This window comes from Pseudomonas sp. (assembly GCF_030684895.1).
Classification (GTDB): domain Bacteria; phylum Pseudomonadota; class Gammaproteobacteria; order Pseudomonadales; family Pseudomonadaceae; genus Aquipseudomonas.
Genome location: NZ_JAUXXP010000046.1, coordinates 57,672 through 115,342, shown reverse-complemented (window position 1 = coordinate 115,342; position 57,671 = coordinate 57,672). Strand labels below are relative to the sequence as shown.

Below are 57,671 nucleotides of genomic sequence, written 5' to 3'. Positions count from 1 at the left end.
CGGATCGTTACGCACGTCCTGGTTCATCAGCTCGCCCGCCTTGAGGTTGGGGTTGGCGTAGCCGACGTAGTCGCTGACCTTGGCGATCACCGCTGGGTCGAGCAGGTAGTTGATAAAGGCGTGCGCTTGCTTGACGTTCTTCGCATCGGCCGGAATGGCCATCAGGTCGAACCACAGGTTGGCGCCTTCCTCGGGAATACTGTAGGCAATCTCGATGCCCTTGCCCGCTTCCTCGGCACGCGCAGCCGCCTGGAAGACGTCGCCGGAATAGCCGAACGCCACACAGATGTCGCCGTTGGCCAGGTCGCCGATGTACTTCGAGGAATGGAAGTAGGTGACGTAAGGACGCACGGCCATCAGCTTGGCCTCGGCCTTCTTGTAGTCCTCTGGATTGGTGCTGCGCGGATCGAGGCCCAGGTAGTTGAGTACGGCAGGAAACATCTCATCGGGAGAATCCATAAAGGCGACGCCGCAGGCGTTGAGCTTCTTCAGGTTCTCTGGCTCGAAGAGCGTGGCCCAGGAGTCGATCTCGTCGACCCCGAGTACTTCCTTGATCTTGGCCACGTTGTAGCCAATGCCATTGGTGCCCCACAGGTACGGCACCGAATACAGGTTACCGGGGTCATTGACGTCCAGCTGCTTAAGCAACGCCGGGTCAAGGTTTTCCCAGTTCGGCAGCAGGCTGCGGTCGAGCTTCTGGAACGCGCCCGCCTTGATCTGCTTGCCGAGGAAATGGTTGGACGGCACCACGATGTCGTAGCCGGAACGGCCCGCCAGCAGTTTGCCTTCCAGGGTTTCGTTGGAATCGAACACGTCGTACATGGCTTTGATGCCAGTAGCCTTCTGGAAATCGGCCAGGGTGGTTTCGCCGATATAGTCAGACCAGTTATAGACATTGACCACAGGCTCAGCGGCTTGAACGGCGCTGATACTGACGGCGGCGGCCAACAGGCCGGCCAGAAGTGGGGTACGACGCATAGGAGCTTCCTTATTGTTGTGGGTGCATGCGGCGGAGCAACCCGCCGCACACCGTTAGGGCTATGGCCTTTTGCCGTTATGGCATCAGCGACCCGATTTGATCTTGGTCCAGCTGCGGTTCATTGCGCGCTGCGCGTTCGCTGGCAGATCCGGGAAGGTGTAGATCTTGGCCATGGTGGCCGCGTCCGGGTAGATGCCCGGATCGGTGCGCAGCGCCTCGTCAACCAGCGGGGTGGCCGCGGCGTTACCGTTGGGGAACTGCACGAAGTTGGTGATGCTGGCCATGACCTCTGGCTTGAGCAGGTAGTTGAGGAACACGTGAGCGGCTTCGACGTTTTTCGCGTCAGCCGGAATGGCCATCATGTCGAAGAAACTGCCAGCACCTTCTTTGGGGATGCTGTAGGAGATGTTCACGCCGTTCTTGGCTTCTTCAGCACGGGACTTGGACTGGTACAGGTCACCCGAGTAGCCGATGGCCACACAGATATTGCCGTTGGCCAGGTCGCCGATGTACTTGGAGCTGTGGAAGTAGGACGTCGAGGAGCGGATCGAGAGGAACAGCTCTTCGGCTTTCTTCAGCTCGCCAGCATCGGTGCTGTCCGGTTTGAAGCCCAGGTAGTTGAGCGCCGCCGGGATGATTTCGGTCGGCGAATCAAGGAAGGACACGCCGCAGTCTTTCAGCTTGGCAATGTTTTCCGGTTTGAACACCAGGTCCCAGGAATTGACCGGAGCGTCTTCGCCCAGTGCCGCCTTGACCTTGTCGACGTTGTAACCGATGCCGATGGTGCCCCACATGTAAGGGATCGAATACAGATTGCCTGGGTCGCTCGGGTCGAGTGCCTTGAGCAGGCCCTTGTCGAGGTTTTCCCAGTTCGACAGCTTGGACTTATCCAGCTTCTGGAACACACCGGCCTTGATCTGCTTGGCCAGGAACGGGTTGGACGGCACCACGATGTCATAACCGGAGCTGCCGGCCAGCAGTTTGGCTTCCAGGGTTTCGTTGCTGTCAAAGACGTCGTAGACGACCTTGATGCCGGTTTCCTTCTGGAAGTTGTCGAGGGTGTCTTCTGCGATGTAGTCGGACCAGTTGTAAACGTGCAGGACCTTGTTATCCGCGTGCGCGGCACTTACCACAGCCCCAGCAAGGGACAACGCGAGAAGGGTTTTGCCGAATGTGTTCATGCGTACAGCTCCTGTTGTTGTAGTCGTTTCCGGAAGATGCGCAGCCATCTGCAGCACCTTCCGGCGAGCCTGACCTACGCACTGGCGCAGTCTGGCAAGGTCACCCCCGGTTGACAACTTTCAGACGTAAGCATCTGAAACCAAAGATTATTAAACCTTAAACCAGCACCTCCGCAGCGGTCAGGTCGAGGCATTTACGGGCCTTTTCCAGCAGTTCGTCGATCTCAGCAAAGCTGATTACCAGCGGCGGCGAAATGATCATGGTGTCGCCCACCGCGCGCATGATCAGACCGTTAGTAAAGCAGTGCTTGCGGCATACCATGCCAACGCTGACATCGGCGGCGAAACGCGTACGGCTGGCTTTGTCCTGCACCAGCTCAATGGCGCCCAGCATGCCAACGCCGCGCACTTCACCGACCAGCGGGTGGTCGGCCAGCTCACGTAGACGCTTTTGCAAATACGGTGCCGTTTCTGCCTTGACTCGCTCAACAATCTTCTCTTCACGCAGGATGCGCAGGTTTTCCAGGGCCACCGCAGCGGCCACCGGGTGCCCGGAATAGGTAAAGCCGTGGTTGAAGTCGCCACCCTGGTTGAGCACCTCGACAATATCGTCGCGCACGATCAGCCCGCCCATGGGGATGTAGCCGCTGGTCAGGCCCTTGGCGATGGTCATCATGTGCGGCGTATTACCGAAATAGTCGCTGCCGAACCATTCGCCGGTACGGCCGAAACCGCAGATCACTTCATCGGCAACAAACAGAATGTCGTACTTGGCGAGGATTTCGCGGATGCGCGGCCAGTAGCTGTCCGGTGGGATGATCACCCCGCCCGCCCCCTGGATCGGCTCGGCAATAAAGGCGGCGACATTCTCTTCGCCGACTTCGAGGATCTTCTGCTCCAGCTGGTCGGCGGCCCAGATACCGAACGCTTCGGGGCTCATGTCGCCGCCCTCACCGAACCAGTAAGGCTGCGGGATATGCACAATGCCCGGAATCGGCAGGTCGCCCTGCTCGTGCATGTACTTCATGCCGCCCAGGCTGGCACCGGCCACGGTGGAGCCGTGGTAGCCGTTAACCCGGCTGATGATCACCTTCTTGTTCGGCTGGCCCTTGATCGCCCAGTAATGGCGCACCATGCGCAGCATGGTGTCGTTACCTTCCGAACCCGAACCGGTGAAGAACACATGGTTCATGCCCGCCGGGGCCAGCTCGGAAATCGCCTTGGCCAGTTCCAGCGCGGGCGGCGTGGCGGTCTGGAAGAACATGTTGTAGTAGGGCAGCTCCTGCATCTGTTTCGCGGCGGCGTCTGCCAGTTCCTTGCGACCATAACCAATCGCCACACACCAGAGCCCGGCCATGGCATCGAGGATCTTGTTGCCCTCGCTGTCCCACAGGTACACGCCGTCGGCCTTGGTGATGATGCGCGGCCCATTTTCCGCCAGCTGTTTGAAATCGCTGAACGGCGCGAGATGGTGATCGCGGCTCATGGCCTGCCACTCGCGGGTTTTCGGGTTGGTCACTTGACTGTTCATAACAACACCTTGTTTACACAGGCTGCGGGTTACAGCAGCCCGATAAAAATTCTTAGCGGCTGGCGCAGGAATACCCGCACCAGCCACCGGACTGTTACACCGACAAAAGCAGGAACTCACGCTCCCAGGAACTGATGACCCGCTTGTAGTTCTCGTGCTCGGCGCGTTTTACCGCGACATAGCCACGCATAAACTTGTCACCCAGGTACTTCTCCGCATCCTTACAGGCTTCCATGCGCTCCAGCGCGTGCTCGATGGTGATCGGCAGGCGCAGGTTGCGCCGCTCATAACCACGGCCCTTGACCGGGACGCTCGGCTGCAAGCCGTCGACCATGCCCATATAGCCGCACAACAGGGAGGCGGCGAGCACCAGATACGGGTTGGCGTCGGCACCGGCCAGGCGGTTTTCCACGCGGCGGTTCTGCGGCGTGGCTTCCGGTACACGCAGGCCCACGGTGCGGTTTTCTTCGCCCCACTCGACGTTTACCGGCGCCGAGGTGTCCGGCAGGAAGCGGCGGAACGAGTTGACGTTCGGTGCGAACAGCGGCAGCAGCTCAGGGATGTACTTCTGCAGGCCACCGATATGGTGCATGAAGAGTTCGCTCATGCTGCCGTCGGCATTGGAGAACAGGTTCTGTCCGGTCTTGATGTCCACCACGCTCTGGTGAATGTGCATCGCGCTGCCCGGCTGATCGGTGATCGGCTTGGCCATAAAGGTGGCGGCCACGTCGTGCTTGAGCGCCGCTTCACGCATGGTGCGCTTGAACACGGTGATCTGGTCGGCCAGGTGCAGGGCCTCGCCATGCCGGAAATTGATTTCCATCTGCGCCGGGCCGTCTTCGTGGATCAGCGTATCGAGGTCCAGGCCCTGGATTTCGCACCAGTCGTAGACGTCTTCAAACAGCGGATCGAATTCGTTGGCAGCATCGATGGAGAACGACTGACGGCCCACTTCCGGACGCCCGGAACGGCCCATCGGCGCGACCAGGGGGAAGTCCGGGTCGCTGTTGCGTTTGGTCAGGTAGAACTCCATTTCCGGCGCGACGATTGGTTTCCAGCCCTTGTCAGCGTAGAGCTTGAGCACATTCTTGAGGATGTTGCGCGGCGACAGCTCGATCGGGTTGCCCTGCTTGTCGAAGGTGTCGTGAATCACCATCGCAGTCGGCTCGATGGCCCAAGGCACGAGGAACACGGCGTTCTCGTCCGGGCGGCAGAACATGTCGATGTCCGCCTCGTCGAGCAGGTCGTAATAGATGTCGTCCTCGACGTAGTCGCCGGTCACGGTTTGCAGCAGCACACTCTCGGGGAGGCGCATGCCCTTCTCGTCGAGGAACTTGTTGGTCGGCGAAATCTTGCCACGGGCAATGCCGGTAAGATCGCTGATCAGGCATTCAACTTCGGTGATTTTGCGTTCTTTCAGCCAGCTCGAAAGCTGGTCTAATTTGGTGCTCATAGAGACCTCAGGGTTGGTTAGAGCCGACCTATATATAGTCAGCTCAGCGTTGCCCCGCCGTCTTCCTGCAAGCCTCACCAAAGGCCTGGAAGATGGCGAGATAATTCGGGTTGGATCGTACCTGCCATTCAGGGTGCCATTGCACCCCCAAGGCGAAGCTTTTGGCACCTTCGACGGAGAAGGCTTCGATCAACCCGTCAGGCGCCAGTGCTTCTACGTGAAGGCCCGGCGCCAGACGCTGAACGCCCTGGCCATGAATGGAATTGACTTGAATCTCGCCCGGCAAGCCGATGCCGGCGAGCAGCCCGCCCGGCTGCACATGCAGCGCGTGACGCAGGCCATATTGCTGTTCTGCAGGCAGATCACCGGGTTCGCGGTGATCCATCAGCCCATCAACCTCGTGCACACGCTGGTGCAACGCACCACCGAAGGCCACGTTCATCTCCTGAAAGCCGCGACAAATGCCGAGCACCGGGATACCGGCGGCAATTGCTGCTTTAATCAAGGGAAGGGTTGTACTGTCACGCGCCGGGTCATGGGCGGTGCCGGGTTCGCTGGCGTCACCCGCATAGTGGTGCGGTTCAACGTTGGATGGCGAGCCGGTAAACACCAGGCCATCGAGGTGCTGCAACAGGTAAGCCTGATCAAGCTGCTCACCCAGCGCGGGAATGATCACGGGCATACCGCCAACCACCTGAACGATGGCCTGCAAGTATTTATCGCCTGCGGTGTGGTAGATGTTGTGCCCGATCTGCTTGGTGCAGGCACTAACGCCGATAATCGGCTGGCGCGACATGAGACACCCGTTTTATTGCTGTTATGGGTTTCGACCGAGCTTAGCCTTGTTCATTTTTTTTCACAATAGTCATGTAAAAAATTGAACACACCCGACTGAGCACCCCGGCAGACAAGGCTTCCAGCAGGGCTGCAGTGCCCTGTAATGCCCTAAAACTGGCCATCAAGCCCCCTTTTGGGGCAAAATGCGCCTCTCTTGACAGCATCTGGTGTTTAAGATTGACTCACACCCGTGCAGTTGCATGATTGATATTTTTAACAAAAAAGGTGTTGCATCATGTCGGTACCCCCGCGTGCCGTTCAGCTTAATGAAGCGAACGCGTTCCTTAAGAAACATCCTGAGGTCCTGTTCGTCGACCTTCTGATCGCAGATATGAATGGTGTGGTGCGCGGCAAGCGTATCGAGCGTGCGAGCCTGCATAAGGTTTACGAACGCGGCATTAATCTCCCGGCTTCTCTATTCGCCCTGGACATCAACGGCTCGACGGTGGAAAGCACCGGCCTGGGTCTGGATATCGGCGACGCCGACCGTGTCTGCTTTCCCATCCCCAACACCCTGTGCAATGAGCCATGGCAGAAGCGCCCAACCGCGCAACTGCTGATGACCATGCATGAAATGGAAGGCGAGCCGTTCTTTGCCGACCCACGGGAAGTGTTGCGCCAGGTGGTTGCGAAGTTCGACGAACTGGGCCTTACCATTTGCGCAGCCTTTGAAATCGAGTTCTACCTGATCGACCAGGCCAACGTGAACGGTCGCCCACAGCCGCCGCTGTCGCCACTGTCGGGCAAGCGCCCGCAGTCGACCCAGGTGTACCTGATCGATGACCTCGACGAATATGCCGAATGCCTGCAGGACATCCTCGAAGGCGCCAAGGAGCAGGGCATCCCTGCTGACGCCATCGTCAAGGAAAGCGCCCCGGCGCAGTTCGAGGTCAACCTGCACCACGTCGCCGACCCGATCAAGGCCTGCGACCACGCGCTGCTGCTCAAGCGCCTGATCAAGAACATCGCCTACGACCATGAGATGGACACCACCTTCATGGCCAAGCCCTACCCCAATCAGGCGGGTAACGGGCTGCACGTGCATATCTCGATTCTCGACAAGCAGGGCAACAACATCTTTGCCTGCGACGACCCGGTACAGAACGACGCCCTGCGCCACGCCATTGGCGGCGTGCTGGAAACCATGCCAGCCTCGATGGCCTTCCTCTGCCCGAACGTCAACTCCTACCGTCGTTTCGGCGCACAGTACTATGTGCCGAACTCGCCGTGCTGGGGCATCGATAACCGCACCGTAGCGCTGCGCGTACCCAATGACACGGCCGACGCCGTGCGCATCGAGCACCGCGTGGCCGGCGCCGACGCCAACCCTTACCTGCTGATGTCAGCCGTGCTGGCAGGCATACACCATGGCCTGACCAACAAGATCGAGCCAAACGCACCGGTAGAAGGCAACTCCTACGAGCAGAACGAACAAAGCCTGCCGAACAACCTGCGCGATGCCCTGCGCGAGCTGGACGACAGTGAAGTGCTGGCGCGTTATATCGACCCGAAATACATCGATATCTTTGTCGCCTGCAAGGAAAGCGAGCTGGCCGAGTTTGAAAACTCGATCTCCGACCTCGAATACAACTGGTACTTGCACACGGTTTGATGCAACACCCAAACGCCGGCCTTTGAGCCGGCGTTTTCTATTCCACACGCTGCACAGCACCTGCCCTTTATTCACGCCTCGGCGCGATGACGGGCAACCTGCGCCGCGCATTCCTGCTGACGCGCCATCACCCTATTCAGGAGATCTCCATGCCTCGCCTGTTTGCCTCACTGCTGCTTGCCCTGACGCCGCTGCTGGCCAGCGCCGAAGAGGTGATTCGCGTCTACAACTGGAACGACTATATCGCCCCACAGGTGCTCAAGGATTTCGAGGTTGAAACCGGCATCCGCGTCGACTACCACACCTACAGCACCGCCGATGAACTGGCAGCGCTACTGGCCAGCGGCGAAGCCATCGACGTGGCCGTGCCGTCACATGACGCCCTACCGGCGATGATCAAAAGCGGTACCCTGCAGCCGCTGGATTTCAACCTGCTGCCCAACCGCAAGCACCTCGACAAGCAGCTGCTCAGCACCCTGGTCGCCCTCGACCCGGCCAACCGCCATGCACTGCCCTACCTGTGGGGCGCAGTCGGCCTGGCGATCAACACACCACAGGCCGAAGCAGCCTTTGGCGGGCCGCTGCCCAATAGCTGGAGCCTACTGTTCGATGCCGAGCAGAGTTCGCGCCTGGCCACTTGCGGCATCAGCGTGCTGGACGCTCCTGACGAGACCCTGACCCTGCTGCTCAACTACCAGGGCCGGAGCCTGGCGCGCAGCGCACCGAGCCGCATCGAGCGCTCCAGCCAGGTGCTGGATGACTTGCGGCCGAACCTGCGCTACGTCGACAGCGAGCGTTATATCGACGACCTCAACCAGGGCAAGCTGTGCGTGGCCATGGCCTGGGTCGGTGATGCACTGGCCGCAGCGGATGCCGGTCAGCCCGTGCGCTTTCTAGTGCCGGATGAGGGTTCGATCCTGTTTATCGACAACCTGGTGATTCCCAGCAGCGCCAAGCGCGTCGACCTGGCGCACCGCTTTATCGATTACCTGATGCAACCCAAGGTTGCCGCACTGATCACCGCCGAAACCCTGTACCCCAGCGGCAACGCCGATTCCCGCGAGTTTCTCGACGAGACCCTGCGCAATCAGCCGGATCTCTACCCGGACCGCGACACCAAACGCCGCCTGCACCCGCTGGAAACCCTGCCGGAAAAACACAGCGCGACCCGCGATGCCGTATGGACACGCTTTCGTGATGGCAGTTGAATGAAAAACAGATATGTGGGAGGGGCTTTCGGCTCGGGCATCCTGCTTCGCACTACCTCCTGCATCCATGCAGTCGTAGCCGCGACAGAACAAAACAGCTCGCCGCTAAAGCGCCTCCCACAGAAGGCAGGGCAGTTACTTGACCAGCTGACGCCAGGCCTTTAACGAACCGATGGTCAGCAGCTGCGCCTTGCGCGCAGCCAGTACTTCAGGGTCGATGGGCTGATTGGCCAGTTCCGCCAGCTTGTTCAGCTCACCGTACAGACGGTCGACTTCCGCCACGTCCAACACCTCGCGGGCCAGATGCAGCCAGACCAGCAGGCGCTCGATGCGCGGCAGCTGTTCGGCCAGATCTTCCGGCTGCTGCTGATAACGGCGCAGCTGCAGGGTGGTACCTTCCTCGGCAATCAGGGTCGGCAGCCAGTTGCCCAGCGGCGCAGCGCCCTGGCGATTGCCACGGTTGTTGCGCGCCACCGTCCAGCTGCGCGCCAGCAACCAGCGTGACAAGTTCAGCGAGAACAGCCCCCAGCGATTGCCTTGCAGCTCAGCGGCGAACAGCGCCGGAGCGTTCTTGCGCAGACTGTCATCGTCCTGACCGGCCAGCAGGCGCGGACGCCATTCCAGCAGCAAGGCATCCAACAATTCGCGCAGGGCATGGCTGCTGGCACGCGGCGCGGCCTGACCCAGGCTACTGAGCAGCGCGCGCAGACCGATCAGCTGCTCCAACCACTCGACCAGCAAGCGCCAATGCCCATTGAAGCGGTACTGCTCGGCCAGACGCTGGCTGCTGCCCAGCAGGTGCCAGCCCAGTGCGGCAACGCTGTCATCCAGACTGGTCTCCGCGCTCAGGCTCGGCGCCGGCAGGCTCAGGCTGTAGCTGCTGGCATCGAACAGGCGATAACCGCGTTCGGCCTTGCTGATATCGCAAGGCATCAGCGCCAGGTCAGCCGCCAGCTCGGCAGCCAACTCCAGCAGCGCCTCAGGCTCGCCCTGACGCAGCTCCAGTTCCAGCTCACAGATTTCCTCTTCGCCTTCGCCGGCAATCACCTTGCCCAGGTCCAGCGCAGCTTCGATCACCACGCGGGCCTTGCCACGACCCCAGGCGATTTCCGCCTTCTCACGGATAAAGTCGGTGGTGAAGATCGGCACCAGCTGCTTCTTGTCCAGTTCGGCCAGGGCCGCCGGCCAGCAGCTGTCATCGAGTTTTTTCAGGTCCAGCTTGACCTTGGCCAGGTTCCAGTCCCACTCATTGCGCTCGGACAAACCGGCCACGCTCTGCCCGCGGGTTTTCAGGGTCTGGATAAACTGCTCGCCATCACGGCGAACGCGCAGGGCCACCTTGGCGGCAGCCAGATCACGCTCGGGGGTGTCGAAGTACTGATTGAACAGTTCGCGCTGCTCCCAACCACTCTTGTTGCGCTTCTTCAGCAACGGGTGATCACGCAGGGCGGCCAGAGTTGCACGGCTTACCCGCAGTTTGATTTCGGTTTCTTTGTTCATGGGACTCTAGGTCTGGATACGTGAATTCAGCTGGCCGAACTGTCGCGCGCCTTACGCGAGTGCGGCGTACTAATCGGCGAGTAGTCGGTTTTGTTCTCGAGCAGTCTCGACGTGTAGAGGCTGATATGGGTGTGCCGGTCGGGGATGTCTTTATTGACGAACGAGGCCGCGGCGATGGTGACGTCGTCGCCGATGCGTAGATTATCGCCAATGATACAGGCGTTGGCCCCTACGCTGACGTTATCGCCGATCACGATCGAGCCGGCCTCGTCATGCTTCTGGCCGATGGTGCAGTTCTGGAAGATGCTGAAATTCCTGCCGATCACCGCCTTGCGGGTAATCACAATGCCGACCGGATGGGGAATGAACAGGCCTTCGCCTATTTGCGTATCCAGCGGGATCTCGATGCCGAAGCGCTCGCTGAGACGGTCGCTCAGACGGCGGGCGCGATTGCGCCAGAACTTCGAGTCGCACTGGTGAAGAAATTGCGCGAAGCGGTACCAGAATAGATAGCGATAACGCGAACGCTGACGGTACTTGACCAGCAAGCGCCGCCAGGAAAAGCGTTTGTGCGCGCCGCCGAGCAGCTCGATATGCCAGTAGCGTTTCAATTGGGCGAATGTCATGCCGCGACCTCTGATGCCTTTACTATGCAACAGCCCCGGCCGGGGCCAATACCATCAAATTATTACCACCCGATGACACGAACTGGCGGGCGTCCCGAGTGATCCGTATACTTGCCGCCTTCTTAACGCCGGGGTTCACCCTATGCCAGTCAATCCATTTGCCAGCCTGTTTGGCCGTTCACCGATTGGGCCGATGCAAAAACACTTTGCCAAAGCCCACGAGTGCGCAGCCAATCTGGTGCCCTTCTTCGAAGCCGTGATGGTGGAAGATTGGGCCAAGGTGGAACAGGTACAACAGGAAATGGCTAGCCTCGAACATGAGGCCGACAAGCTCAAGAAAAGCGTGCGTCTGCACCTGCCCAAGAGCCTGTTCCTGCCCGTACCGCGCTCGGATCTGCTTGAGCTGCTGAGTGTACAGGACAAAGTCGCCAACCGCGCCAAGGACATCGCCGGCCTCATGCTGGGCCGCGAAATGGCCATTCCGCAGGCGCTGCAGCCGCTGATGCGCGCCTTTGTACAACGTACCGTGGATGCCAGCGCCCAGGCGCTGAAAGCCATGAACGAGCTCGACGAACTACTGGAAACCGGCTTTGGTGGCCGTGAAGCGGCGCTGGTCGAATCCATGGTCATGGAGCTGGAACAAATCGAACGCGACACCGACAAGATGCAAATCGAAGTCCGCCGTGCGCTGTTCAAACTGGAAAAGGACCTTCCCCCTGTCGATGTGATGTTCCTCTACAAGATCATCGAATGGATCGGCGACGTAGCCGACCGTGCCGAACGTGTCGGCAACCGACTGGAACAACTGCTGGCGCGCTAAGCGCCAGTGTCCTTTCTGGAATCTACGGATTAATTATTTATGTCTCTGATTGCGGACTACGGCCTCGTATTGCTGCTGCTTGCCTGTCTCTTCGGCTTTTTCATGGCCTGGGGCGTGGGCGCCAATGACGTGGCTAACGCCATGGGTACTTCGGTGGGCTCCAAGGCCCTGACCATCAAACAGGCGATCCTGATCGCCATGGTCTTCGAGTTCGCCGGTGCCTATCTGGCCGGTGGCCAGGTCACCGAAACCATCAAGAGCGGTATCGTCGATGCCTCGATGATCACCCCGGATCTGATGGTCCTGGGCATGATGTCGGCGCTGCTGGCAGCCGGCACCTGGCTGCTGATCGCCTCAACCCGCGGCTGGCCGGTGTCCACCACGCACTCCATCGTCGGTGCGGTGATAGGTTTTGCCGCTGTCGGTGTATCCATGGACGCGGTCAACTGGGGCGGCGTCGGCCCCATCGTGGCCAGTTGGGTGGTATCGCCGGTACTCTCCGGGATTGTCGCCTTCGGCCTGTTTGTCAGCGTGCAAAAGCTGATCATCGACACCGACAATCCGTTCCTCAACGCCAAACGCTTCGTGCCGCTGTATATGTTCGCCACCGGTTTTATGGTCAGCATCATGACCCTGACCAAGGGCCTCAAACATATCGGCCTGAACCTCTCCAGCAACGAAGGCTTTCTCCTCTCGCTGGGCGTTGGCGGCCTGGTCATGCTGCTCGGCGTCGCCCTGCTTAGCCGGATCAAGATCGACGTCGAGGCCGACAAGGACTTCCACTACGCCAGCGTGGAGAAGGTCTTCGCCGTACTGATGATCTTCACCGCCTGCTCCATGGCCTTCGCCCACGGCTCCAACGACGTAGCCAACGCGGTCGGCCCACTGGCGGCGATTGTTGGGGTGATCCAGTCTGGCGGCGAAGCAGTCGGGGCTAAAGCCGCGCTGCCGGCCTGGGTGCTGCTGCTCGGCGCCATCGGCATCGTTATTGGTCTGGCCACCTACGGCTATAAAGTGATCGCCACCATCGGCAAGGAAATCACCGAGCTGACCCCAAGCCGTGGTTTCGCTGCCGAACTGGCCACCGCCACCACCGTGGTCGGCGCCTCGGCCATCGGCCTGCCGGTATCCACCACCCACACCCTGGTCGGCGCGGTACTCGGCGTAGGCCTGGCGCGTGGTATCGGCGCGCTGAACCTGGGCGTGATCGGCAAGATCTTTATGTCCTGGCTGATCACCCTGCCGGTGGGCGCAGCGCTGTCGATTATCTTCTTCTATATCCTGCGCGGCATTTTCCTCTAAGAACCTCTCTACGATCTGCTACGCGTCGGCCCTGCGGCGTTAAAAACAGGCTCGGAATGCTCATGTACAACTCGTACACTCCGCTTCCTCGCCTGTTTTTGCCTTGCAGGGCTCTAGCTCGCTAGATCGTAAACAGATTCTAAGAATGTCCTCCGCGGTTTTATCTCTGCCAGCGATGGCCCTATGATGGGCCTCGCTTGCGGAGATAACCGATGCCCCTGCCTTCCTTCAAAGAGCAATTCGCTGCCCTGATCGCCGCGCCGTCGGTGAGCTGCACCCAGGCGCATTGGGACCAGTCCAACCGTGCGGTGATCGAGCTGCTGTCCAGTTGGCTCGGCGACCTCGGCTTTGTCTGCGATGTGCAGCAAGTCGCCCCCGGCAAATTCAACCTGCTCGCCAGCTATGGCAGCGGCCCCGGCGGCCTGGTACTGGCCGGGCACAGCGATACCGTACCGTTCGACGCCGCACTGTGGCAGACCGACCCGCTCAAGCTGACAGAAGCCGATGGCCGCTGGGTGGGGCTGGGCAGTTGCGACATGAAGGGCTTTTTCGCCCTGATCATCGAAGCCGTGCAACCCTTGCTGGAGCAACGCTTCCAGCAGCCGCTGCTGATCCTCGCCACCTGTGATGAAGAAAGTTCGATGTCTGGCGCCCGTGCCCTGGCGCAAGCAGGACGGCCGCTGGGCCGCGCCGCTGTGATAGGCGAGCCGACCGGCTTACGGCCGATCCGCCTGCACAAGGGCATCATGATGGAGCGCATCGATATTCTCGGGCAGAGCGGCCACTCCTCCGACCCCAACCTCGGCCACAGCGCCCTGGAAGCCATGCAGGACGTGATGCTGGAGCTGCGCGGCCTGCGCGCGCGATGGCAGCGCGAATACAACAACCCGCAATTCAGCGTGCCCAAGCCGACTCTGAACTTCGGCTGCATCCACGGTGGTGACAACCCCAACCGCATCTGCGGCCAATGCTCGCTGGAGTTCGACCTGCGCCCGCTGCCCGGCATGCAGCCAGAAGCCCTGCGCGCAGCGATCCGCCAGAAGCTGCAACCGCTGGCCGAGCAACATCAGGTGAAGATCGACTTCGCCCCGCTATTCCCCAGCGTGCCGCCCTTTGAGCAAAGCGCCGACAGTGAGCTGGTGCGCATTGCCGAACGCCTGACCGGGCATACCGCCGCCGCGGTGGCATTTGCCACCGAAGCGCCTTATCTTCAGCAACTTGGCTGCGAAACCCTGGTGCTCGGCCCCGGCGATATCGACTGCGCCCACCAACCAGGCGAGTACCTGGAAATGTCACGTTTGCAGCCTACTGTGCGTCTGCTGCAACAACTGATTGAGCATTACTGCCTGCAACCGACCCACCCGAGCCAAAGCACTGTGTCATCTGGAGGAGAGAACGCGTGAAGCTGCCCCAACTGCGACGATAAAACCGCTCCTGGCTGCCTCGTCTGGCGCGCCCGCGCCAATCCATGCGTTCCGTCTTCACACAGGTTCTTCAAGCAATGCACGACCACGTCAACTGGCTCCGCCACGCTTCGCCCTATATCAATGCCCACCGCGACTGCACCTTTGTAGTGATGCTGCCGGGTGAAGGCGTTGCCCATCCGAATTTCGGCAATATCGTTCACGACCTGGTGCTGCTGCACAGCCTGGGCGTGCGCCTGGTGCTGGTGCACGGCTCACGCCCGCAGATCGAGGCGCGCCTGGCCAACAATGGCCTGACCCCGCGCTTTCACCGCGACCTGCGGATTACCGACAGCCCAACCCTGGAATGCGTGATCGACGCCGTCGGCCAGTTGCGCATCGCCATCGAGGCGCGCCTATCGATGGACATGGCGCGCTCGCCGATGCAGGGCTCGCGCCTACGCATCACCAGCGGCAACTTTGTCACCGCGCGGCCGATTGGCGTGGTTGATGGCGTCGACTATCACCACACCGGCGAAGTGCGGCGCATCGACCGCAAGGGCATCAACCGCCAGCTGGATGAGCGCAGCATCGTGCTGCTCTCGCCGCTCGGTTACTCGCCCACCGGGGAGATCTTCAACCTGGCCTGCGAAGACGTCGCCACCCGCGCCGCCATCGACCTGGATGCCGACAAGCTGCTGCTGTTCGGCGCCGAATGCGGCCTGCTCGACGAGGCTGGCAAGCTGGTGCGCGAACTGCGCCCACAGCAAGTACCCGCGCATCTGCAGCGCCTGGGCAGCAGCTACCAGGGCGAACTGCTCGACGCCGCCGCCGAAGCCTGCAAGGCCGGGGTACGCCGCAGCCATATCGTCAGCTATGCCGAAGACGGCGCGCTGCTTAGCGAGTTATTTACCCGCACAGGCAACGGCACCCTGGTGGCCCAGGAGCAGTTCGAATCACTGCGCGAGGCGACCATCGAGGATGTTGGCGGGCTGATGGAGCTGATCACCCCATTGGAAGACCAGGGCATTCTGGTACGTCGCTCACGCGAAGTGCTGGAACGCGAGATCGAGCAGTTCAGCATCGTCGAGCGCGAAGGGCTGATCATCGCCTGCGCCGCGCTGTACCAGATTGCCGACTCGGATTTCGGCGAGCTGGCCTGCCTGGCCGTCAACCCGGCCTACCGCCATGGCGGACGTGGCGACGAGCTGCTCGAACGCATCGAGGAACGCGCCCGCGCCCAGGGCCTGAAAACCCTCTTCGTGCTCACCACCCGCACCGCCCACTGGTTCCGCGAACGCGGCTTTATGCCCAGCAGCGTCGACCGCCTGCCGGCCGCCCGCGCCTCGCTGTACAACTACCAGCGCAACTCGCAGGTATTTGAAAAGGCGCTGTGAATGCAGCGGTGCATAAACATTGTGCCAACCCACCCGTAGCCCGGATAAGCCCTAGCGCAATCCGGGAAACATAACGCCGCCAAAACCATGCCCCGGACTGCGCTGCGCTTGTCCGGGCTACTCCTCATAACGGGTGCGTTACTGGCTGCGTTTCGGTAGATGGGGCGGCAGATACAACCCCAGATAAGCATCAAACACGCGCATGCCTTCCTCGGCCATGCGCGGGGTGATTTCGCCGTGCAGTTGCACCGAGCGGGCATACACCCGGTCGCCCAGCTCCATGGCCAGGGCGAACACATCGACATCTTCGGGCAGTTGCGGCAGTGGGAAGTGGCGGTCGAACAACTGCTGCATCAACTGGCCCAGTTCGATGTCGTGCTGACGATCCGCCTGGGTTACTTCCGCCAAGCCGTGTTGCGCCAGAATCAGCTGCCGCGCCGCCGCATCGGCAGCATAGATCGCCAGCATGCGCTGCTCGACCAACCGTGACAGATCACGCCAATCACGCAGCTGCGCATGCGCAATCGGCTCCTGCAGGCAGGCGCGAAACGCTCCGTGGATATCCGCCGTCAGCCCTTCCAGCAAGGCCGGCACGCTGGCGAAAAAGTGATACACCGAGGACGGCGGAATCTGCGCCCGTTCGGCCACGCTGTAGATCGACAAACTAGCCACACCTTGCTCGGCGAGCAATTCACGGGCAGCTGCCAGAATACCGGCGATGCGGCTCTGGCTACTGGCGCGGGGTTTGCGAGCAACAGGCGGACGTGACATGGCGAGACTCGGAGCAAGAAAATAGGGCGGATGACATTTCGCCGCCTACCCTACACCGAACCCGTAGCCCGGATAAAATCCGGGAAGGGTTTTACTGACAATAAATGCTCCCGGATTGCATCCGGGCTACACGGCGAAGCACCGCCAAATCAGGAACGTAGGGTGGATGACGCTTTTTTCATCCACCGCTGCAGTGGTGGATGGGTGAAGCGTCATCCACCCTACAAGCCTGCGCTTAACCACGCGCGCCGCGCACACCTTCAGCCAGCTGGCTGCACAGGCTCAGCACGCCATCCACCGCCTGTTCGTCGCTTGTTGCGTTGGCAATCTGGTCGATCAGCGCCGAGCCGACTACCACGCCTTCGGCCAGACGGGCGATGGTCGCAGCATGTTCCGGGGTGCGAATACCGAAGCCGATGCACAGCGGCAGGTCAGTGTGGCGCCGCAGACGGGTGACGGCCTGCGCAACATGATCCAGGGTCGCCGAACCGGCACCGGTCACACCGGCAACCGACACGTAATAGACAAAGCCGGAGCTGCCGTTAAGCACCTTGGGCAGGCGCTTGTCATCGGTGGTCGGGGTGGTCAGGCGGATAAAGTCCAAGCCCGCGACCTGCGCCGGGTCACAGAGATCGACGTTATGCTCTGGCGGCAGGTCGACGACGATCAGGCCATCAACGCCAGAAGCCTTGGCCTCGGCAATAAAACGCTCCACACCGTACTTGTGGATCGGGTTGAAGTAACCCATCAGCACCAGCGGCGTAGCCTGCTCGCCCTCACGGAACTCGCGAACCATCTGCAGGGTTTTCGCCAGGTCCTGACCACCTTCCAGGGCACGGATATTCGCCAATTGGATCGCCGGGCCATCGGCCATTGGATCGGTAAAGGGCATGCCCAGTTCGATCACATCGGCGCCAGCAGCCGGCAGGCCCTTGAGGATGGCCAGTGAGGCGTCGTAGTTCGGGTCGCCTGCAGTGACGAAGGTCACCAGGGCGGCGCGGTTCTGCTGTTTCAGCTCGGCAAAGCGGGTTTGCAGGCGGCTCATCAGTGTTTCTCCTGCGCAGACTGCTCTTGTTTAGAATCGGCCATGTGGTGCATAACGGTCTGCATATCCTTGTCGCCACGGCCGGACAGGTTGATCACCATCAGGTGCTCCTTGGGCAGGTTCGGCGCACGCTTGAAAGCTTCGGCCAGGGCGTGGGCACTTTCCAGGGCCGGGATGATGCCTTCCTGACGGCAGCAGGTGTGGAACGCGGCCAGGGCTTCTTCGTCGGTCACCGAGGTGTATTCAACCCGGCCGACGTCATGCAACCAGGCGTGTTCCGGGCCGATGCCGGGGTAATCCAGGCCGGCGGAAATCGAGTGGGCGTCGATGATCTGGCCGTCGTCGTTCTGCAGCAGGAAGGTGCGGTTGCCGTGCAGCACGCCCGGCACCCCGCCATTCAGGCTGGCGGCATGCTTGCCGGTGGCGATGCCGTAGCCGGCCGCTTCGACGCCGACAATTTGCACATCCTTGTCATCGAGGAAGGGGTGGAACAGGCCGATGGCGTTGGAGCCACCACCGATGCAGGCCACCAGGCTGTCGGGCAGACGACCTTCCTGGGCGAGGATCTGCTCGCGGGTTTCCTTACCGATCACCGCCTGGAAGTCGCGCACCATCGCCGGATACGGGTGCGGGCCGGCCACGGTGCCGATCATGTAGAAGGTGTTGTGCACGTTGGTCACCCAGTCGCGCAGCGCTTCGTTCATCGCATCCTTGAGCGTGCCGGTGCCGGCCACTACCGGAATCACGGTGGCGCCCAGCAGCTTCATGCGGAACACGTTGGCCTGCTGCCGGTCGATGTCGGTGGTGCCCATAAAGATCACGCATTCCATGCCGAAACGTGCGGCCACGGTGGCGGTTGCCACACCGTGCATGCCGGCGCCGGTCTCGGCGATGATGCGTTTTTTGCCCATGCGCCGCGCCAACAGAGCCTGGCCGATGCAGTTGTTGATCTTATGCGCGCCGGTGTGGTTGAGCTCTTCACGCTTGAAGTAGATTTTCGCGCCGCCACACATCTCGGTCAGACGCTCGGCGAAATACAGCGGGCTCGGCCGGCCGACGAAATCGCGCTGAAAGTAGGCCAGCTCCTTCTGGAACTCGGGGTCGAGCTTGGCCTTCTCGTATTCGGCGGCCAGGTCGTGGATCAGCGGCATCAGGGTTTCGGCAACATATTGGCCACCGAACGAGCCGAACAGGCCGTTGGCGTCAGGGCCAGCGCGGAAGGAAGTCATGGCGTTCTCCTGCAGGTGAATGGTGTAGGAGCGCCCCATGGGCGCGATTCGCGGGCATGGCCCGCTCCTACGAGCTGCATTGAGGATACGGCTGTGGCTGTTGACAAAAAAGCGATAAGATCGCCGCAACCTGTTAGGAAAACTCACACATGAGCCACGACCTTCCGCCGTTAAATGCCCTGCGTGCCTTCGAGGCCGCCGCGCGCCTGAACAGCATTAGCCAAGCAGCAGACGAGCTTTATGTCACACATGGCGCCGTCAGCCGACAGGTTCGCCTCCTCGAAGAGCACCTGGGTGTGGCCTTGTTCAGCAAAGAAGGTCGCGGCCTTAAACTCACAGATGCCGGGATTCGTTTGCGCGATGTCAGCGCAGAATTGTTCGGCCGCCTGCGCAGCACCTGCGCCGAGCTGCAGCAGGGGCAAGCCGATGCGCCTTTTGTTCTGGCCTGCCCGGGCAGCCTATTGGCGCGCTGGTTTATCCCGCGCCTGGATCGGCTCAACCGCGAACTGCCGGAACTGCGCCTACAACTGTCTGCCAGCGAAGGCGAGCTAGACCCGCGCCGCAGCGGTGTGGATGCCACCCTGTGGTTCGCCGAGCCGCCGTGGCCGGCGGATATGCAGGTGTTCGAGCTGGCGGCCGAGCGTATTGGCCCGGTGCTTAGCCCACGTTATGCGCACTTTGCAGAATTGCATCAGGCTCCGCCCGCCGCCTTGCTCAGCGAGCCCTTGCTGCACACCAGCTCCCGCCCGCAAGCCTGGCCCAGCTGGGCCAGCAGCAATGCCTTGGATGCGACAGCGCTAAAACTCGGCCAGGGTTTTGAACACCTCTATTACCTGCTGGAAGCTGCAGCCGCCGGATTGGGCGTGGCTATCGCACCGCAGCAACTGGTGGCCGACGACCTGGCCGCCGGTCGCCTCGTCGCGCCCTGGGGCTTTGTCGAAACCTCGGCACGCTTGGCCCTGTGGGTGCCGGCGCGCCGCCTGGACAAGCGCGCCGAGCAATTGGCCAAGTGGCTGCACCACGAGCTGGAACGCTAAGCGACTGAGCGGGCAGAACTGCGGCGACTCAACTAGCGTTGAATCATCAACCTGTGGAGAACGCCCATGTCCGATCATCACACCTACAAGAAAATCGAAATCGTCGGCTCCTCGAAAGTCAGCATCGAAGACGCCATCGAAAATGCCCTGGCCGAATGTGCCAAGTCGGTACGCAACCTCGACTGGTTCGAGGTGGTGGAAACCCGCGGGCATATCGTTGATGGCAAGGTCGGCCATTATCAGGTCACCCTGAAAATCGGTTTCCGCCTTAGCAGTAGCTGACCCCACACCACGGGCCGTCGCTTGCGCACGGTCCGGCTATCGCCGCCGCACCACCTGCCCCTTGGAATCCGCAGAACAAACCCCACTATCTAACTCAGGTATTGGCGCGTTGTTGCGCCCAAGCAAACGGACAACCAACAGGCAGGCCGATGAGCGCACTCGCACAGAGCAAATTCTCCACCCTGGATCTCGCCCCGATTCGCGACGACGGCAACGCCGCCCAAGCCCTGCACAACTCCCTGGCGCTGGCGCAGCATGTCGAGCGCCTGGGCTTCGAGCGTTTCTGGGTGGCCGAACACCACAATATGGATGGTATCGCCAGCTCGGCCACCTCCGTGCTGCTCGGCTACCTGGCCGCCGGCACGTCGAAGATTCGCCTGGGTTCCGGCGGGGTGATGCTGCCCAACCATGCGCCGTTGGTGATTGCCGAGCAGTTTGGCACCCTGGCCACGCTCTACCCTGGCCGTATCGAACTGGGCCTGGGCCGCGCACCGGGGGCTGATCACTTCACCGCCCAGGCGCTGCGCCGCGACCGGATTGGCAACGCCGATGACTTCCCGGCGGATGTCGAAGAACTGCAACGCTACCTCGGCCCGCGCACGCCGGATCAAAAAGTGATCGCCATGCCTGGCACCGACACCAATGTGCCGATCTGGCTACTCGGTTCCAGCCTGTTCAGCGCCCAACTGGCGGGCGAAAAGGGCCTGCCCTACGCCTTCGCCTCACACTTCGCGCCGCGCTATATGCATGAAGCGATTCGCGTCTACCGCAATCACTTCAAGCCCTCGGCGGCGCTCGACAAGCCCTATGTGATGCTCGGCGTACCACTGATTGCCGCCGACACGGATGAGCAGGCCGACTACCTGGCCACCTCGGCCTACCAGCGCATTCTCGCCCTGATTCGCGGGCAAAGCCTGGTGCAGAAGCCGCCAGTGAGCAGCATGCAGGGCCTGTGGCTGCCGCATGAGAAAGAGGCGGTAAGCAGCTTCCTCGGTTTGGCGATGATCGGTGGCCAGGAGAAAATTCGTGCGCGCCTGGAGCTGCTGCTGGAGCAGACCGGCGCCGATGAGCTGATCTTCACCTGCGACCTGTATGACTTTGCCGACCGCTTGCATGCGTTCGAGCTGGTCGCGCAGTTACGCTAGAAGTTTTTCGAACTTGTGCCGCCTAAGCCTGCTCTCAACCCTATAACCCCACGCACTGGAGTATTCGGATGAAGAAGACAGCCTCAGCTCATTGGCACGGTGGCATCAAGGACGGCAAAGGCACGATCTCGACCCAGAGCGGCGCGCTGGCAAACGCGCCCTATGGCTTCAATACTCGCTTCGAAGGGCAGCCGGGCAGCAACCCGGAGGAACTGCTCGGCGCCGCCCATGCCGGATGCTTCTCCATGGCCCTGTCCAAGGAACTTGGCGACGCCGGGATGACTGCCGAAAGCATCGACACCAGCGCCGAAGTGACTCTCGACAAACAGGATGGCGGCTTTGCCATCACCGCCGTGCACCTGACGCTCAAGGCGCGGATTCCCGGCGCCGACCGTGCGGCCTTCGAGAAGGCCGTGGCAACCGCGAAGAACGGCTGCCCAGTATCCAAGGTGCTGAACGCCGAGATCACCCTGGAAGCAGTGCTCGATAGCAGTCTCTAATTCAGAACCTGCTCACGATCTAGCGAGCTAGAGCACTGCAAGGCAAAAACAGGCGAGGAAGCGGAGTGTACTGTTGTACATGAGCATTCCGAGCCTGTTTTTAACGCAGCAGGGCCGACGCGCAGCAGATCGTGGGCAGGTTCTTAGAAGGTACCGCAGCGCAGTACCTTACCCCGAGCCAGCACATTGCGCTGCTCATCGTAGAGCCAGGCCTGCGCCTTCATCAGCAAGGGTCTGGCTTCCAGCCGGTAGCGCTGGCCGGCGACAAAGTTGGCATGCCGCACGCGAATTTCGCAGGTCACCTGACGTGGCTCATAGGCGCCATCCAGGCCACCGCCGCTGTTCACTTCAAACTGAAAGCGTGCCTGCAGCTCATGGGCCCCGGCGGGCACCTGGAAGTAACGGCCATCGTTGAGGCGCTGGCCATTAAGTCGATCCGCCATCAGCAGCGTGCCGCCGCTACTGCGCAGCTCAACCCAAGCCTGGTTTGGGTCAGGCGCTGGTACGGGTGATGCGCAGGCACTGAGCACCAGCACGCCGCCAAACAAAGCCAGATAACGCATGGGACACCTCCACAATTGAGCTGTTTGCTAGCCTACGCCGATCCCGTGCTGGAGACAGTAGCGCCGATGCGCTAGCGTGGCAGCCTGTTAACTCACGGGTACTGATCCATGTTCGACGCCCTGCTCTGGCGCTGGGTTCCACTGGCCGCCACGCTGCTGCTGAGCGGTTGCAGCACCCTGGATTACTACAGCCACCTGGCCGGCGGCCAGCTGCACCTGCTGCAGGCGCGCGAGCCGATTGCCGAGCTGCTGGAGAACCCGGCAGCCGCCCCCGAACTCAAGCAGCGCCTGGCCCTGGCTCAGCAGGCGCGGGATTTCGCCAGCGCCCAGCTAAGCCTGCCCGACAACGACAGCTACCGCCTATACGCCGATATCCGGCGACCGTTCGTGGTGTGGAATGTATTTGCCACCGCGGAGTTTTCCCTGTCGCCAGAGCTGCACTGTTTTCCCATCGCCGGCTGCGTGGCCTATCGCGGCTTCTACAGCCAGGGCCGCGCGCGCGGCTCGGCAGCGTTGCTGAAACAGCAGGGTCTGGATACCTATCTGGGCGGCGTCGAAGCCTATTCCACCCTCGGCTGGTTCGCTGACCCGATTCTCAACACCATGCTGCGCTGGAGTGATGAACGCCTGGTGGCGGTGATCTTCCATGAGCTGGCGCACCAGCAGCTGTATGTGGCGGACGACACCGCGTTTAACGAGTCCTTCGCCAGCTTTGTCGAACGTGAAGGCCTGCGCCAGTGGCGCGCCAAGCAGGGCCTGCAGCCCAGCGACCCACAGGGCGAGCGGCAACGCGAGCAATTTATCGCCCTGGTGCTGGCCAGCCGAGCGCGGCTGCAGCAGCTGTATGACAGCGACCTGCCGCCCACGCAGATGCGCAGTCGCAAGCAGGCCGAGATCGCCCGCCTGCGCGCCGAATACCATGCGCTAAGCGCGCGCGAGTGGGGCGGTAACGGCCGTTACGACGACTGGATCAACGCGCCGATAAACAACGCCAAGCTGTTGCCATTTGGTCTGTATGATCAATGGGTGCCGGCCTTTGCCGCGTTGTTCGAGCAGGTTGAGCGCGACTGGCCGCGCTTCTATCAGCGCGTCGCAGCGCTGGGCAAACTACCCGAGGCAGAACGGCATCAGGCACTGGCCGACTTATCTTCAGGCTCTTAGAACTTACGTACCGAAAGCCACTCCAACCCCTGTAGTTTCTGTTCACGCAAAAGGAGCGATGCAATGAACAAATTCACCCTGGCCGTGCTGCTTGGTCTACTCAGCACCAGCGTATTGGCCGCACCCAAGCCCTGCGAAGAGCTGCGCGCGGAGATTGAAGTGAAAATCCAGGCCGCCGGCGTTGCCAGCTACACCCTGGAAATCGTGCCCAACGCAGAAGCCCAAGACCCCAATATGGTGGTCGGCAGCTGCGACGGCGGCACCAAGAAGATCATCTATCAGAAAAATGGCTGACTCGCGGATGGGTGACGTCTGCGGCTAACCCATACGATCTGCAAAAGACCGGCATGTAGCCCGGATAAGCGCAGCGTAATCCGGGGTGCCGCGATCCCGGATTGCGCCAAGGCTTATCCGGGCTACGGGGGTTAGTAGAAGCCGCCCATCGATGATTTAGCCCACAAACGCCTGGTGCAACTCGGCCAGGCTGTGGAAGTGATAGGTCGGCGCTTCGGCCTGCAACTCGGCAAAACTGCCAAAGCCATAGCCCACCGCCGCTGCATCCAGGCCATTGCGCCTGGCGCCGATCAGGTCGTGCTTGCGATCACCGATCATCAGCGTCGCCTCTGGCGCAAGCTGTTCCTGCTGCAGCAGATGGGCGATCAGCTCGACCTTGTCGGTGCGCGTGCCATCCAGCTCGCTGCCATAAATCACCTTGAAGTGCTGAGCAAAGCCGAAATGCCGGGCAATCTGCTCGGCAAATACCGTCGGTTTACTGGTGGCGATATACAGCGTGCGCTGCTGGTTCTGCAGCAGCTGTAACAGCTCGCCCACACCGTCGAACAGCTGATTCTCATACAGCCCGACCTCACGAAAACGCTCGCGGTAGTGGTTCACCGCCTGCCAGGCCGTGGCCTCGTCGAACTGATAGGTCTGCATAAAACACTGCAACAGCGGCGGACCGATAAAGTGCTCAAGCGCCTGCAGATCAGGCTCATCAATGCCCAACTTGGCCAAGGCATGCTGCACCGAACGGGTAATCCCCTCGCGCGGGTCGGTCAGGGTGCCATCGAGGTCAAACAGGATGGTCGAGTAATGCAACGCCGCTTGAGTCATCAGCTGCCGTAACCTTCCATCAGGTGCTGATCCTTCAACCGCACGTAGTTGTCGGCGCTGTAGCGGAAGTAGCTGCGCTCCTTTTCGCTCAGTTCGCGGGCTTGTTTGGCCGGGCTGCCGACGTACAGGTAGCCGCTTTGCAGATGGCTACCCGGCGGCACCAGGCTGCCAGCGCCGAGCATCACTTCGTCATCGATCACCACGCCATCCATGATGATGCTGCCCATGCCGATCAGTACCCGGTTGCCGATATTGCAGCCGTGCAGGGTGACGTTATGACCGATGGTCACATCGTCGCCGATGTTCAGCGGGTAGCCGCGCGGGTTGAAGGGCCCGGCATGGGTAATATGCAACACGCTGCCATCCTGAATGCTGCTGCGCTCGCCAATGCGGATGCTGTGCATGTCGCCACGGATCACCACCAGCGGCCAGACCGAGCTGTCCGCGCCGATTTCCACATCGCCGAGCACCACGGCCGAGGCATCAACAAAGGCCCGTGAACCGAGCAAGGGGGTGAACTGTTGGTAAGTACGAATTGCCACGATAGAAACCTCTCAGAACCTGTTTACGATCTCGCGAGCTAGAGTCCTGCCAGGCAAAAAACGGCGAGGAAGCGGAGTGTACTTTTGTACATGAGCATTCCGAGCCGGTTTTTAACGCCGCAGGGCCGACGCGCAGCAGATCGCAAACCGGTTCTTAAGCTGCGCCTGGCCTTGATTGTAACTAAGATGGCACCCATGTTCAGAACATGCGCGCGGTTTTGTAGCGCCCTGTGTCCATTCAAGCCTGCCCCTGGGAGCCTTTAGCGCCCGCCGGGGTCACAGCTGCAAACCCATTTCGTTACAGGTGACCTGTCGTGACTGCCAACAACCCACTGCTGCAAGCCTTCGATCTGCCGTCCTATGCCGCCATCCGTCCGGAGCATGTCGAGCCGGCGGTGGACAGCATTCTTGCCGACAACCGCGCGGCCATGAGCCGGCTGCTGGAACAACAGTCTGGCACACCGAGCTGGGATGGCCTGGTGCTCGCGCTGGATGAACTGGGCGCACGCCTGGGCCAGGCCTGGAGCCCGGTCAGCCACCTGAATGCCGTGTGCAACAGCCCCGAGCTGCGCGCCGCCTACGAGGCCTGCCTGCCCAAGCTGTCCGAGTACTGGACCGAAATCGGCCAGAACCAGCCGCTGTTTCAGGCCTATCAGAAGCTGGCCGAGAGCCCTGCAGCCGCCGGTTTCGACGTGGCGCAGAAGACCATTCTCGAACACGCCCTGCGCGATTTCCGCCTGTCCGGCATCGACCTGCCGGCCGAGCAGCAGAAGCGCTACGGCGAAATCCAGATGAAGCTCTCCGAGCTGGCCAGCAAGTTCTCCAACCAGCTACTGGATGCCACTCAGGCCTGGACCAAGCACGTCACCGATGAAGCCGCGCTGGATGGCCTGACCGACTCGGCCAAGGCGCAGATGAAGCAGGCCGCTGAGGCCAAAGGCCTGGACGGTTGGCTGATCAGCCTGGAATTCCCCAGCTACTTCGCAGTAATGACCTACGCCAACGACCGCGCCCTGCGCGAAGAGGTGTATGCCGCCTACTGCACCCGCGCCTCCGATCAGGGGCCGAATGCCGGCAAGAACGACAACGGCCCGGTGATGCTGGAAATCCTCGCCCTGCGTCAGGAACTGGCAAAGCTGCTTGGTTTTGCCAACTACGCCGAGCTGAGCCTGGCCAGCAAAATGGCCGAGACCACCGATCAGGTGCTGCACTTCCTGCGCGACCTCGGCACACGCGGCAAACCGTTTGCCGAGCAGGACCTGCGCGAGCTGCAAGCCTTCGCCAGTGAGCAGGGCTGCAGCGATCTGCAAAGCTGGGATGTCGGCTACTACAGCGAGAAACTGCGCGAGCAGCGCTACAGCATTTCCCAGGAAATCCTGCGTGCCTACTTCCCCATCGACAAGGTGCTTAGCGGTCTATTCGCCATCGTCGAAAAGCTTTACGGCATCCAGATCGAGGAGTTGAGCGGCTTCGACAGCTGGCACCCGGATGTGCGCCTGTTCGAAATCAAGGAGAACGGCGCCCACGTCGGGCGCTTCTTCTTCGACCTCTACGCCCGCGCCAACAAGCGCGGCGGCGCCTGGATGGATGGCGCGCGTGACAAGCGTCGCGATGCGACAGGTAAGCTGATCAGCCCGGTGGCCAACCTGGTGTGTAACTTCACTCCAGCGGTCGGCGGCAAACCGGCGCTGCTGACCCACGACGAAGTCACCACCCTGTTCCACGAATTCGGCCACGGCCTGCACCACCTGCTGACCCGCGTTGAGCATGCCGGCGCATCCGGTATCAACGGCGTAGCCTGGGATGCCGTGGAGCTGCCGAGCCAGTTTATGGAGAACTGGTGCTGGGAGCCGGAAGGCCTGGCGTTGATCTCTGGTCATTATGAAAGCGGTGAGCCACTGCCACAGGACCTGCTGGACAAGATGCTGGCGGCGAAGAACTTCCAGTCCGGCTTGATGATGGTGCGGCAGATCGAATTCAGCCTGTTCGACTTCGAGCTGCACGCCACCCACGGCGACGGTCGCAGCGTGCTGGACGTACTCGAAGGCATCCGCCAGGAAGTCTCGGTGCTGCGTCCGCCGGCCTACAACCGCTTCCCCAACAGCTTCGCGCATATCTTCGCCGGTGGTTACGCGGCCGGTTACTACAGCTACAAGTGGGCCGAAGTACTCAGCGCCGACGCCTTCTCCAAGTTTGAGGAAGAAGGCGTATTCAACAGCGCCACCGGCCGCGCCTTCCGCGAGGCGATCCTGGCCCGTGGCGGCTCGCAAGAGCCAATGGTGCTGTTCGTCGACTTCCGAGGCCGCCCGCCCTCCATCGACGCCCTGCTGCGTCACCTCGGCTTGAGCCAGGAGGCCGCATGACAGATGCACCTGTGAATGTCAGCGCAAAACGCTTTATCGCCGGGGCGGTGTGCCCGGCGTGCAGCGAAATGGACAAGATCCAGATGTGGAACGTGGACGGCGTGCCGAACCGCGAATGCGTGGCCTGCGGCTACGCCGACACCCTGGACGAACGCGGTAACTCGGTACCGCGCGAACTGCCCACACGGGTCAATATCAGCGCACTAAAACCCAAGGCGGCGAATCCCAAGGTGCAAGTTGTGCAGTTCTTTCCCAATCCCAAACTGAAAAAATAGCGGGGTGGCCGCCAGGGATGGTAGGCCCTACAACAGCTACGCCCGCTCAGGGCGTGGCGCCCTCGCCCTGCTGCAGGTTGCGCTCAAGCAGGCGCTGGTAATCACCACTGGCGCGTAATTGCGCCAAGCCCTGATTGAATTGCGCGATGATCACCGCCGCCTGCGGGTGGCTACGCGGCACGATCAGGTGCAGGGTACTGCGGCTGATTGCACTGTCGGAGCGACGGAACTGCTCGACCGGCACCCCAGACAGCTGCAGCGCGGTTTCGCCCAGGCGCCGGTCGGAGATAAAGAAGTCATCGCGGTCCATCAATAGCAGGCGCGCGCATTCATTCAGCCCGGTCGGAGAATGCCGACGTAATTGCCCATCATCGAGCAGTTGCTGAATGATCGGCGGCGGTTGCCAGCCCAGCGGATAACACAGACGCAGGCCCTGCATGCTGGGCACATCGTTGATCTCGATCACCTGACCGGCGCGGCTGAAAATATGCTGCTCGGCGACAAACAGCGGCTCCGAGTAGAGAAACACCTCTTCACGCTGTGGGGTGCGTACGTAAGGGAAAGTCGCGTCGTACTGCCCGCGCAAGGTTTTCAGGTAGCCACGGTTCCATGGCTGCCAATCCAGGCTGCTGTCGATATTGCTGCGTTGCAATGCCGCGCGCACCACCTGCGTCAGCATGCCACCCGCAGGCAGCGCCTTGCCGGTAAAGGGCGCGTAGTCATCGCCAGTAACCAGACGCAACGGCGCCGCCAGGGCGCTGGTGCAGAGCAGCAGGCTCAGAAGTAGACAAATCAGTGTTGGTACAGGCATCAACTCTTTGGCCTTAGCGCCGAGCGGCGCGACGCAGAGCAGCAGTCATCCTGACTCCCAGTGTAGGTGGCGCTGCGTGCAGCATCAGTCAAATAATCCTAACTGGCTATCACCCATTATCGGGACAACCACAGCGGCAGGCATAGGTGCAGTGGCCAACCGCTCGGCCAGCCCCGCGGCCCGCTCCGCACGGGTGGCCACGGCTTCGCTTAAACGCGGCGGCAAAGCCCAGATTTCCACCTTGTGTTTGGCGCGGGTAATGCCGGTATAGAACAGGCTGCGGGTCAGCAGGGGGCTGGGTTGCTCGGGCAACACCAGCAGCACCTCGGCGAATTCCGAGCCCTGGCTTTTGTGCACGGTCATGGCGAAGGCGCTGTCATGGCTGGGCAGGCGTGCCGGGGCGAAGGGGCGGTAGCCGTCCTCGCCTGAACCCCCGCCTTCAAAAAAGACCCGCAGGCCGTATTCGCTGTTCAGGCAGATACCGATATCGCCGTTGAACAGGCCGAGGGCGTAGTCGTTCTGCCGCACCATCACCGGCCGGCCGACATACCAGCGCTCACGGCTGGGCACCTGGCTGCGGCGCTTGATGCGCGCCTCCAGGGCTTCGTTGATGCCGGCCACGCCCCAGGCGCCTTCACGCTGGGCGCAGAGTGCGCGGAAGGCGTTAAAGGCGGCGAAGGCCGCGTGTGGATCGGCGCTTTTGGCGGCGGTGATAAAGGGCGTGTAGCCCTGATCCAGACGCTCCAGCAGATCATTGGGCGTTGGTGCGGCATTCCAGGCCAGGTCGCTGCGATCTTCTTTGAGCAGGTTGAGGGTGCCGCTGACATCGCCGCCGTTGATCCGCCGCGCCAGTTCGCCGATACCGCTATCGCCGGCAAAGCGGTGGCTATGGGTGAGCAGCACCACCGCATCGCCGAGCTGCGAGCTTGGTTGATTGACCGGCACCTGCTGTCCGGTGATACGTTGCAGCTCGCTGGCGGCCTGGGCGTCGAAGCCGCGACCCTCGCAGAGTTCGGCGAACACCGCACCGGCTTCCACGGCGCACAATTGGTCCTTGTCGCCCAGAAGGATCAGTCGCGCGCTGGGCGGCAGGGCGTCGAGCAGTTTAGCCATCAGCGCCAGATCGACCATTGAGGCTTCGTCCACCACCAGCACATCCAGCGCCAGCGGGTTGGCCGCGTTATGCCGTACCTGCGGACTATCGCCACGGCTACCGAGCAGGCGGTGCAGAGTGCGCGCCTCGTCCGGCAGCGCCGCCTTGATCGCCTCGCTGACCGGCAACGCGGCCTTGGCATTGCGAATCGCTTCGGCCATTCGCGCCGCCGCCTTACCGGTAGGCGCGGCCAGGCCGATGGCCAGCGGAGCGCCGCCCGGATGTTCGCAGCCGGGTTGCTCAAGTAGCGCAGCAAGCAGACGCACCACGGTGGTGGTTTTGCCGGTGCCGGGGCCGCCGGAGATCACCGCCAGCTTGCGCCGCACCGCTTGCGCGGCGGCCAGGCGCTGCCAGTCCGGCTGCTGCTGGTTAAAGGCAAATAGGCGACCGAGGCTTTCGCTCAATTGCGCCTCATCCACCACAGGCAGATCGGCGGAACGCAACAACAACTGTTCGGCCAACTGGCGTTCGTAGGCTTGATAGCGCGCCAGATAGAGGCGGCCATGCTGCAGAATCAATGGTCTGAAATCGCTATCACCGCCCACCAACAACGATGCTTGCAACTGCGCCTGCCAGTCGCTGAGCGTTGGCAAGCGCAGTTCATGGTCCGGCCAAGGCCGCTGCCCGGCGAGGCGGGCCAACGGCAGGCACACATCGCCTTTATCCAGGGCCATGCAGAGCAGCGCAGCCGAGGCCAGGACCACAGGCGAGGCTTGCGGATCGAGACGCTGCAAGCTATCGACCAGCGCGCGTTCCAGCGGGCCAAGGGGCAGATCAGCAAACGTCATTGTCCACTCCCGTAGGGTGGATGGCGCTTCACCCATCCACCCATAACAACGGTGGATGAAAACCGCGTCATCCACCCTACCCAACCCATCCCTGTCGATCCCGTAGCCCGGATGCAATCCGGGGAATGGGTCAGGCACCGCGCGGTCCGTTCCCGGATTGCATCCGGGCTACACAACCCCTGTAGGAGCGGGCCATGCCCGCGATGCGCGTGCGCCGCTAAATTTTCGCGGGCAGGGCCCGCTCCTACAAAAGCAGCCATCACACCTCTCCTTCGAACAGCTTATCCAGCGCATCCAACAGCCCATCGCTGGGCCGCGAGAAGTACACCCCGGCGCTCGGCATGCCGCGTAGAAACAGGTAGTAGGCACCGCCCAGCTGCTCATTCTGGAAGTCATCCAAGCGCTGACGCAGGAAGCGCCGCAGCGCCACCAGGTAGATCAGGTATTGCAGGTAGTAATGCTCGGCGGCCAGGGCTTGCAGCAGGCGTTCACCGCCGTAGTAGCTGGCGTCCGGGCCGAGCCAGTTGGACTTGTAGTCGGCGATGTACCAACGCCCGTCGTGCTCGAAGGTCAGGTCGATAAAGCCCTTGAGAAAGCCCTTAAGGTTGTCGAACTCCAGACGCGCCGCCGCCTCGCGCATGGGCGCGGCCAGGCCATGGGCCGGGTCGCAGAGAATGGCGCGCAGGCGCTGCACATCCAACCCGGCCAGGGGGAAGGTAAAGCCCAGCTCGGGCAAGCGCCGGCTTGGATTCAGACCAGCGAGGGTCAGGCCTTGGCCATTTAGATCAGTGTCGATCACCTGCTGCAATTGCGTCAGTGCCACCGAGCCCCAGTCACCGCTAATGCCATGGCCGCTTAGCCCTGGCTCGATCAGCTCATTCAGCGGCGCCTTGACCCGCGCCCAGTCTTCGAGAATGGCGTGCAGGCAAGTACCGGCCCGAGCACCACGGGGGAAGGCGAAGAAACCGCTGCCCGGCTCACTGGCATCCGGTAGCACCAGGCCGTCACGATCCGGGGCCTCCATATGCATACCGGCGGCCAGGCCCGAAAAGCTGCCGATGCGCCAGGCGCTGTGCAGGCTGCGTTGCAGGCTGGCCAGTTGCTGCGGGGCTGGCGCGCGTTGTTCACCGGCGGCGCTGGCTTCGCTGTCACGCAGCGGTTGGATGGCCACCTGGCCTTGGCTACTGGCGGCCAGTTGTTCGACCTCCGCTCGCAAACCCTGGGGCGTCAGGGTTTGCAGATGACCCGCCAGCTCGGCCAGGGCATCCTCACCGGGCAACTGCCGACCGTGCAGCAGCCAGGCCAGGGCGCTGCTGTGCAGGCCGCTGTCGCCGAGGGTGCCATCCTTTCTCGGCTTGCAGTCCACCGGGCCCCAGTGCAGCCACAGGCGGTCACGCGCACGGGTCAGGGCCACATAGGTCAGGCGCAGTTTCTCGGCAAAACGCTCATGACGGGCGCGCTCACGATGCGTGTCGAGCTGCTCGCTGCCCAGGTCCAGCAGCGGCGTGCCGTCGTCGGCGTGGCAGCTGATGTCTTCGCTCTGGCGCAGCAGCGCGCCGTCCCACAGGTAGGGGCAGAACACCAGCGGGTACTCCAGGCCCTTGGAAGTGTGGATGGTGACGATCTGCACCCGCTCGGCATCGCTCTCCAGGCGCAGCAGGGCGTCCTCGCCATGGGCCTCGGCGCTGCGTTGGGCGTTAAACCAGGCGAGTAATTGCTCCAGGCCAGGGCGTTGCAGACTTTCGCTTTGCAGCAACTCAGCCAGGTGCAGCAGGTTGGTCAGGCGGCGCTCACCATCGACCAGCGCCAGCAGCCGCTGAGCCACCTGCTGCTCGTCCAGCCAGGCGCGGAAGGCGCGCATAAAGCCTTGTTGCTGCCAGAGTTGGTGATAGCGCTCGGCGGCTTCGCGCTCGCGGTCCCAGGCTTGGGCGTCCTCACTGCAAGCGGCGAGATCGGCCGCGCTGCGGCCCAGCAAACGGCTGGCCAGGGCATAACGCAATGCGCCCTCGCGGCCCGGTTCGGCGTAAGCGGCGAGCACGGCGGACAGCTCATCGGCCTCTTCACTGTGCCAAACGTTTTCCTTGCCGCGGCGCACGCTGGGCACGCCACGGGCGGCCAGCTCGGCGGCCACTTCGCCGGCCTGGCGGTGACTGGCGACCAGCACGGCGATATCACCACCTTTGAGCGGGGTACGCGTGCCGTCCTGCTCGCCCTCTTTATTTTCAAAAAAGGCCTGGCCCTGACTGCTGGCGCTAAGCACCGCAGCGATACGCCGCGCCGTGTCGCGAGCGACTAATGCCCCCGCTTCACCCTTGCCCAGGTAGTCGTTATCCAGCCAGACCAACGCCAGCGGCGCGTCGGTTTCCTCATCGATACGCGGCAATACCAGTTGCGCCCGCGCTTTGTTACTGGCCCCGACCTGCTGGTAATCCAAGCCTTTCTCGGCAAAGGGCATGGGCCGGTCGAATAGCTGATTCAGCGCGGCGATCAGCTCGGGCGTGGAGCGGTGGTTGGTGGCCAGGCTGTATTGCCGCGCGGCTTCGCTGCGGGCTTTCAAATACGTGGCTAAGTCAGCACCGCGAAACGCGTAGATGGCCTGTTTCGGATCACCGACAAAACACAGGTCGCCGGCATCCTGATAAATACGATGAAACACCCGGTACTGCACCGGGTCGGTGTCCTGAAACTCGTCGATCAACGCTACGGGGTATTGCGTACGCAAGGTGCCAGCCAGGTGTTCGCCGCCCTCACCCTGCAGCGCCTGCTGCAATTTGTTGAGCAGGTCATCGAAGGCCAGCAGGCGCTGCGCGGCCTTGCGCGCCGGCAGTTGCTCGTTGAGCTGATGGATCAGCCGTACCTGCAGGTCGATCAGCCGTTGCTCGGCCTCGGGCTGCGCCGCATCCAGCGCGTCGCACAGCTCCTGCAAGGCGGCAGCCAGTGGATTGGCCGGGGCTTCGCAGCCCTTCTTGCTGGCTTTGTTCAGCCCTTCGCGGGCCAGCCGGCGGTGCGCCTCGGTTTTGCTGAACAGTGCGGCGGCATCGCTGAAATAACCGTCCAGCTCGGCCTGCCAGACGCCCAGCTTGGCCGCGTTGCACATATTGCGCTTAAAGCCGTCAAAGGCCCTGAGCTGCGCCAGCCAACCGGCACTTTCACTCAGCCAGCAGCGCTGCGCCTGCTGCCAGGCGGCGCGCAATGCGCTCATCTCGCTGCTGGTACCGGGCTGCGGTTCGATACGCAGATACGGCTTGCCCAGGTGGTTGCGCAGGCGCTTGCGCAGGCTCTGCGGGGTGATTTTATGCTGCACCAGAAACGCCGCCCATTCCGGCTCGGCGGCGGCCAGCTCATGGCGCCAGAGGTCGGCGAGCAGGGCGTCGATAATCTCGCGATCATCATGGGTCAGCTCGTTGTCAAAATCGCCACCGGCCTCGAACGCGGCGTCCTGCAGGGCGCGCTGGCAGAAGCCGTGAATGGTGAAAATCGCGGCCTCGTCGAAGCCATGCACCGCCAGCAGCAAGCGCCGATGGCTGGCCGCATCCGGGTACTGAGCATGCAGATCGTTGAGCAGGCTGTCGCCGCTGGCCACGCCGTCGTACACCGCCAGCAGCTCGGCCAGGCGCTTGCGAATGCGCTCGCGCAGCTCGGCGGTGGCGGCGGTGGTAAAGGTCACCACCAGAATCTGGCTGACGCTGAGCTGCTTCTCCAGCAGCAGGCGGGCATAGAGCGCGGTCAGGGTCCAGGTCTTGCCGGTGCCGGCACTGGCCTCGATCAGCGAGCGGCCGGTGAAGCTGTCGTGCAGCAGATTCAGGCTGGCGCTGCTCATGCTTCGTCCTCTTCACTGCCTTGCAGGGCATCCAGCGCCGGGCCGTAGAGCTGCTCGGCGAGGGCTTCGAAGCGTTCGTCCAGGGCCTCGCGGTCGCGGAAGGCCAGGGCATTCCAGGGGTCCTGGCCTTCGCCGGTCATATGGTCATTACCCTGCCACATCAGCCGCGCTTCGCTACGGGCGGCGTCAATCGGTTCCTTGCGCCCGGGGTTACGCCATTTGCGGGCAAAACCGTGGCTGCATTTGGCAAAGAGCGGCAGCGGCTCGCACAGCGCGCTTTTGTAGGCCTCCAGCCAGGGCAACAGCAACCCACGGGCATCGGCCAACGGGCCCAGGCGCCATTCGCTTTTCGGCGAGAGCAGGCGACTGTCGCGACTGATGCCGGGCGTGGCGGCGCAGTTGAGCAGCAGATGACGCAGCCAGAACGGCGCCAGCTCCCACGCGCCGAGGTCGCGCAGGCGGTAGTCGAACAGCCCGTCGCGGGTCACGCCATCGAGCCAGCCGTGGATACGTACGCCAGCCAGTTCGAGGTCCACCAGCAGCGGTTGCGGCGCGTCATCCGGGCGTTCGTCGAACAGGGTTGGCGCAAAGGCGCGAATCGGCCCGCGAATTTGCCCCCAGTGCGCCTGGCCCAGTTCGCCCACCGGCAGCCAGCCGGAGGCAGCCGCCACAGCGCGCTCCTGACGCTCGCTCCAGCCCTGCTCGATGGCCTGCAAGGCCAATTGGCGCAGGCCGTGCTGGCTGGTCCACTCGACGCTGAACGGCTCGTCGCCGGCCAGGGTTTCCTCGCTCTGCGCCAGGCGCAGGCCGAGACGCTGTTCCAGCAGGTAGCGCGCCGGGTGTTTAAAGCAGTGGATCAGCTGGCTGGGTTCGATGCTGAGCGGAGCGCCGCCCGGCCAGTCTTTATCCGGCTTATCCAGCCGGCTGGCAAAGGGAGCGGGAGCTTCCACCGTCTGACTCAAACGCTGGGCGGCGCGGAACCAGGGCGCGGCAAAGCCGGCATGGCGGTTACCGGCGAAGTTGCCCGGCGCGAAGGGTTGCAATGGATGGTGGTGAGTGATGTGAGCGCTGGCTTTTTGCTTTTGTAGGAGCGAGCTTGCTCGCGATTTTTCGGCGTTGCCCGGATCGCGAGCAAGCTCGCTCCTACAGGTTGGTACGACAGCCGTGAGGTCAACCACATCGAGCAGTTCGCTGACCAGCACCGAGGGCGGCAGCTCGGCGTTGCTGCGTGGGTCGCGGCCGACATAGCTCAGGTACAGGCCGCCACGGGCCGAGAGGAGGATTTCCAAGAGCAGATAACGGTCATCCAGACGCCGTGCCCGGTCGCCACGGCGGGGTTTCTGGCCGATCAGGTCGAAGCCCGCCGCCGGGGTACGGCGCGGCAATGCACCGTCATCCAGGCCGAGCAGGCAGACCAGGCGGAACGGCAGGCTGCGCATCGGCACCATGGTGCAGAAGGTCACCGCGCCGGTGAGGAAACCCGAGGCGGCGCTGCCCTGCTCCAGGGCGGCGGTCAGCTGCTGACGAATCAGCGCCAGCTCTATCGGCCGCTCGACCCCTGAGGCGTCGCCCTGTTCTTTGAGCGCGGCGCAGGCCTTGGACAGCAGCAACAAGGTGTCACCAGCCTCGCGTTCATCGAACAGCTGATCGATCAGCCCTTGCAGGCTCTCGGCCCACTCACGCAAAGGTCGTGGCCGTTGCAGGCTCTGTGCCAGCGCGGACAGACGCTCGACAAAACCGGCCAACCGCCCGAGCAGTTGTGTGCGCCCGCCTTCCAACGCATCCAGCGGCCAACTGGTGCCCAGCAGCGGCGCGGCCAGGCCGGCCAGTTGCGGCGGCGCGGCAAAGCCCAGCAGCAGGCGATCCAACCCTTGCCTCCAGGTAAAGGCGGCATCGGCGGGCAGACCCAGCTGCTCGCGGTGCGTTTCATCGCGGCCCCAGCGCACGCCAGCGTCGCGCAGCCAGTCGCGCAGCAGCGGCAGGTCTTCGGCTTCGATACCGGCGCGACGGGCGATGGCCGGCTGTTCCAGCCAGGCGAGGATTTCCTCGGCGGCAAAGCGGCTATCCGGCAGCGCCAACAGGTTGAGGAAGGCCTCGATCAGCGGGATTTCCGCGCGCAGGCTGCGGTCGGCCAGGCTGAAAGGAATCCGCGGCACACCTTCGCGGGGGGCGAACACCGCCTCGATATAGGGCGCGTAACGCTCGATATCCGGGGTCAGCACCACCACCTGATCGGGGGTCAGGCCGGGCTCGGCGGCAAAGCGTGCAAGCAGCTGGTCATGCAGGATTTCCACCTCGCGCAGCGGCGAGTGGGCGATGTGCAGCTCCAGCGAGCGGTCGTCTTCGCGCAGCTGCAGGCGCTCATCGGCGGCGCGAGTACGCAGGCGCAGAATATCGTTCTGCAGCGCCTGCAACAGGCTGGCGTCGTGCAGGTCGGCATCCTCGGAATACAGGCCGATTTCCTGGCTGCCTTCACTGGAAGCCAGGCTGAACAGGCTGTCGAAAAAGTCGCGGCCCTGCTTGCCCAGGCTGGCCAATAGCGGATGGCCGACATCCAGATACCAGTCTTCTGGACCGGCTTCGGGCTGCCGCGCCAATTCACGGATATCGCGAATCTCGCCCCAGGCTTCGCGGCAGGGATTGAGGGCGAAAATAATCACTTCCGTATGCCGCGCTAGGCCTTCTAACACGCGCATATGGTGCGGCGGCAGGGAGCTGATGCCGAATACCAGCACGCGCTCGGGCAACCCCAGCATGGGTTCAGGCTGATGCAAGCGGGCAAGCAGCTCTTCCAGTAGACGAGCACGATGCGGATGGCCGTCGCGTGTCAGCTCGCGCCAGAGCAGCGCCTGCCAGGCTTCGTCCGGGCCAAGATCAAGCAGTTCATTGCGCTCCCAGGCGGCCAGCCAGTCATCGCGATACAGCAGGTATTGGTCGAATACGTCGGCGATCTTAACGGCCAATGACAGCCTGCGGCGCTCATCGCCACCGTCCAGGTAATGCGCCAGGCGCGGCGCCTCACTCAGGTGAGCCGGTTCGCACAGCCAGTCATACAAGCGCCAGCTCAGGCTGCTGGGGCTGAACGCCGATTGCTCCGGCAGCTGGCCCAAAGCCAGGCGCGACAGGTCCCAGACAAACTTGGCCGGCAGCTGCACCTCCAGCTGCATGGCGATGCCCTGCTTACGCGCCAGCTCCAAGGTCAGCCAGCGCCCCATACCCTGGCTCGGCACCACCACCAAGGCCGGCGCAAAAGGTTCGCGCATCGGCGTGGCAAGCAGGGTGGTGGCCAGCTCGCCAAGGGTTTCCAGGTCTGGTGCGTGGTAGAGCGTAAGCATCGGCAGAATCGCATCCGTTCAGTAGCGGCCAAGGTTATCAGCTCACGCAGCCTGGCGGCATTGCACGACAGTCTGTGTCGCGCGCTGGCGCGGATGGCCAACCCCAGCTAAAGCTAAATACAGGGTCTGCGCTTCTACAAGATGGGCCTTTATAACAAGTAAAAACCACGCGTCACGCTGCAACCGGGCTGACGCGCCAGGGAGCAGCACCATGCTCACCCTGCTTAATCTTCTGTCTGCCGTCGCCTTGCTGATCTGGGGCACCCATATTGTGCGAACCGGCATCCTGCGGGTGTATGGCTCGCACCTGCGCAAGGTGCTTAGCCACAACGTCAGCAAACGGCCGCTGGCCTTTGCCGCTGGCATCGGCGTGACCGCGCTGGTGCAGAGCAGCAACGCCACCGCCCTGCTGGTCACCTCGTTCGTCGCCCAGGGCCTGATGGCGCTGACTCCAGCGCTGGCGATCATGCTTGGTGCAGATGTCGGCACCGCGTTGATGGCACGGGTGCTGACCCTCGACCTGAGCTGGCTAAGCCCGCTGCTGATCTTTCTCGGCGTGGTGTTCTTTCTCTCGCGCAAGCAAACCCGCGCCGGCCAGCTTGGCCGCGTGGCCATCGGCCTGGGCCTGATGCTGCTGGCACTCGAGCTGATCGTTGCTGCGGCCACGCCGATCACCCAGGAGCAGGGCATCCGCGTGCTGTTCGCCTCGCTGACTGGCGACCTGCTGTTGGACGCCCTGGTCGGCGCGCTGTTCGCGCTGATTTCCTATTCCAGCCTGGCCGCCGTGCTGCTCACCGCAACGCTGACCGGTGCTGGCCTGATCAGCCTGCCGGTGGCTATCGGCCTGGTGATTGGCGCGAATATCGGCAGCGGCGTGCTGGCCTTTCTCACCAGCAGCCTGCAAACCCCGGCGGGCCGGCGCGTGGCCCTGGGTAGCCTGCTGTACAAACTGATCGGCCTGCTGCTGGTGATGCCGTTCCTCGACCCACTGGCCAACTGGCTGGACAGCCTGAAGTGGCGGCCCGAGGAGTTGGTGATCGCCTTTCACCTGCTCTACAACAGCCTGCGCTGCCTGCTGATGCTGCCCACGGTTGGGCTGATGGCGCGCTTCTGCAATTGGCTGCTGCCGGATCGCCCGGATGAAAACGGCGTCGCCCGCCCGCGCCACCTCGACCCCACCGCGCTCGCCACACCGAGTCTGGCGCTGGCCAATGCGGTGCGCGAAACCCTGCGCATCGGCGACCTGATCGAGACCATGCTCAACCATCTGCTGGAAGTCCTGAGTGGCGGGCAGACGGCCCTGGGCAAGGAGCTGCGCCGCCTGGATGATGATGTCGATGCACTCTATAGCGCGGTCAAACTCTACCTGGCGCAGGTGCCGCGCGAGGTGTTGAGTGAGCACGACAGCCGGCGCTGGGCGGAGATCATCGAGCTGGCGGTGAACCTGGAGCAGGCCGGCGACATCATCGAACGTATGCTCGGAAAAGTGCAGGATCAGAAAACTGCGCAGCGCCATTCGTTCTCAGACAGCGGCCTGGAAGAACTCACCGCCCTACATGCCCAGCTACTGGCCAACCTGCGCCTGGGCCTCTCGGTGTTTCTCTCCGGCGACAAAGAGAGCGCGCGCCAGTTGCTGCGCGAGAAACGCCGCTTCCGCGCCCAGGAACGCCGCCTGGCCCACGCCCATGTCAGCCGGCTGCACCATCAGGTGGTGCAAAGCATCGAAACCAGCGCCCTGCATATGGAGCTGATCGCCGATATGAAACGCCTCAACTCACTGTTCTGCGCCAGCGCCTATGTGGTGCTGGAAAGCAGCGAGACAGGGGCTCTGCATCACGAGGACGGCGGCGCGGAGTAACACCACAAGCAAATTGGTCTATACCACCAAACCTTAGTTGGGTTGAGGCAACCCGGCGCATAGGCTTTAAGTTGGCGTGCGGCATTGCAACAGTTCTGCCATCAATGACCGCTAATACTGCTCAACTCCAACAACAAAAGAGCGCCTTCCCTATGAAAACCCTCACCTCCCTGGTCGTTGGTCTAGGCCTGGCTTTTAGTGCCAGCCATGCCAGCGCCTGGTCGCAACCCACGCACAAAAATATCGTCAAGGATGCCCTGGCTTTTCTCAACTCGGCGCATGCCACGCCCGAGATGAAACGCGCCTACCAGTTCTACGTCGGTGCAGCCGGCAGCGAAGCCCGCGCCGGGGAAATCCTCGGCCAGGCCGCCTACGACGTCGATGACTTCCAGGACACCCGCCTGGGCGGCTGGTGGGTCGGCTACGAGCACGCGCCGGTGTATGGCGCAGCGGCTTCGCTGGTCAACTACACCTCCTATTGGCACTTTATCAACATGGCCCGCCAGGGCGACGCCCACGGCAACGACCACGGCGGTTACGACTACCGCTACCGCAAGGTGGATGGCAGCTGGAGCGGCGATGTCGACTGGTACGCCATGGTCTACCTGTACAACCGCGAGCTGAAGAAGAGCGACTTCGACACCACCGAAGCGCATTACCGTCAGGGCACCTACTCCAACTGGCAGACCCACTACGGCGACTTCCAGACGGCGGCCTTCCAGCCCATCGATAACCTGGCCAAGTACTGGTTCGATCAGTTCAAGAACGCGCCCTCGCTGCAGACCATCGGCTACTCGCTGCACACCACCGGTGATGTCGCGCAACCGCACCATGCCTGGGTTACGTCGGGCAATGGCCACTCCGGCTGGGAAGGCTGGGTCGACGACCACTACTTCAGCGAAGGCCTGAACAATATGGCGGCAGTGGCCAACCGCGTCGGCAGTTACGACCCGCAGAAGCCGATCCGCGATCTGCTGACCCAGACCGCCCAGGTCGCCTACCAGCGCCCCGAGCCACTGTACGACACCAGCTACGCCACCCGCCTGCGAGTGGCCAAGGAGCTGATTCCCGAATCTATAGCTCTCACCGTCAGCGTGCTGACCAAGGGTGCCAACACCTTCTACGGCCAGGGTGGCCTGTAAGGTGCGCGGGCTTATCCAGCGCAGTTTGCTGGTACTGGGGCTGACCGGCATCTGCCTGTCGGCCCTGGGCAGCCAGGACATGCATATCAACGGTGAACGCCTGCCCGGCAAAAGCATCGGCCTGCTGGAGCAGGCCATGACCCGGGTCAAATTCAATACCGACCTGCGCCTGCTGCGCACGGGTCTGGCGGAAAACCATCTACTGGCCCGCGAGGTGGAAGCCGAGCTGAGCAGCAAATACAGCAGCGATCTGGATGCCCTGGTCGAGCGCGAAGCCGCCAACCTGATCGAGCAGGTCTACGGCCGCCAGTTCGACCACGATGTACGGCCCTTCCTACGCCAGCCACAAGCGCTAAGCAGTGCGCGCCTACGCCAGGTGCTGACCACACAGACCCAGGGCGTAGTAATCGATAGCCTGCAATTGAGCCCCGAGCAGCAGGCCGACGCGGCGCAGGTGCAACTGATCAGTTGGCAGTTCCCCGGCCAGCCTGAACAACGCCTGAACCTGCTGGAGCTGTATCAGGGCGATAACGTACAAGGTCGAGTGGAGCTGCAGCAGGGCAACCTGGTGTACCTGGCCGAACAGGTGCGTCAGCAGGCGCTGCGCGACTACCTCTGGTATCAGCTTGAGCAGAAGGGTTTCAGCCCGGACGAACAAGCAGGCATCCGCCAGTTGGTACGCGACAAACTGATCCGCCACAAATACCTGCATCAGCTTGGCCTGCACAACGACTTCCACCATGAAACCGCCAGCCTGCGCGAGCGCGCCCGTCAGGTCAGTGATGCAGATGCCGAGGCCTATTACCAACGCAATCTGCAGCTCTATCTCAACGTTGCTCAAGTGCAGGCCAGCCATATCCGTTTGGCTGACCAGGCCAGTGCCGACCGGGTATATGCCGAACTGCAAAAGGGTCTGAGCTTCGATGATGCAGTGCGCCGCTACTCTCTGGCCGACACCAAGAGCCACACGCCACCCGGCGACCTTGGCCTGATTCGCCCAGAGGATGCGCAGCTGGACTTTCTGCACAAGACTGCCCTGCTGCAGAAGGCGGACAGCATTTCCCAGCCGATGCTGATCGACGGCGCATTCGAGATCGTGCAGGTGCGCAGCCGTGAGGACAGGCAACTGCCACTGAGCGACCCCAGCGTACGCTATGAGGTCAACCAGGCCGTGGCCAAGGAGCAGCTGACCCAAGCCTTCCAGGCCCGCGTCAACGCCCTGCTGGCCAACGCCAAGGTAGAAGGGCTATGAAGGCCTGGCTCAGCATCGGCATGCTCGGCGTGATCACGGCGGTGACCATCGTCGTCGTGCGCACGCCCCAGGCCGACACCGCGCCAGCCGTTGCAGCACAGGCCGCAATACCGACCAGCCCGCCCATCCGCTTGCCAGAGATGCCCGCCGCCCTGCCGGCACAGCAGCCCGCTGCAATCCCAACGCCCGCAGAAAAACCTGCGGAAGAACCGCCACGCGAGACGCACCTGAATGCCCAGGAAGCGCAAATGCTGATCCAGCTAATGGCCGACCAAGGCGACCCACGCAGCCCGGCCCTCGGCCAACTCAAACCGCGCCAACCCGCCAGCCCCGCCCAAATGGCCGATCCGGCGCAGTACAGCGCCTTTGAAGACCAGCAAACCCGCGACCAGATCATGGCCTACGCCAGCGGCGTCCAGCAGATCCCCGCCATCCGCGAACGCATCGAACAAGCCGCCCAGTCCGGTGCACGCAGCCAAACCGAGCTCGATGAAGCTCGCGCCGCGCTGGAACAACTGGAAATGCTGCAGAACAAGCTGCAGAGGGAGGGGTCATAACATTTATCAGCGGCGATGGACGTTATCGAAATCATCGCCTTTAGGCGTGGCTTGAATACCTTTGGCCTCTTGCTGACGGTAATAAGCTTCGATGCTGAGGTTCGGGTCGATCTTGGATTGGAGAATGCAGGGTTGTTCTTGCCACTTGTATTCACGGTTACGTTTCATCATCTCTGCACGACCGCGGCGCTCCCAAACTTTGTAAGGCATATCACGCCAACGGCGCGGGTCGCGCTCGCTCTGCTGGTCATGTTTGGCAGTAGCCGGATCGAGGTGGCGGAACTGTTCGAGAATCGGCAGCTCGGGTAATGGTTGGGTTATATCCATATAGCGCTGCAAGGTATCCCAAAAGGCCAGCGCCTCTTCAAGGTTCATACCCAGGGACTGGATTTTGCCTCCAAGGAACACCTCGACCGAGGTGTAGCGGTGATGCAGCCAAATCGTGAAGCCGCTATTACCGTGGGGACCGGGGCGAAACTCCAGGGTGGCGTCGAACTCGTAGAGAGGGGCGCTAAAGGGCCTTTGAAAGCGCCGGCCGATAGTGAGCATGCCGGTCTGACGATTAAAACCACTGCCATCGTGAGCGAATACACGCAGATAAAGGTCTTGCAAGTAATCCCAGCCGATCAGCCCCATAAAGACACTAAAGGCCATACCGGCGCAAACCAAAAAAAGATCTGTGCCGTGCGGATCGGTTTGATATGTAAGTAACGAGGCGAGCAAGGCAACGATAAAACCTAGGCCCGTTTGAATCAGATAATACTTGTAGCGTGGTTCATCTGCCCACATAAACCAACTACTAAAGCCCATCATGATAAATGCGAAAACAATGATAGAGAACTCGACTAGTAATTCTAAGCCCCCACCATTGATAGACGGAGAGGGTATTGTGAGCATCCAAAAAAGCCATGGAATATATAGAATAGATGACCACTTAAGATACGGAAATAACATCATCCACTTGCTGGTGTTATCGAAGTTCCAGCGCTTTTGATTGATATAAAGACCATCTTCTTTCCTTTCATCTAGGGATGGTCTGAAGTAGTCCCGTATTTCCGGCCGACTTCAGCCCTTGCTGATTTTAAAGTCGGCGATTTGACCAGCAACGATCAAATCACCCGCTCATTTCTGTGTTTTTAGCCGCCGCGAGCACTCCGCAGCGGCCATTGCCCACATTACAGGCGCACCTCTCCTGTATTCGCCAACAAATGTCTGCGCGCCATCCACAGGTTCGACAGGGCAAACAGTGTCACCAGTTGCGCGGTGTTTTTGGCTAGACCACGGAAGCGCGTCTTCATATAACCGAACTGACGTTTAATCACCCGGAACGGGTGCTCGACCTTGGCCCGTACCTGCGCCTTGGCCTTCTCGATCTTGCGCTTGGCTTTGTACAGCGCGGTGCGCTTGTCGAGCTTCTTGTAGGTGCTGCGACGTGCCGCAACCTGCCAGATCACCTGACGGCCCTCATGCTCCGGGCGCTTCTCTACGCCGGTGTAACCCGCGTCGGCACCAACCATGTTTTCCTCGCCGTGCAGCAGCTTATCGACCTGGGTGACATCCGCCACGTTGGCTGCCGTACCGACCACGCTATGCACTAACCCCGACTCGTCATCGACACCGATGTGGGCCTTCATGCCGAAGTAGTACTGGTTGCCCTTCTTGGTTTGGTGCATTTCTGGATCGCGCTTACCGTCTTTGTTCTTGGTCGAGCTCGGCGCATTGATCAGCGTGGCATCGACGATGGTGCCCTGGCGCAGCGACAAACCTCGGTCACCCAGGTAGCCATTGATGACGGCCAGGATGCCGGTAGCTAGTTCGTGTTTCTCCAGCAACCGGCGGAAGTTGAGAATGGTGGTTTCGTCAGGAATGCGCTCCAGATTCAGCCCGGCGAACTGCCGCAGGATGGTGGTCTCATACAGCGCTTCCTCCATCGCCGGGTCGCTGTAGCCAAACCAGTTCTGCATCAGGTGCACACGCAGCATCGCCATCAACGGGTAGGACGGACGACCGCCTTCACCCTTGGGGTAATGCGGGTCGATTAAGGCAATCAAACCCTTCCACGGCACCACCCGATCCATCTCAATCAGGAACAACTCCTTGCGGGTCTGCTTGCGCTTGCCGGCGTACTCGGCGTCGGCGAAGGTCATTTGCTTCATCGGAAAACTCGGCAGGTGGAATCCGGGTATTTTGCCAAAATCAGGAAGTCTTCTTCAGAGTTTCCCTTACTGCTGATTGCCGCTCGACCTGAGCGTGAAACTGCATCAACTGGTTCGTACACCAGCCATGGTGATACTCATCTTATTGGTATAGCGACGGCATCAGCTGTTATCGATGGCCAAACTATGCCCACGGCCCTGATACCGAAACAGCTGCAGCCCATCGGAAAGATACAGTGCAAATAAGTGTGCCAACAGTCGATCAAACCGTTGAATGCCGCAGGCCGTAGCGGGCAGCCACGGCCTGCGGGCTTGTCCGTTAAACGCGGAAGCGACTGACCAGCGTTTGCAGCTGATTGCCCAGGCGCGCCAGCTCGGCGCTGGAGGCGGCGGTTTCATCGCTGGCGGTGGCAGTCTGTTCGGACACGTCGCGTACGCTGAGGATGCTACGGCTGATTTCCTCGGCCACCGCACTCTGCTCCTCTGCGGCTGCGGCAATCTGCTGGTTCATCGACTGGATGTTGGACACCGCATGGGTGATGTTGCCCAGTGAGTCGCCGGCCTTGCGCGTCAACTCGACACTGCTGTCGGTGAGGCTGCAGCTGTTGCGCATCGCCGCTGCCACCTGTTTGGTGCCGTTCTGCAGACCGGCGATCAGTGCCTCGATTTCTTCGGTGGATTTCTGCGTGCGTTGGGCCAAGCCGCGCACCTCGTCGGCGACCACGGCAAAACCGCGCCCGGCCTCGCCTGCGCGTGCTGCCTCAATGGCGGCATTGAGCGCCAGCAGATTGGTCTGCTCGGCCACCGCTTTAATCACGTCCATCACGCTGCCAATCTTGTTGCTTTCCAGCTGCAGGCCATTCATGGCATCGCTGGAGCGACTGACCTCGGCGGCCAGGCGTTCAATCTGAGCAATCACCTCGCCCACTACTTTGTCGCCCAGGCGCGCTTGGCCGTCTGCCTCGTTGGCGGCCTGCGAAGCCTGTTCGGCGTTGCGCGCCACTTCCTGCACCGTGGCCGACATTTCATGCATGGCGGTGGCTACTTGGTCGGTCTCGCTTTTCTGGCTATTGGCGCCGGCACTGGTCTGCTCGGTTACCGCGGACAGCTCCTCGGCAGCGCTGGCGATCTGCGCCACGCCATCGCGGATGCCGCCGATCAACTCGCGCAGGGTCGCGGCCATATGCTGAATACCTTGCTGCAGCTGGCCCATCTCATCACGACGGTCGACCTGCACAGTGGCGGTCAGGTCGCCTTCGGCAATGCGCTGCACCGCGCTCAGGGTGTCCTGCAGCGGACGGGTGATCTGTCGGGTGATAACCCAGGCGGCCAGCACGCCGAAGAGCATCGCCAGCAACGTGGCGCCGATCTGCAGGCTACGCGCCTGGGCGCTCTCGATGGCCAGGCGGTCCATCTGGAACTGGTACAGGGTTTCGCTGATACGCACGATTTCGCCCTGCTGCTCGGTCATTTCCTGACGGGTACGGGCAATGTCGCCGGTGGCCAGCTTGAACGCCTGCAGCGTCTCCTGGTACTGACCCAAGGCCGTCGCGATGCGGCGTACCGCATCCTGCTGGGCGGCACCGAAGGCCTGCTCCAACGGGCCGAGGCTGGCGCGGGCGGCCGCGATACGCTCGACCAGCGCCTGCTCGGTTTGCGCATCAGGGGCGCTGTCATAACGCTCCAGCAGGTAGCGCAGGCTCAGCAACTCGCCTTGGGTGCGGGTCAGCGCCTGCAGCTGGGCAAAACGGCCGCCGTCGTATTCCGGCAGCAACTCCACGCTGCGCTGCATCGCGCCCAGCAACTCGCCGAGCTGCTGGGTCTCGCCGGCCACCTGGCGCCGCGCCGTGTCAGCCGCCGCATAGGCGGCGCGCATGCCACTCAGCGAGCGCTGGTAGTCCTGGTTATAGCGGTCCTGCTCCTGCAGCAGCTTGACGTTGACCGGGTTGGTAAAGCTGCCGAGCAGCTTCTTCTGCTGCTGCAAATAGATGTCCAGGTTGCTCAGCACGCGATCACTGCTCGCGGCATCGCCCTTGGCCAGCATGAACTGCAGGCGGGCAATGCGCAGATTGGTCAGGGTGGTGTTGAGTTGGGTGATATCGCTCATCCAGGTGCTGCGCTGGATCACGCTGCCCAGGCCGCTCCAGGCGACCCAGGCCAGGGCGAGAGTCAGGGCCAGCACCAGGCCGAAGCCGAGGGCCAGCTTGCGGGTGACGCTAAGGTTGGCAAACCAGGTGTTCATAAGAATTCTCCAACTGTCGTTCTGACAGGCAGTTCAGGTTTCGCTGGAGAATTGTTTTTGTTGAAGCCAGCACAAGGCCTGTGCTGACGCTCTAACGCGGGGTTGCGGCACATATCTGCGGCGTTTTAGCGGGAAAACAACTGCGCCCGATCGCAGCAGCTAACAGAACTTGATGTCGCCACACGGCAGCACGGAACGAGCCCTCACCCCGTTCACTGCGGCGTGGCGGTTTCCGCTGCCGTGCCACCATCCCACAGCCCGACCAACCGGCCATCCGCTGCCAAGGCATAGGCCAGCGGAGTTGCGCCGCCCCAATCGACGATCATCAGCCCGTTGCTGTATCTGCCGCTGCCGTCATAGCTGGTATCACCAATGGTCCAGTTCAGGCGGTATTCATTGCCTTCGCCCGCGAGCGTCATCTGGCCGGTATAGCGCGAACCATCACTGTTGTACCCCTCGACCCGATACAGCCCCTGTTTGGGCACGGCGCTGCTGGCCTCGGCATACAGGCTGAGGCGCTCCGTCGCTGTGCCATCGGCCCATTCCCCATCGAGCACGCCATCGGGCGCGAATGAATAGACCACTGGCAGCACATCGTTCCAGTTCACGACCAGCATGCGACCGGCCAGTTCGCCCCTGCCCTTGAATACATCACGACCGATCCACCAGGTGAAATCGTAAAATTCGCCACGTTGCGCCAGCGCCAACATGCCCGTGTAACGGCTGCCGTTCGGGTTGGTTCCGGACACCTTGTACAGCCCAGTCAAGGTGCGCGCAGTTGCCTCATCCACAGCCTGAGCGCCGCTCGAATACGGTTTAGGGGTAGAACCGGCCTCAGCCCCGCTATCGCCGCGAAACACAAAATCGCCAAAGAACGACGAAGACAACCAGGGCGTCTGCTGGCCACTGGTTTCCTGATAGACGCCTTTGAGGGTTTTCTTGAATGTCTCTTCGAGATTCAGGTTGGGCGTCGCCAGCGCCAACGTCAGGTGTTTGGCATAGGGTGAGTTACGCCCTTCACCGTCCAATGCCACGGCGCCGGGCGAGGTGGAATAGGAGACAAACAGGCTGGCGCTGGAGTCGATGCGCGACAGGCCAGACGTAACCTCAGTGAGCGGGTTGTCGCGACAGGCATCGAGAATGATGATGTTGAGATCGTTGCCCGACATGGCCATGGAATGAACCATTGCCGAGGCACTGACGGCCTTATCCGCCAACTCGGACGCATCGGCAATGCCATCGCCGATGGGCAACAGATAATTCTCGCCCGCAACTTGCACCCCATGCCCGGCAAAGAACAACAACCCGACACCGCCCGAAGACTTGAGCTGGGCAGAAAACTGCGCCACGCCATCCAGCATGGTTTGCCGGTCGGCGTCGATCAGCGTGGTGACCGAAAACCCGGCCTCGCGCAGGGTGCGGGTCACATCGGCAGCATCATTGGTCGGGTTGAGCAGCGGCGCAAAGGCATAAGCGTTGTTGCCGATAACCAGCGCCGAACGCGCCTGGGCAAGCGCTGCATCCTGCGCCGCAAGGCAGACAAACAAGACGGCAACGAGCATTGCCATCAGACGGTAGGCGCAAGCTGCTTTCATCGATTCGCTCCGCACGCAATCAATGCCTGCAGCGTCGATTGCGCGATTGGATGCCAAGTGAACCTGCGTGGGCCAGCACCTGACAGGCAGGCCCCACAGCGGCTTCCAAAACCATAGATCAAAAAACTTGCGACCACAGCGCCGCCATCTGATCCGCTTTTTATTGGAAAACCTGAGTCTGTTATCCAAACAGCTGCGCTCGCATCATTCGCCTCGCCTGATAAAGCCCGACGAGGCCCGTAATGAGCGAACGTATCCCCGCGAAGATCATCGAGACCATCGACCCGCGCCAGCCTATCCGCCTGACGCCGTCACAAGCTGGCGGACCGATTCATACCCGCAGTTTTAGCGGCCGCTTTCGCAATCTGCGCCTGTATGGCGCGGGCTTGCTGTTTCTGATCTTCTTCGGCACCGCCTGGCTGGACTGGGACGGGCGCCAGGCGGTGTTGTGGAACCTGGCCGAGCATCGTTACTACATCTTTGGGGCGACCTTCTGGCCGCAGGACTTCACCCTGCTGTCTGCCCTGCTGATCATTGCCGCCTTTGGCCTGTTCACCATCACCGTGGTGGCCGGGCGCGTGTGGTGTGGCTACACCTGCCCGCAGAGTGTGTGGACCTGGGTGTTTATGTGGGCGGAGAAAGTTACCGAAGGCGAGCGCAATCAGCGGGTCAAGCTGGATGCCGCGCCCTGGTCGCTGAACAAGCTGGCGCGGCGCAGCGCCAAGCACGCGATCTGGCTGGGCGTCAGCCTGCTCACGGCGCTGACCTTTATCGGTTACTTCACGCCGATCCGCGACTTGACCAGCGACCTGCTGCGCCTGCAACTGGACGGTGGCACCCTGGTGTGGCTGCTGTTCTTTATGGCCGCCACCTACCTCAACGCCGGCTGGCTGCGTGAGAAGGTCTGCGTGCATATGTGCCCCTACTCGCGTTTCCAAAGTGCGATGTTTGACGACGACACCATGCTGGTGGCCTACGACGCCAAGCGTGGCGAAGGCCGTGGCCCGCGCAAGAAGGACAGCGACCACAAGGCCGAGGGCTTGGGCGATTGCATCGACTGTTATATGTGCGTGCAGGTCTGCCCCACCGGTATCGATATTCGCGATGGCCTGCAGATTGACTGCATCAGTTGCGGCGCCTGTATCGACGCCTGCGATTCGGTCATGGACAAGATGGGCTACGCCCGAGGCCTGGTCGGCTATCACGCCGAGCGCGAACTGCAGGGTGGTAAAACCCACTGGCTGCGGCCACGGCTGATCGGCTATGGCATCGCCCTGCTGTTGATGCTCGCCGCCTTTGTCTGGGCCTTGAGTGCGCGCTCGATGCTGTCCATCGACTCCGCTAAGGACCGCAGCATGTTCCGCGAGAACCAGTTGGGGCAGATCGAGAACACCTACCTGCTCAAGGTGATTAACAAGACCCAGCAGCCGCAGCGCTATGGCCTGGCGCTGGTCGACAGCCCCGGTTTGCGTCTGGATGCACCGCGGCAGTTGCAGCTAAACCCTGGGGAAATTCTCGATGTACCGGTGACCCTGGTGCTGGAAAGCGAACAGGCCGAGTCCAGCGCCCTGCCCGTACGCTTTGTGATCCATAACCTGGCCGACAGCAGCGAGCAGGCGCAAACACAGAGCGTATTTCTCTCCCCACGCGGGCGCTGACAGTCGCATGACCAAGCAACTCCCCGTAGAGTGCGGTCATCTACTGGCCGCCCCTACGGACCCGATGAAACGCTACGAAAAATTCGCCGAGCAGATTGCCGAACTGATCCGCACCGGCATGCTCACCCCTGGCGAAAAGGTGCCCTCGGTGCGCCACGCCAGCCGTACCTATGGGGTCAGCCCGTCCACCGTATTTCAAGCCTATTACCTGCTGGAAGACCGTGGCCTGATCCAGGCCCGCGCCCGCTCCGGTTACTTCGTGCGCGAGCTGGCGCGGCATTCCCTGGCCGAGCCGCAAACCTGCCAGCAGCCCACGCAGACCACCGAGGTGGATGTCAGCGAGCTGGTGTTCTCGGTGCTTGCCTCACTTAAAGACCCCGGCACCGTGCCGTTCGGCTCGGCCTTCCCCAGCCCGCAGCTATTTCCCCTGCCGCGCCTGGCCCGCTCCATGGCGCACAGCCTGCGCGATATGCAGCCGCAGGCGGTGATTGCCGACATGACCGAAGGCAACCCCAACCTGCGCCGGCAGATTGCCCTGCGTTATATGGTCAGCGGGGTGATGCTGGCGCTGGAAGAACTGGTGATCACCAGCGGCGCCATGGAGGCGCTCAATCTGTGCCTGCAATGCGTGACTCAACCGGGCGACCTGGTAGCCATCGAGGCGCCGGCCTTCTACGCCACACTGCAGGTGCTGGAGCGCCTCAAGCTCAAGGCGGTGGAAATTCCGGTCAACCCGCGTGAAGGTATTGATCTCGATGTGCTGAGCGAGCGCCTGGCCAACCTGCCGATCAAGGCCTGTTGGTTTATGAGCAGCCTGCAGAACCCGTTGGGCGCGAGCATGAGTGATGACAAGAAGCGCGCGCTGTATGAACTGCTACAGCGTCATCAGGTGCCGCTGATCGAGGATGACGTGTACGCCGAGCTGTACTTCGCCAGCCAGCCGCCGAAGCCGGTCAAAAGCTTCGACCGCGACGGCCTGGTGATGCACTGCGGCTCGTTCTCCAAATGCCTGGCGCCCGGTTACCGGGTCGGTTGGGTGGCCGGCGGCCGTTATGCCGAGCAGATCAGCCGGCTCAAGCTGATGACCACCATCTCGCCCTCGGTGCCGGCTCAAGCCGCCCTGGCCGATTACCTGCAACACGGCGGTTATGACCGCCACCTGCGCACGTTGCGCCACGCCCTGGAAGCGCAGCAGGCGTCAATGCTCGCCTCTGCCGCGCGGCACTTCCCGGCCAGTACCAAGGTCACTAGACCCAGCGGCGGCTACTTCCTGTGGTTCGAGTTTCCCGAACAGGTCGATGCGCTGCGCCTGTTCCAACTGGCCCTGGCCCAGGGCATCAGCCTGGCGCCGGGACCGATCTTCTCGGCCACCCGGCGCTTCGGCAACTGCGCCCGGCTGAATTACGGCCACCCCTGGGATGCGCAGAGCGAACAGGCGATGGCCGTGCTGGGACGCATCCTCGCCTCGTTCTGAGCTTTACATACCGGCCGTTTACAGCAGCCTGCTGCGCTGTAGCCTGCATAAGCCTCTTAGCGCCCCGCCCTGATTGTACAACTTTCGTATAACCCGGCAGATCATCTGCTGCTCAGCGTGGCAGATCAATTCGTCGCTAATTTACCGCACAAACCGCCTATTTGCGGGCATTACAGCCATTTCATGGACGCCTGTGCAGCGCCGTTACCGGCCATCAGCCACTATGGCTAAAACCTAAAAGAAAATTGTACAGACTAAATATTATGTATAAGGTTTGCACAAGAGAGCACTCACCACCTGCTGAGCCTCCCCTTTAACGCAGTAAGCAGTCGCCGCCCCAAGGGGCAAGAGGAGTCGATTTCATGCAATCACAACTGAGCATTGCGCAACGCTTGAGTCTTGGATTTGGGCTGATCCTGTCGCTGATGATCCTGATCACCCTTATCGGCGTGCAGCGCGTTGGCTTTATCGACGAGACACTGACCGCAGTCAGTGAGGGTGCCTCGCTCAAGCAGCGTTATGCCATCAACTTCCGTGGCAGCGTGCATGACCGCGCCATCGCCATCCGCGACGCGGTGTTGGTGGATAACGATGTGGCGCTGAACCGCCAACTGGCTGAGATTCAGCGACTCAAGGACTTCTATCAGGAGTCCGCCCGCTCCATGGATAACCTGCTGCGCGAGCAAGCGCCCACCCCCACCGAACAGCGCCTATTGGGTGATATTCAGGCTATAGAGCGCAGCACCCTGAGCTTGACTGAACAGCTGATCAGCTTGCGCAGTAAAGGCGATACCAACGCAGCTAAAAGCCTGCTGATGGAGCAAGCCTCGCAGGCATATGGCGAATGGCTCAAGCGCATCAACGCCTATATCGACCATCAGGAACAAGAGATCGGTAAGGATATTGGTGCAGTACGTGAGGCCGCCGGCGGCTTTCGCCTGCTGATTCTGCTGGTCACCGCCGCAGCCGTGCTGCTGAGCATTGGCGTGTCGCTGATCATCATCAACAAGTTGAAATCCACACTGGGCGCCGAGCCTTACAAAGTCGCCGAGATTATCCAGCGCCTGGCCAACGGCGAACTTAATCAACGTATCCAAACCCGTTACCCGGACAGCGTCATGGGCGCCCTGCAAGACATGGTCAAGCACCTGGCCGAGACCATCACCCAGGTGCGCAGTGCCGCCAGTGAACTGACCCTGGCCTCAGACCAGCTGCTGACCACATCCGACAGCAACAACCAGCAGATCCGTCTGCAATCCAGCGAGGCCGAACAGATGGCCACCGCCATCAACCAGATGGCAGCCACCGTCAATGAAGTGGCCAACTATGCCGCCAGCGCAGCCTCCGCCACCCGCAATGCGGACAATGAAGTTGCCACCGGCAATCAAGTCGTCAGCGCTACCGCCAGCGCCATCCAGAACCTGGCGCGCACCCTGGAAAGCGCCGCCGAAAGCGTGCAGCAGGTGTCCACGGACAGCGAGAGCATTGAGAAAATTATCGAGGTGATTACCTCCATTGCCGAGCAAACCAACCTGCTCGCCCTTAACGCCGCCATTGAGGCCGCACGAGCCGGCGAGCACGGCCGTGGCTTTGCCGTGGTGGCCGACGAGGTACGCTCCCTGGCCACCCGTACCCAGGACTCCACTCGGGAAATTCGCGGCATGATCGGCAAGCTGCAGGAAGGTGCCGGCAAAGCCGCCGAGGTGATGCGCAACAGCCGTCAACTGGCCCAGCAGACCGTCGAGCAGACCGGTCAGGCCGAAACTGCGCTGAACAAGATCCGCAGCGAAGTCACCGCCATCAACGAAATGAACGCGCAGATCGCCAGCGCCTCGGAAGAACAGAGCGCAGTGGCTGAAGAGGTCAACCAGAACATCAACCGTATCCACAGCGCCACCCTGGAAACCTCGGCCGGTTCCGCGCAGGTGGCCTCCTCCAGCCGCGAGCTGGCCACCCTGGCCAATCGCCTGACGGATAAGGTCAGCTTCTTCAAGCTCTAGCAGGCTGGGCCGGGTTGCAGCGCAAACTGCTGCAGCCCACTGAAACCTTTGCTCGAAAATTAGCCGCTGCCAAAACCTGGGCGTTCGGCTAATTTAGCCGCCTGCTTAATTCAGAGATCAGTCATGGACTCGATAACCCAGGCGGTACTTGGCGCCAGTATCCAGGGCGCACTGCTCGGCCGCTGGCAGGGGCGTAAGGCGCTGTTGTACGGCGCCATGCTCGGCACGCTGCCGGATCTGGATGTGATCATCGATTACGGCGACGCCGTGGCCGATATGACCTATCACCGTGGTTTCAGCCATTCGCTGTTTGTCCTCACCGGGTTGGCGCTGGTACTGACCTGGCTGACCCGACGATTCAGGCATAACCCCGGTTATTCAGCGCAGCGGCTATTTATCACCCTGTGGCTGGTGCTGATTACCCATCCGTTGCTCGACAGTTTCACCAGCTACGGCACCCAGCTGCTGTGGCCGTTAACGCCGATCCCCACCGCCTGGTCGAGCATCTTCATCATCGACCCGCTGTACACCGTGCCACTGTGCATCGCCGTGGCGCTGGGGCTGCTTTATGGTCTGCGTGACCCTGGTCTGCAGAAAACGGCGGCCAAGGCGCCGGCCCTGGCCTTGCTGGTTTCCTCGCTGTACCTGGGTTTTACCCTGGGCGGTAAATACATGGCCGAGCAGCGCGTGGAAGCCGAACTGGCGCGCCAGGGCATCGAGGCCCAGCAAATCTTCAGCACCCCCACGCCGTTCAACAGCCTGCTGTGGCGGGTGATCGTGCTCGATGGCGAGGATTACCACGAGGCACTGGTCAGTTGGTTTGACGATACGCCGCCGACACTCGCACGCATCCCCCGTGGTACGCACCTGGCGGCGGCGCTGGCCGACTCGCCGGCACATGCACGGCTGGCCTGGTTTACCGATGGTGTGCTGCGCTACGACCGGCTGGGGGAGCAGTTGGTGGTCACCGACATCCGTCTGGGCATGACCGGTTTCCACCCTTTCCGCTTCGACTTCGCCACCCTGGAAAACGGCCAGTGGCGCGTGCATGAGCATATCCAGCGCCTGCCGATTGAACGTGGCGATTTCTCGCGCCTGCAGCTGCTGTGGGCACGTATCTGGCAGCCCGAGGTACAAGTACCGCTGCTGGCCTGGGCCGATGAGCTGCGTAAAGCGCCGCTGGCCAGCAGCAGCGAGCAATAACAGCGCTTGCCGGCCCGCAGGGGCCGGCCCTACAGAGACGCCACGCATAGGCTAGGCTGAATCCAACCTTTATCCGTTGGAGTCTGGCCATGAATATCCGGCAGAAAATGATCGCCTGCGGCGCGATCAGCGTACTGGCAGCCACCCTGCTCGGTAGCATCGGTTTCTGGGGGCAAACCCGCCTGGCCAGCGCCCTCAACGAAAACCAGCTGAGTGTCAGCGCCCTGCGCAACCACCTGGAAGGCGACATGATGCACGACGCCCTGCGTGCCGATGTACTTGCCGCCTTCTATATTGACCCCGCCGACAGCGCGGCGGTGACCCAGGTACGCGATGACCTGCGCGAGCACAGCGAATGGTTTACCCGCACCCTTAATGACAACGCCAAGCTGCCGCTCAGCGCGGCTATTCGCCAGGCCATCAGCCAGTCGCAACCGGCCCTGGCCAGTTACATTCAGCAAGCTGAAGGCATCGTCAACCTGGCCCTGACTGACCCGCAGGCCGCGCGCCAACAGATGGCCGCCTTCGACGCCAGCTTTGGCGATCTGGAAGAAAAGAACGAAGCCCTCAGCGGCCTGATCGAAGCGCACTCGGCGCAAACCCGCAGCGAAGGCGAAGCCGCCGTGCAACAAGCCGCCTGGTTGCTGATTGGCGGCATTCTGCTGGTCTGCTGCCTGCTCTGCCTGCTCACCACCCAGTTGATGAAAGCGGTATTGCGTCCACTGGAGAAGATCATCGGGGCGGCGCGCAATATTGCCCAGGGCAACCTGCGTAGCACCATCAGCGTCGACAGCAATGATGAAGCCGGGCAACTGCAGCAGGCGCTGGCGGATATGCAGGGCAATCTGCGGCAGATGATCGACGGCATCCGCGCCGAAGGTGAGCAGTTGCAGCAAACCGCGCGCAACCTTAACGGCGCCTCGCAAAGCATCGTGCGCAGCACCACGGAAGAGTCGCAGAGCGCCAGCAGCATGGCCGGGGCCATGGAGCAGATGATGCAAAACATCGAACAGATCGCCGGCCATGCACGCAATGCCCAGGAGATTTCCTCACACTCCGAACACCTGGCCAGCAATGGCGGCCAGGTGATCATGGGCGTGGTCGATGGCATGAGCCGGATTGCCGAGGCGGTCAACGAATCCAGCGCCACCATCACCGCGCTGGGCGAATCATCCGAAGAAATTCACTCGATCATTCAGGTGATCAAGAGCATCGCCGAGCAAACCAACCTGCTGGCGCTAAACGCCGCCATTGAGGCCGCACGCGCGGGCGAGGCCGGCCGTGGCTTTGCCGTGGTGGCCGACGAGGTGCGCAACCTGGCTGCGCGCACCGCGCAATCGACCCAGGAAATCACCGGAATGATCGAACGCATCCGCACCAGCACCGAGCAGGCGGTCAACAGCATGCAAACCGGGGTTACCCGGGTGAACGATGGGGTGAGCCTGGCGCGTCAGGCTGGTGAATCGATCAGTGAAATTCGCGGCGGTGCACAACGCGCGGCCGAGGTGGTGGAAGAGATATCGCAGACCATTGATGAACAGAGCCGCGCCAGTAGCGAGGTGGCGCAGCAGGTCGAACATATCGCGCAGATGTCGCAGCAAAACAGCCGCACCGTGCATGAACTGGCCGACGCCGCGCAAAGCCTCGACCGCGTGGCGCGCAGCATGCAGAGCGCGGTAATGCAGTTTCAGACCTGAGCGCGACTTCTGACTAGCTGCGGAACTGCGCCACCAGCCCCTGCAGTTCGACGCCCAGACGCGCCAGTTCGGCGCTGGATGCTGCAGTCTGCTGGCTGGCGCTGGCGCTTTGTTCGCCAATATCACGCACCCGCGTCACGCTTTCACTGATGGTTTCCGCCACTGCGCTCTGCTCTTCGGCGGCGGCGGCGATCTGCTGGTTCATCTGCTCGATGGTGCTTACCGCTTGGGTAATACGGCCCAGCGCGGCGCCGGCTTCACCCGCCAGGGTGACGGTGCGCTGAGTCAGGCTGCGGCTGCTGTCCATCTTCTCCACCGCGCCCTTGGCCAGGCGTTGCAAACTGGCGATCAGCCCTTCGATTTCTTCGGTGGAATCCTGCGCGCGCTTGGCCAAGGCGCGCACTTCATCGGCCACCACGGCAAAGCCGCGACCCTGTTCGCCAGCCCGTGCAGCTTCGATGGCCGCGTTCAACGCGAGCAGATTGGTCTGCTCGGCGACATTGCGGATTACCTCCAGCACGCCGCCAATCCGCGCGCTTTCCTGATTCAACGCGGTGATGGCTTCGGCGGATTCCTCCACTTCAGTGGCCAAATGGCCGATCTGGCTGACCGCTTGCTGCACCACCAGATTGCCCTGCTGCGCTTCCTGGTCGGCAGCGCGGGCGGCCAGGGAAGCCTGCTCAGCGTTCTGCGCCACTTCCTGCACGGTTGCAGCCATTTCATGCATGGCGGTGGCGGTCTGTTCGGTTTCCATTTTCTGGTTCTGCACGCCGGCGCTGGTTTGCGCGGTGATCGCCGACAGCTGTTCGGCGGCGGCAGCAATCTGACTGACGCCACCACCAATGCGCCCGACCAGGGTGCGCAGGCTCACGCTCATCACCTGCATGGCAGCCATCAACTGGCCAGGCTCGTCACGGCGGTCCTGCGGCAGGTCGTGGGTCAGATCACCCGCGGCGATGCGTTGGGCAAACACCACGGTCTGCTGCAAGGGCGCAACAATCAGGCGGGAAATAATCAGCGCCGCGAGCATGCCGATAATCACCGCGGCAATACCC

At 62.0% G+C, this 57,671-nt stretch carries 45 protein-coding genes and 3 pseudogenes (1 of these 48 only partly in view); 24 read left to right on the top strand and 24 right to left on the bottom strand.

Going from position 1 to position 57,671, the window contains the following annotated elements; all coding sequences use genetic code 11:
• The 5 genes from Q8M42_RS09730 to Q8M42_RS09710 all read right to left on the bottom strand — a co-directional run.
• A protein-coding gene (locus Q8M42_RS09730) for a polyamine ABC transporter substrate-binding protein (protein ID WP_304863564.1) crosses the window boundary here: on the bottom strand, nt 1–978 show its 5' portion. Its footprint begins 114 nt before the window's first position; 978 of the gene's 1,092 nt are visible here — the first part of the coding sequence; it begins with the start codon at nt 976–978; its stop codon lies beyond the left edge, outside the window.
• Nucleotides 979–1,062: 84 nt separating this feature from the next.
• A complete protein-coding gene (locus tag Q8M42_RS09725; RefSeq protein WP_304863567.1) occupies nt 1,063–2,160 on the bottom strand; it encodes an extracellular solute-binding protein in 1,098 nt (365 codons plus the stop codon).
• Between the two features lie 157 nt (nt 2,161–2,317).
• Nucleotides 2,318–3,691, bottom strand: coding sequence for an aspartate aminotransferase family protein (locus Q8M42_RS09720; RefSeq protein ID WP_304863569.1), 1,374 nt, complete (start codon nt 3,689–3,691; stop codon nt 2,318–2,320).
• Between the two features lie 94 nt (nt 3,692–3,785).
• Nucleotides 3,786–5,144: a glutamine synthetase family protein gene (locus Q8M42_RS09715; RefSeq protein WP_304863571.1), complete on the bottom strand. Its 1,359-nt coding sequence runs from the start codon at nt 5,142–5,144 to the stop codon at nt 3,786–3,788.
• 43 nt (nt 5,145–5,187) lie between these two features.
• Entirely contained in the window at nt 5,188–5,940 is a 753-nt protein-coding gene (locus tag Q8M42_RS09710) for a gamma-glutamyl-gamma-aminobutyrate hydrolase family protein (protein ID WP_304863572.1), read from the bottom strand.
• 276 nt (nt 5,941–6,216) lie between these two features.
• On the opposite strand from Q8M42_RS09710, the gene Q8M42_RS09705 reads away from it, so the two are divergent.
• On the top strand, nt 6,217–7,593 hold the full coding sequence (locus Q8M42_RS09705; RefSeq protein WP_304863575.1) for a glutamine synthetase family protein: 1,377 nt from the start codon (nt 6,217–6,219) through the stop codon (nt 7,591–7,593).
• Nucleotides 7,594–7,742: 149 nt separating this feature from the next.
• Nucleotides 7,743–8,801, top strand: coding sequence for an extracellular solute-binding protein (locus Q8M42_RS09700; protein ID WP_304863577.1), 1,059 nt, complete (start codon nt 7,743–7,745; stop codon nt 8,799–8,801).
• A 135-nt stretch (nt 8,802–8,936) separates the two neighbouring features.
• On the opposite strand, the gene Q8M42_RS09695 is transcribed toward Q8M42_RS09700, so the two are convergent.
• On the bottom strand, nt 8,937–10,301 hold the full coding sequence (locus tag Q8M42_RS09695) for an inorganic triphosphatase (RefSeq protein ID WP_304863578.1): 1,365 nt from the start codon (nt 10,299–10,301) through the stop codon (nt 8,937–8,939).
• 26 nt (nt 10,302–10,327) lie between these two features.
• Nucleotides 10,328–10,927 carry a serine acetyltransferase gene (locus Q8M42_RS09690; RefSeq protein ID WP_304863581.1) on the bottom strand — a complete coding sequence of 200 codons (600 nt, stop codon included), beginning with the start codon at nt 10,925–10,927 and terminating at the stop codon, nt 10,328–10,330.
• Nucleotides 10,928–11,069: 142 nt separating this feature from the next.
• On the opposite strand from Q8M42_RS09690, the gene Q8M42_RS09685 reads away from it, so the two are divergent.
• The 4 genes from Q8M42_RS09685 (at nt 11,070) to argA (ending at nt 15,849) form a co-directional block, all read left to right on the top strand.
• Nucleotides 11,070–11,747: a TIGR00153 family protein gene (locus tag Q8M42_RS09685; RefSeq protein ID WP_304863583.1), complete on the top strand. Its 678-nt coding sequence runs from the start codon at nt 11,070–11,072 to the stop codon at nt 11,745–11,747.
• 39 nt (nt 11,748–11,786) lie between these two features.
• Nucleotides 11,787–13,049, top strand: coding sequence for an inorganic phosphate transporter (locus Q8M42_RS09680; protein WP_304863585.1), 1,263 nt, complete (start codon nt 11,787–11,789; stop codon nt 13,047–13,049).
• Nucleotides 13,050–13,261: 212 nt separating this feature from the next.
• The gene (argE, locus tag Q8M42_RS09675) at nt 13,262–14,452 is read left to right on the top strand and encodes an acetylornithine deacetylase (protein ID WP_304863588.1); all 1,191 of its coding nucleotides are present in this window, start codon (nt 13,262–13,264) and stop codon (nt 14,450–14,452) included.
• A 98-nt stretch (nt 14,453–14,550) separates the two neighbouring features.
• Nucleotides 14,551–15,849, top strand: a complete 1,299-nt coding sequence (gene argA / locus Q8M42_RS09670; RefSeq protein ID WP_304863590.1) for an amino-acid N-acetyltransferase — start codon at nt 14,551–14,553, stop codon at nt 15,847–15,849.
• Between the two features lie 138 nt (nt 15,850–15,987).
• Here the strand turns inward: argA and Q8M42_RS09665 are convergent, their stop codons facing one another.
• The 3 genes from Q8M42_RS09665 to trpB all read right to left on the bottom strand — a co-directional run bounded on the left by Q8M42_RS09665 (nt 15,988) and on the right by trpB (nt 18,894).
• Entirely contained in the window at nt 15,988–16,620 is a 633-nt protein-coding gene (locus tag Q8M42_RS09665; protein WP_304863591.1) for a TetR/AcrR family transcriptional regulator, read from the bottom strand.
• A gap of 235 nt (nt 16,621–16,855) precedes the next feature.
• A complete protein-coding gene (gene trpA / locus Q8M42_RS09660; protein ID WP_304863593.1) occupies nt 16,856–17,665 on the bottom strand; it encodes a tryptophan synthase subunit alpha in 810 nt (269 codons plus the stop codon).
• Complete coding sequence (gene trpB, locus Q8M42_RS09655) at nt 17,665–18,894, bottom strand: tryptophan synthase subunit beta (protein WP_304863595.1); 1,230 nt, start codon at nt 18,892–18,894, stop codon at nt 17,665–17,667. Before trpB ends, trpA begins: the two co-directional genes overlap by 1 nt.
• A gap of 149 nt (nt 18,895–19,043) precedes the next feature.
• Here trpB and Q8M42_RS09650 point away from each other — a divergent pair, with 149 nt between their 5' ends.
• The 4 genes from Q8M42_RS09650 (at nt 19,044) to Q8M42_RS09635 (ending at nt 21,858) form a co-directional block, all read left to right on the top strand.
• Entirely contained in the window at nt 19,044–19,931 is an 888-nt protein-coding gene (locus Q8M42_RS09650) for a LysR family transcriptional regulator (RefSeq protein WP_304863597.1), read from the top strand.
• Between the two features lie 66 nt (nt 19,932–19,997).
• Nucleotides 19,998–20,213 carry a dodecin gene (locus Q8M42_RS09645; protein WP_275959867.1) on the top strand — a complete coding sequence of 72 codons (216 nt, stop codon included), beginning with the start codon at nt 19,998–20,000 and terminating at the stop codon, nt 20,211–20,213.
• A 149-nt stretch (nt 20,214–20,362) separates the two neighbouring features.
• Nucleotides 20,363–21,358, top strand: a complete 996-nt coding sequence (locus Q8M42_RS09640) for an LLM class flavin-dependent oxidoreductase (protein ID WP_304863600.1) — start codon at nt 20,363–20,365, stop codon at nt 21,356–21,358.
• Nucleotides 21,359–21,426: 68 nt separating this feature from the next.
• Nucleotides 21,427–21,858, top strand: coding sequence for an OsmC family protein (locus Q8M42_RS09635; RefSeq protein ID WP_304863603.1), 432 nt, complete (start codon nt 21,427–21,429; stop codon nt 21,856–21,858).
• 143 nt (nt 21,859–22,001) lie between these two features.
• Here Q8M42_RS09635 and Q8M42_RS09630 read toward each other — a convergent pair whose 3' ends face one another.
• Nucleotides 22,002–22,421 (bottom strand): hypothetical protein, encoded by a 420-nt coding sequence (locus Q8M42_RS09630; RefSeq protein WP_304863605.1) that lies wholly within the window; start codon nt 22,419–22,421, stop codon nt 22,002–22,004.
• 108 nt (nt 22,422–22,529) lie between these two features.
• Here Q8M42_RS09630 and Q8M42_RS09625 point away from each other — a divergent pair, with 108 nt between their 5' ends.
• Both Q8M42_RS09625 and Q8M42_RS09620 read left to right on the top strand, forming a co-directional pair.
• The gene (locus Q8M42_RS09625; RefSeq protein ID WP_304863607.1) at nt 22,530–23,582 is read left to right on the top strand and encodes an aminopeptidase; all 1,053 of its coding nucleotides are present in this window, start codon (nt 22,530–22,532) and stop codon (nt 23,580–23,582) included.
• 63 nt (nt 23,583–23,645) lie between these two features.
• On the top strand, nt 23,646–23,876 hold the full coding sequence (locus Q8M42_RS09620) for a DUF1161 domain-containing protein (RefSeq protein WP_275959874.1): 231 nt from the start codon (nt 23,646–23,648) through the stop codon (nt 23,874–23,876).
• 156 nt (nt 23,877–24,032) lie between these two features.
• On the opposite strand, the gene Q8M42_RS09615 is transcribed toward Q8M42_RS09620, so the two are convergent.
• Nucleotides 24,033–24,680 (bottom strand): HAD family hydrolase, encoded by a 648-nt coding sequence (locus Q8M42_RS09615; RefSeq protein WP_304863747.1) that lies wholly within the window; start codon nt 24,678–24,680, stop codon nt 24,033–24,035.
• 14 nt (nt 24,681–24,694) lie between these two features.
• Nucleotides 24,695–25,237 carry a gamma carbonic anhydrase family protein gene (locus Q8M42_RS09610; RefSeq protein WP_275959875.1) on the bottom strand — a complete coding sequence of 181 codons (543 nt, stop codon included), beginning with the start codon at nt 25,235–25,237 and terminating at the stop codon, nt 24,695–24,697.
• A gap of 314 nt (nt 25,238–25,551) precedes the next feature.
• On the opposite strand from Q8M42_RS09610, the gene prlC reads away from it, so the two are divergent.
• On the top strand, nt 25,552–27,600 hold the full coding sequence (gene prlC, locus Q8M42_RS09605) for an oligopeptidase A (RefSeq protein ID WP_304863611.1): 2,049 nt from the start codon (nt 25,552–25,554) through the stop codon (nt 27,598–27,600).
• Entirely contained in the window at nt 27,597–27,875 is a 279-nt protein-coding gene (locus tag Q8M42_RS09600) for a YheV family putative zinc ribbon protein (protein ID WP_304863613.1), read from the top strand. The genes prlC and Q8M42_RS09600 overlap by 4 nt, the downstream gene beginning before the upstream one ends.
• Nucleotides 27,876–27,921: 46 nt before the next feature.
• Here the strand turns inward: Q8M42_RS09600 and Q8M42_RS09595 are convergent, their stop codons facing one another.
• From Q8M42_RS09595 to recC, 4 genes are all read right to left on the bottom strand, one after another.
• Nucleotides 27,922–28,686 (bottom strand): ABC transporter substrate-binding protein, encoded by a 765-nt coding sequence (locus tag Q8M42_RS09595; RefSeq protein WP_304863615.1) that lies wholly within the window; start codon nt 28,684–28,686, stop codon nt 27,922–27,924.
• An 84-nt stretch (nt 28,687–28,770) separates the two neighbouring features.
• Complete coding sequence (recD, locus tag Q8M42_RS09590; protein ID WP_304863617.1) at nt 28,771–30,627, bottom strand: exodeoxyribonuclease V subunit alpha; 1,857 nt, start codon at nt 30,625–30,627, stop codon at nt 28,771–28,773.
• Between the two features lie 259 nt (nt 30,628–30,886).
• On the bottom strand, nt 30,887–34,447 hold the full coding sequence (gene recB, locus Q8M42_RS09585; protein WP_304863618.1) for an exodeoxyribonuclease V subunit beta: 3,561 nt from the start codon (nt 34,445–34,447) through the stop codon (nt 30,887–30,889).
• On the bottom strand, nt 34,444–37,782 hold the full coding sequence (gene recC, locus Q8M42_RS09580) for an exodeoxyribonuclease V subunit gamma (RefSeq protein ID WP_304863620.1): 3,339 nt from the start codon (nt 37,780–37,782) through the stop codon (nt 34,444–34,446). Before recC ends, recB begins: the two co-directional genes overlap by 4 nt.
• A gap of 211 nt (nt 37,783–37,993) precedes the next feature.
• On the opposite strand from recC, the gene Q8M42_RS09575 reads away from it, so the two are divergent.
• From Q8M42_RS09575 to Q8M42_RS09560, 4 genes are all read left to right on the top strand, one after another.
• Nucleotides 37,994–39,640 carry a Na/Pi cotransporter family protein gene (locus Q8M42_RS09575; RefSeq protein ID WP_304863622.1) on the top strand — a complete coding sequence of 549 codons (1,647 nt, stop codon included), beginning with the start codon at nt 37,994–37,996 and terminating at the stop codon, nt 39,638–39,640.
• A 152-nt stretch (nt 39,641–39,792) separates the two neighbouring features.
• The gene (locus Q8M42_RS09570; RefSeq protein WP_304863624.1) at nt 39,793–40,782 is read left to right on the top strand and encodes a hypothetical protein; all 990 of its coding nucleotides are present in this window, start codon (nt 39,793–39,795) and stop codon (nt 40,780–40,782) included.
• Between the two features lies 1 nt (nt 40,783).
• The gene (locus tag Q8M42_RS09565; protein WP_304863625.1) at nt 40,784–42,034 is read left to right on the top strand and encodes a peptidyl-prolyl cis-trans isomerase; all 1,251 of its coding nucleotides are present in this window, start codon (nt 40,784–40,786) and stop codon (nt 42,032–42,034) included.
• Nucleotides 42,031–42,591 carry a hypothetical protein gene (locus Q8M42_RS09560; protein WP_304863627.1) on the top strand — a complete coding sequence of 187 codons (561 nt, stop codon included), beginning with the start codon at nt 42,031–42,033 and terminating at the stop codon, nt 42,589–42,591. The genes Q8M42_RS09565 and Q8M42_RS09560 overlap by 4 nt, the downstream gene beginning before the upstream one ends.
• 6 nt (nt 42,592–42,597) lie before the next feature.
• On the opposite strand, the gene Q8M42_RS09555 is transcribed toward Q8M42_RS09560, so the two are convergent.
• The 5 genes and pseudogenes from Q8M42_RS09555 to Q8M42_RS09540 all read right to left on the bottom strand — a co-directional run bounded on the left by Q8M42_RS09555 (nt 42,598) and on the right by Q8M42_RS09540 (nt 48,584).
• Complete coding sequence (locus tag Q8M42_RS09555; protein WP_304863629.1) at nt 42,598–43,380, bottom strand: hypothetical protein; 783 nt, start codon at nt 43,378–43,380, stop codon at nt 42,598–42,600.
• A 386-nt stretch (nt 43,381–43,766) separates the two neighbouring features.
• Nucleotides 43,767–44,747, bottom strand: a complete 981-nt coding sequence (locus Q8M42_RS09550; protein WP_304863631.1) for an IS5 family transposase — start codon at nt 44,745–44,747, stop codon at nt 43,767–43,769.
• Between the two features lie 319 nt (nt 44,748–45,066).
• A complete protein-coding gene (locus Q8M42_RS21005; RefSeq protein WP_370870350.1) occupies nt 45,067–45,771 on the bottom strand; it encodes a methyl-accepting chemotaxis protein in 705 nt (234 codons plus the stop codon).
• Between the two features lie 198 nt (nt 45,772–45,969).
• Nucleotides 45,970–46,854: pseudogene (locus Q8M42_RS21000) on the bottom strand (methyl-accepting chemotaxis protein); the annotation flags it as partial.
• Nucleotides 46,855–47,201: 347 nt separating this feature from the next.
• Nucleotides 47,202–48,584: a caspase family protein gene (locus tag Q8M42_RS09540; RefSeq protein ID WP_304863636.1), complete on the bottom strand. Its 1,383-nt coding sequence runs from the start codon at nt 48,582–48,584 to the stop codon at nt 47,202–47,204.
• A gap of 242 nt (nt 48,585–48,826) precedes the next feature.
• Between Q8M42_RS09540 and ccoG the strand changes: the two genes are divergently transcribed.
• The 6 genes and pseudogenes from ccoG to Q8M42_RS09515 all read left to right on the top strand — a co-directional run bounded on the left by ccoG (nt 48,827) and on the right by Q8M42_RS09515 (nt 56,616).
• Nucleotides 48,827–50,242 (top strand): cytochrome c oxidase accessory protein CcoG, encoded by a 1,416-nt coding sequence (gene ccoG, locus Q8M42_RS09535; protein WP_304863637.1) that lies wholly within the window; start codon nt 48,827–48,829, stop codon nt 50,240–50,242.
• Between the two features lie 64 nt (nt 50,243–50,306).
• The gene (gene mapR, locus Q8M42_RS09530) at nt 50,307–51,716 is read left to right on the top strand and encodes a GntR family transcriptional regulator MpaR (RefSeq protein ID WP_304863749.1); all 1,410 of its coding nucleotides are present in this window, start codon (nt 50,307–50,309) and stop codon (nt 51,714–51,716) included.
• A gap of 362 nt (nt 51,717–52,078) precedes the next feature.
• A pseudogene (locus Q8M42_RS20995) lies at nt 52,079–52,594 on the top strand (MCP four helix bundle domain-containing protein); the annotation flags it as partial.
• 240 nt (nt 52,595–52,834) lie between these two features.
• Nucleotides 52,835–53,716, top strand: coding sequence for a methyl-accepting chemotaxis protein (locus tag Q8M42_RS20990; RefSeq protein ID WP_370870349.1), 882 nt, complete (start codon nt 52,835–52,837; stop codon nt 53,714–53,716).
• Between the two features lie 123 nt (nt 53,717–53,839).
• Nucleotides 53,840–54,919, top strand: coding sequence for a metal-dependent hydrolase (locus tag Q8M42_RS09520; RefSeq protein ID WP_304863642.1), 1,080 nt, complete (start codon nt 53,840–53,842; stop codon nt 54,917–54,919).
• A gap of 89 nt (nt 54,920–55,008) precedes the next feature.
• Nucleotides 55,009–56,616 carry a methyl-accepting chemotaxis protein gene (locus Q8M42_RS09515; protein ID WP_304863644.1) on the top strand — a complete coding sequence of 536 codons (1,608 nt, stop codon included), beginning with the start codon at nt 55,009–55,011 and terminating at the stop codon, nt 56,614–56,616.
• A gap of 13 nt (nt 56,617–56,629) precedes the next feature.
• Here the strand turns inward: Q8M42_RS09515 and Q8M42_RS20985 are convergent, their stop codons facing one another.
• Together Q8M42_RS20985 and Q8M42_RS20980 are read right to left on the bottom strand one after the other, a co-directional pair.
• A complete protein-coding gene (locus Q8M42_RS20985) occupies nt 56,630–57,343 on the bottom strand; it encodes a methyl-accepting chemotaxis protein (RefSeq protein WP_370870348.1) in 714 nt (237 codons plus the stop codon).
• A gap of 144 nt (nt 57,344–57,487) precedes the next feature.
• Nucleotides 57,488–57,646: pseudogene (locus Q8M42_RS20980) on the bottom strand (HAMP domain-containing protein); the annotation flags it as partial.
• Nucleotides 57,647–57,671 lie beyond the last annotated feature (25 nt).

What these genes read in the sequence shown, in the direction of transcription:
- Q8M42_RS09700 (WP_304863577.1), top strand. Translation starts at nt 7,743, where the DNA reads ATGCCTCGCCTGTTTGCCTCACTGCTGCTTGCCCTGACGCCGCTGCTG.
- argA (WP_304863590.1), top strand. Translation starts at nt 14,551, where the DNA reads ATGCACGACCACGTCAACTGGCTCCGCCACGCTTCGCCCTATATCAAT.
- Q8M42_RS09620 (WP_275959874.1), top strand. Translation starts at nt 23,646, where the DNA reads ATGAACAAATTCACCCTGGCCGTGCTGCTTGGTCTACTCAGCACCAGC.
- ccoG (WP_304863637.1), top strand. Translation starts at nt 48,827, where the DNA reads ATGAGCGAACGTATCCCCGCGAAGATCATCGAGACCATCGACCCGCGC.
- Q8M42_RS09555 (WP_304863629.1), bottom strand. Translation starts at nt 43,380, where the DNA reads ATGTGGGCAGATGAACCACGCTACAAGTATTATCTGATTCAAACGGGC.
- Q8M42_RS09595 (WP_304863615.1), bottom strand. Translation starts at nt 28,686, where the DNA reads ATGCCTGTACCAACACTGATTTGTCTACTTCTGAGCCTGCTGCTCTGC.
- recD (WP_304863617.1), bottom strand. Translation starts at nt 30,627, where the DNA reads ATGACGTTTGCTGATCTGCCCCTTGGCCCGCTGGAACGCGCGCTGGTC.
- Q8M42_RS09680 (WP_304863585.1), top strand. Translation starts at nt 11,787, where the DNA reads ATGTCTCTGATTGCGGACTACGGCCTCGTATTGCTGCTGCTTGCCTGT.
- recB (WP_304863618.1), bottom strand. Translation starts at nt 34,447, where the DNA reads ATGAGCAGCGCCAGCCTGAATCTGCTGCACGACAGCTTCACCGGCCGC.
- Q8M42_RS09640 (WP_304863600.1), top strand. Translation starts at nt 20,363, where the DNA reads ATGAGCGCACTCGCACAGAGCAAATTCTCCACCCTGGATCTCGCCCCG.
- Q8M42_RS09635 (WP_304863603.1), top strand. Translation starts at nt 21,427, where the DNA reads ATGAAGAAGACAGCCTCAGCTCATTGGCACGGTGGCATCAAGGACGGC.
- Q8M42_RS09515 (WP_304863644.1), top strand. Translation starts at nt 55,009, where the DNA reads ATGAATATCCGGCAGAAAATGATCGCCTGCGGCGCGATCAGCGTACTG.
- mapR (WP_304863749.1), top strand. Translation starts at nt 50,307, where the DNA reads ATGAAACGCTACGAAAAATTCGCCGAGCAGATTGCCGAACTGATCCGC.
- Q8M42_RS09575 (WP_304863622.1), top strand. Translation starts at nt 37,994, where the DNA reads ATGCTCACCCTGCTTAATCTTCTGTCTGCCGTCGCCTTGCTGATCTGG.
- Q8M42_RS09650 (WP_304863597.1), top strand. Translation starts at nt 19,044, where the DNA reads ATGAGCCACGACCTTCCGCCGTTAAATGCCCTGCGTGCCTTCGAGGCC.
- recC (WP_304863620.1), bottom strand. Translation starts at nt 37,782, where the DNA reads ATGCTTACGCTCTACCACGCACCAGACCTGGAAACCCTTGGCGAGCTG.
- Q8M42_RS09600 (WP_304863613.1), top strand. Translation starts at nt 27,597, where the DNA reads ATGACAGATGCACCTGTGAATGTCAGCGCAAAACGCTTTATCGCCGGG.
- Q8M42_RS09520 (WP_304863642.1), top strand. Translation starts at nt 53,840, where the DNA reads ATGGACTCGATAACCCAGGCGGTACTTGGCGCCAGTATCCAGGGCGCA.
- Q8M42_RS09560 (WP_304863627.1), top strand. Translation starts at nt 42,031, where the DNA reads ATGAAGGCCTGGCTCAGCATCGGCATGCTCGGCGTGATCACGGCGGTG.
- Q8M42_RS09645 (WP_275959867.1), top strand. Translation starts at nt 19,998, where the DNA reads ATGTCCGATCATCACACCTACAAGAAAATCGAAATCGTCGGCTCCTCG.
- Q8M42_RS09665 (WP_304863591.1), bottom strand. Translation starts at nt 16,620, where the DNA reads ATGTCACGTCCGCCTGTTGCTCGCAAACCCCGCGCCAGTAGCCAGAGC.
- Q8M42_RS09695 (WP_304863578.1), bottom strand. Translation starts at nt 10,301, where the DNA reads ATGAACAAAGAAACCGAAATCAAACTGCGGGTAAGCCGTGCAACTCTG.
- trpA (WP_304863593.1), bottom strand. Translation starts at nt 17,665, where the DNA reads ATGAGCCGCCTGCAAACCCGCTTTGCCGAGCTGAAACAGCAGAACCGC.
- Q8M42_RS09690 (WP_304863581.1), bottom strand. Translation starts at nt 10,927, where the DNA reads ATGACATTCGCCCAATTGAAACGCTACTGGCATATCGAGCTGCTCGGC.
- Q8M42_RS20985 (WP_370870348.1), bottom strand. Translation starts at nt 57,343, where the DNA reads ATGCATGAAATGGCTGCAACCGTGCAGGAAGTGGCGCAGAACGCTGAG.
- Q8M42_RS20990 (WP_370870349.1), top strand. Translation starts at nt 52,835, where the DNA reads ATGGGCGCCCTGCAAGACATGGTCAAGCACCTGGCCGAGACCATCACC.
- trpB (WP_304863595.1), bottom strand. Translation starts at nt 18,894, where the DNA reads ATGACTTCCTTCCGCGCTGGCCCTGACGCCAACGGCCTGTTCGGCTCG.
- Q8M42_RS09685 (WP_304863583.1), top strand. Translation starts at nt 11,070, where the DNA reads ATGCCAGTCAATCCATTTGCCAGCCTGTTTGGCCGTTCACCGATTGGG.
- Q8M42_RS21005 (WP_370870350.1), bottom strand. Translation starts at nt 45,771, where the DNA reads ATGTCGGCCACGGTGCAGGAAGTGGCGCGCAACGCCGAACAGGCTTCG.
- Q8M42_RS09630 (WP_304863605.1), bottom strand. Translation starts at nt 22,421, where the DNA reads ATGCGTTATCTGGCTTTGTTTGGCGGCGTGCTGGTGCTCAGTGCCTGC.
- Q8M42_RS09540 (WP_304863636.1), bottom strand. Translation starts at nt 48,584, where the DNA reads ATGAAAGCAGCTTGCGCCTACCGTCTGATGGCAATGCTCGTTGCCGTC.
- Q8M42_RS09625 (WP_304863607.1), top strand. Translation starts at nt 22,530, where the DNA reads ATGTTCGACGCCCTGCTCTGGCGCTGGGTTCCACTGGCCGCCACGCTG.
- argE (WP_304863588.1), top strand. Translation starts at nt 13,262, where the DNA reads ATGCCCCTGCCTTCCTTCAAAGAGCAATTCGCTGCCCTGATCGCCGCG.
- Q8M42_RS09710 (WP_304863572.1), bottom strand. Translation starts at nt 5,940, where the DNA reads ATGTCGCGCCAGCCGATTATCGGCGTTAGTGCCTGCACCAAGCAGATC.
- Q8M42_RS09705 (WP_304863575.1), top strand. Translation starts at nt 6,217, where the DNA reads ATGTCGGTACCCCCGCGTGCCGTTCAGCTTAATGAAGCGAACGCGTTC.
- Q8M42_RS09715 (WP_304863571.1), bottom strand. Translation starts at nt 5,144, where the DNA reads ATGAGCACCAAATTAGACCAGCTTTCGAGCTGGCTGAAAGAACGCAAA.
- Q8M42_RS09570 (WP_304863624.1), top strand. Translation starts at nt 39,793, where the DNA reads ATGAAAACCCTCACCTCCCTGGTCGTTGGTCTAGGCCTGGCTTTTAGT.
- Q8M42_RS09720 (WP_304863569.1), bottom strand. Translation starts at nt 3,691, where the DNA reads ATGAACAGTCAAGTGACCAACCCGAAAACCCGCGAGTGGCAGGCCATG.
- Q8M42_RS09725 (WP_304863567.1), bottom strand. Translation starts at nt 2,160, where the DNA reads ATGAACACATTCGGCAAAACCCTTCTCGCGTTGTCCCTTGCTGGGGCT.
- Q8M42_RS09550 (WP_304863631.1), bottom strand. Translation starts at nt 44,747, where the DNA reads ATGAAGCAAATGACCTTCGCCGACGCCGAGTACGCCGGCAAGCGCAAG.